The following is a 56,676-nucleotide window of genomic DNA, read 5'->3' as shown; positions in this document are numbered from 1 at the left end:
ACGCGATCGCCGTGTCCGCGCAGGACCCGGGCGCGCTGTGCACCGCGCTCAAGCAGGCGATGAAGAACGACATCAAGGTCGTCACCTACGACTCGGACACCAAGACGGACTGCCGCAACGCCGCCGTCTCGCAGGCCAGCGCCGAGGACCTGGGCCGCACCGAGGTGCAGCTGCTCGCCGAGCAGATCGGCTACAAGGGCGAGATCGCGATCCTGTCCGCCGCCCAGACCGCGACGAACCAGAACATCTGGATCGACTTCATGAAGAAGGAGCTCGCGGACCCGAAGTACAAGGACATCAAGCTCGTCAAGGTCGCGTACGGCAACGACGACGCCCAGCAGTCCTTCCAGCAGACCCAGGGCCTCCTCCAGGAGTACCCGAACCTGAAGGGGATCATCTCCCCGACCACCGTCGGCATCAAGGCCGCCGCCCAGTACCTGTCCGGCTCGAAGTACAAGGGCAAGGTCAAGCTGACCGGCCTCGGCACCCCCAACGACATGCGCAAGTACGTCAAGAACGGCACCGTCGAGGGCTTCGAGCTGTGGGACCCGGCGAAGCTCGGCGAGCTGGCCGCCCACACCGCCGTCGCGCTGGTCTCGGGTCAGATCACCGGCAAGGAGGGCGAGACCTTCAAGGCCGGCGACATGGGTGAGTACACCATCGGCAAGGACGGCGTGATCAGCCTCGGCAAGCCGACCGTGTTCACCAAGGACAACATCGACCAGTTCAACTTCTGACAGTTCAACTTCTGATTGGCCAGGGGCTGTTGATGCAACGCGTGTGCTTTCTGCTGAAGGTCAGGGCGGACCGCCTCGACGAGTACCGCGAGCGGCACGCCGCCGTGTGGCCCGAGATGCTCGACGCGCTCTCGGCCACCGGCTGGCACAACTACTCGCTCTTCCTGCGCGAAGACGGCCTGCTGGTCGGCTACTTGGAGACCGAGGACTTCGCCGCCGCCCAGGCCGGCATGGAAGCCGCAGAGGTCAACGCCCGTTGGCAGACGGAGATGGCGCCGTTCTTCGAGTCGCTGGACGGCGCCCGCCCCGACGAGGCCATGAAGCCCCTCACCGAGGTGTTCCACCTCGCCTGATCACCCCGCAATTCCTCCCCCCATTCCCGTAATTCCGCTCATTTCGCAAGACAACGGAGTCCCCGAGATGAATAGACGTACGTTGCTGGGCGCCGCCCTCGCCGGTGCCGTGGTGACCCCCGCCTTCGCCGTCGGCAGCGCCCGCGCCGCCGACCCCGGCCCCTCGGTCACCCAGACCGGCAACACCACGCTCGACTCACAGGCCGTCTTCTTCGTCTCCTACGACGGGCTGGTCAACAACAACTCGTTCCAGAAGAACGGTCTGTTGACGTACAAGGGCTACCAGTACGCGGTCTGGTACACCGCCGACAAGAACGCCGTCGTCGGCCGACGTGTCCTCGGCGGCACCACCTGGTCGACGGTCCAGGTCGGGCACACCCTCAAGTCCAACGACTCGCACAACGTCATCTCCATGGGCGTCTCCAGGACCGACGGCCGACTCCACCTCAACATGGACTCGCACAGCGACGGCTTCACCTACGTCAAGTCGGTGGCCGGGCTCCTGGACAACCCGTCCGGGCTCAGCTGGATCGCGTCCCGCTTCGGCACAGCCCAGTCGACGCTCGACGGACTCGCGCTCACCACCCAGTTCACGTACCCGCAGTTCGTCTCCACGCCCGAGGGCAGGCTCCAGCTCAGCTACCGCGTCGGCATCTCCGGCAACGGCCGCAACGCCCTTGCCGAGTACGACGGTTCGACCTGGACGGCGCTCGGCGAGTGGTCCAGCTCCACCGGCACGTACACCAGCGAGCACGGCTCGTCGACGGTCCGCAACATGTACCTGCACGGCATCGACTACGACAAGAACGGCCGGCTGCACTCGTTCTTCACCTGGCGCGAGCAGAACGGCGCCGTCATGTGCAACAGCGGCGGCATCACCAACCACGACACCGGTTACGTCTACTCCGACGACCGGGGCCGCACCTGGCGCAACAACGCGGGCACGCTCGTCGGTACCACCGGCGGCTCCGACAAGGTCGCCGTCACCGACAGCGGCCTGGTGGTCGACGCGCTGAACCCGGACCACTCCCTGATGAACCAGGAGAGCCAGTTCACCGACTCGTCCGGGCTGCCGCACGCGATCATCAGCTACGTCCCGGGCCGCTTCGGCCAGTGCACCACCAACTACGTCACCAACCGCACCGCCAACGGCCGCGCCTTCCACCTGCGCAAGAACTCCGCCGGCACCTGGCAGAAGACCGAGATCCCGGTCCCGCTGAACTCCAGCCAGCGCACCAAGCTGGTCCTCGACAAGTACGACAACGCCTACGCGATCTTCCCGTTCGGGCGAATAGCCGGCGCCTCGAAGTCCTCCGGGTACACCGACTGGACGGTGCTGTTCGACGGCAGCGGTCTGAACGCCTTCGGCGAGGTCGTGGTCGACGAGACGCGGGTCGCCCAGGACAACGTCCTGTCCGTTCTCTACCAGGAGAAGTCGAGCGGTACGACCCCCTCGGCACTCCATGTCGTCGACTTCCGGCTTCCCGCATGACCGGAACGATCAGCGGATTAGTCAAGGGCGGGCAGGCCGCTAATGTAAAGGCCTGCCCGCCACCGTTCATTTCCCTGGAGGTCCCCGCCCGATGGCCCAGCCGGTGGGAATCAAGGACGTGGCACGCGCCGCCGGAGTCTCCGTAGGCACGGTCTCGAACGTCATCAACCGCCCGGACTCGGTCGCCACCGAGACCCGTGCCCGTGTGCTGTCCGCGATCGACCGTCTCGGCTACGTCCGCAGCGAGTCGGCCCGTCAGCTGCGCGCCGGGCGCAGCCGGATCATGGGGCTGCTCGTCCTCGACATGGGCAACCCCTTCTTCGTGGACGTGGCGCGCGGTGCCGAGCGGGCCGCCCGTGACGCCGGGCTCGGTGTGATGGTCTGCAACAGCGCGCAGAGCGCCGGGGAGGAGGCCGACTACCTGTCGCTCTTCGCCGAGCAGCGGGTGCGTGGCGTGCTGCTGACCCCGGCCGACGCGACGGGCCGCAACATCGAGTCGTTCCGCCGTCACGGCATCCCCTTCGTGCTCGTCGACCGGGTCGCCGAGGGCACCACCGAGTGCTCGGTGTCCGTGGACGACGTCGCGGGCGGCGCACTGGCCGTGCGCCATCTCGTCGACGCCGGACACCGCTCCATCGCGTACGTCAGCGGACCGCCCAGTTTCAACCAGGTGCGCGACCGCCGTACGGGTGCCATGAACGCGCTCGCCGAGGCCGGCCTCAGCCCCTCGGCCCTGCGTGAGCTGCCCACCGAGCGCCTCGACGTAGCCGCGGGCCGGGACGCCGGCGCCCGCCTCCTGGGCCTCGCCGACCGCCCGACCGCCGCCTTCTGCGCCAACGACCTGCTCGCCCTCGGCGTCCTGCAGGCCATGTACGCGGCCGGTGTCGGTGTCCCCGACGACCTCGCGATCGTCGGCTACGACGACATCGAGTTCGCCGCCGCCGCTGCCGTCCCGCTGACCTCCGTACGCCAGCCCGCCGTGACCATGGGCGCCCTGGCCGCGGAACTCCTCCTGGAGGAGACCGAGACGGAGGCGGAGTCCGGCGGGAGGCGGCACTCCCACCGCAGGGTCGTGCTCCAGCCGGAGCTGGTGGTCCGCCGCTCCAGCCTTTCGGCGCGCTGAGCCTGGACTGACCCGGGGTTCAGTACCGGATTCCGCACATCTGCGTGATCCCGGGGCTCGGCAGCGCCCCGGGCATGTGCTGAACTGGGGCGGCCTGAAATCCAACCGTCTCGGGAGCCCTGTTGACCGTCAGCTACCGCCAGCCCGGTGTCGTCCTCACCGACCGCCGTTTCACCGTGCCCCTGGACCACGACGACCCCGGGGGCGAGACCATCGAGCTGTACGCCCGCGAGGTCGTCGCCGGCGACAGGGCGGGCCGGGACGACCTGCCGTGGCTGCTCTACCTCCAGGGCGGTCCGGGCTTCGGGGCGAATCGTTTCGTCGGCCAGGGGGCCTGGCTCGGCCGAGCCCTGGAGGAGTTCCGTGTCCTCCTCCTCGACCAGCGCGGCACCGGCGCCTCCACCCCCGCCAACCGCCAGACGCTCCCGCTGTGCGGCGGGCCCGTCGAACAGGCCGCCTACCTGACCCGCTTCCGCGCCGACTCGATCGTCCGGGACTGTGAGGCCATACGCCCCTCGGTCACCGGCGGCGCCCCCTGGACGGTCCTCGGCCAGAGCTTCGGCGGCTTCTGCGCGGTGAACTATCTGTCGACGGCGCCCGAGGGACTGTCCGCCGCCCTGATCACCGGCGGCCTCCCCTCCCTCGACGGGCACGCGGACGACGTCTACCGGGCCGCCTATCCCCGTATCGAACGCAAGGTCGCCGCGCACTACGCGCGTTACCCCCAGGACGTCGAACGGGCACGGCGGATCGCCGAGTACGTGAGCGTCCACGAGCCGGTCCTGCCGAACGGCTACCGGCTGACCGTCGAGGCCTTCCAGTCCCTCGGCATCCTCCTCGGCGGCGGCGAGGGCAGCCACCGGTTGCACTACCTGCTGGAGGACGCCTTCGTCCCCACTCCTCTGGGCCCGGCCCTGTCCGACGCCTTCCTGGAGGAGGTCCAGGGCCACTTGTCGTACGCCGGGCATCCGCTGTACGCCCTCGTCCACGAGGCCTGCTACGGCCAGGACACCCGCCCCACCGACTGGTCCGCCGAGCGGGTGCGAGCGGAGTTCCCGCAGTTCGACGCGGGCAAGTCCCTCGCGGACGACGGCCCGTTGCTGTTCACCGGCGAGTCCGTGCACCCCTGGATGTTCGACGTCGACCCGGCCCTGCGCCCCCTGCGCGAGACCGCCGAACTCCTTGCCGCCCACACCGACTGGCCGCCCCTGTACGACCGTTCACGCCTCGCCGTCAACGAGGTCCCGGTCGCCGCGGCCGTCTACCACGACGACATGTACGTCGACACGGGCCACGCCCTGGAGACCGCGCGCACGATCCGGGGCCTTCGCACCTGGGTGACGGACGAGTTCGAGCACGACGGGGTGCGGGCTGGCGGCCCCCGGGTGCTCGACCGGCTGCTCGCCCTGACCCGCGACGAGGTGTGACGGCAACCAGGTGTTCAGGCGGCGACGGAGAGTCCGCCGCCGCGCAGCGGGCCCACGGCTCGTCCGTCCGGCAGGAGTTCACCCGTGTCGTCGAAGACGATGGTTCCGTTGCAGAGCAGGTTCCAGCCCTGTTCCGGATGGGCGGTGACGATGACGGCCGCGTCATGGTCCGGGCTGTCGACGGTCGGGCACGAAGGCTGATGGGTGCACATGGTCTCTCCCGCGTCTCAAGGGTCTGCCTCTGTAGTAGCGCAGGTTGTTTTCCTCTGTATGTGGAGACCCCGACACGCCGGGAAATTCATCTGTGAGGTGACGGTTCAGGCAGCCGCCAACTCCGGCCCCGGGGACCGGCGTTCGAGATGCAGCCGCAGTCCCTCCGGTATCACCGTCAGCCGTTCCGCAACCCGCAGCCGGTAGTCCGGGTCGGGCTTGAGGTCGTAGCGGCGCAGGAGCAGGCCGAGGACGAGTGTCGCCTCGTGCAGGGCGAACTGGCGCCCGATGCACGCCCGGGCCCCGGTGCCCCAGGGCTTGAACGCGTGGGCGGGGCGGGAGCGCACGGCCGCCGCGTCGAAACGGTCCGGGTCGAAGCGGCCGGCGTCGGCGCCCCAGACGGCCGGGTCGCGGTGCAGGAGCGGAGCGAGGACCAGCGTCCAGGCGCCCTCGCGCATCGGATGCTCGCCGCCGAGCACCGTGTCGTGGCGGGCCTCGCGGGCGAAGCCGGGCGCAGTCGGCCACAGCCGCAGCGACTCGTCGAGCACCCGGCGCACGTACCGCAGCTTGGCGACCTGGTCGTAGCCGGGGACGGCCGCCCCGCCCCAGACCCGGTCCACCTCGGCGCGGGTGCGGGCGGCGACCTCCGGGTGCCGGGAGAGGTAGTGCAGGGCGAAGGAGAGTGCGCCGGAGGTCGTCTCGTGACCCGCGATGAGGAAGGTGAGGACCTGGCGGCGCACGTTCTCCGGCGCGAGGCGTTCGCCGGTCTCCGGGTGGGCGGTGTCGAGCATGCGGTCCAGCAGATCACCGGTGCCGCCGCCCGTGTCGTCCGACGCCCGGCGGGCCCGTATCAGCTCGTCGACCGTGCGGTTCAGGTACGCAATGCCCGCCTCGTTGCGGCGCGTTGCCCGGCGCAGCAGCAGCGGGGCGAGCGGGGCGGGGACGATGTTCAGATACTGCGCGTGGTTCAGACTCCCCACCATCGCCGTCACGAAGGGGTGCGGGCGCTCGCGCTCGAAGGACCCGAAGTCGTGCCCGAAGCCGGTGCGCGCGATCGTCTCCAGGGTCAGCTTGGTCATGTCGCCGGGCACGTCCACCGCACGGCCCGCGACCAGTTCCCGGTCCCAGTGGTCGGTGAGCCGCTCGGCCACGGCCAGCATCATCGGGTGGTAGCCGGCCATCGCCTCGCGGCTGAAGCCGGGGGCGAGGACGTCGTGCGCGAGTTGCCAGTTGGGCTCGTCGTTGTACGCCGTGAACAGCCCGTCCCCGGCGACCGGACGCAGATTGGCCACCCCGAGGCCCACATGCTTGGCAAAGCGTGACTCGTCCGCGAGGTCGCCGGTGAGATCCGCGCCCCACACGAACACGATCTCCTTGCCGAACGCCCTGCGCCGGAAGATCGGCCCCAGCGGCAGCCCGATCCGCATCGAGTCCTGGAGGGGCGTACGGGGACTGACACCGACCAGGTCGCCGAGCAGCGGAATCCGGTGGGGCGGACGCGGAATCCGGTGCAGCTCCGGCCAGCCCAGCTCGGCACTGCGGAATCCCCTGGACGGAGGAGCGGTCCGGGTCGCCGTCTCGGTCATGACGCCATCTCCCTTGATGCAGGGGTGTGTTGATGCTGTTGTACATGGATTCAATAGCGGGGTCAGTCTGATCCCGCTATTGAATCGGCGTCAAGTAAAGTGCGGACATGGCCGCGAAAGAGGGTGCGCGCACGCGTCGTCGGCTCAGCACCGAGGAGCGCCGGGAGCAGCTCCTCGCGGTCGGGGCGCGACTGTTCTCGGAGAGCCCGTACGACGATGTGTGGATCGAGCAGGTCGCCGAGATCGCCGGGGTCTCGCGCGGGCTGCTCTACCACTACTTCCCGACCAAGCGGGACTTCTTCGCCGCGGTCGTGGAGCGCGAGAGCGAGCGCATGCTGCGGATGACGGCCACCGTGCCGGGCGTTCCCGCGCGTGAGCAGCTCGACGCGAACCTCGACGCCTTCCTCGCGTACGTCGAGGAGCACGCGCACGGCTATCGCGCCTTCCACCGTGCCGACGCGTCCGGCGACCAGGCCGTACGGAAGGTCTATCAGCGGGCGCTGGCCGCGCAGGAGCGGCAGATCCTCGCGGCGCTGACGGCCGATCCGGAGTTCGGGCGGCTGTCCGAGGAGCGGCCCGACCTGCGGCTCGCCGTCCGCGGCTGGCTGGCGTTCACGACCGCCGTGTGCTTGGAGTGGCTGCGCGGCTCGGACCTGTCCCGGCAGCAGGTGAGGGACCTTTGCGCGCGGTCGCTGCTCGGCACCCTCGCGCCCTGAGGTCGCCTGCTCGTGGTCGGTCTCTTGCGGGAGGTGGTTGGCGTACGCCCGGATCTTCGATAAGTTAGGCAAGGCTTACCTAAGGAGATCGGGATGGGTGACAGTCAGACCTGGACGGCCGCGCCCGCAGCGGCGGAACGCGCGCGTTCGGTGCTCGCCGCCGCGTGGTCCTGCGCGGTGACCGCGGACGGCGGACGCGAGGAGTTCGTCGGCGCGCACACCGTCGGCGAGGACGGCCGGATGGTCCTGGACGTACCGGCGGACAGCACGCTGCTCGCCGCCGCCGTCTGCGCCCCACGCGGCGAGCCGTCGGCCGTGCTGGAGTTCGCCGACGTCTCGCCCGTCCCCGTACGCAACCGGATCCGCGCCCGGCTGTGGATGGCCGGCTGGTTCTCCGCCGAGGGGGAGCAGCTCGCGTTCCGTCCGACGCGCGTGGTGCTGCGCCAGACCTCCGGTGCCGTCGTCGTCGACCTCGCCGAGTTCGCCGCGGCCGCGCCCGACCCGCTGGCCACGGCCGAGGCGGGACTGCTGAGCCACCTCGCCGACTGCCACGGCGACGCCGTCGAGCGCCTCACACGTCTGGTCGAACCGGACAGCCTGCACGGCGCCGTCAAGGTCCAACCGCTCGCCGTGGACCGGCACGGGCTCACCCTGCGCATCGAGCGGGCCCGCACCCACGGCGACGTACGGCTGGCATTCCACCAGCCCGCCGACACCGTCTCCCAGCTCACCGAGCGCATGCACATCCTGCTCACCCAGGCCAGCGCCGCCTCCTGCCCCCGCGCGCTACAGCGGCAGCGCACAGACGACGACGGGTGACGCGAACGGCTCGTCCGCGAGCCGCAGTTCACCGCTCGCGCGGTCGACGTGGAAGACGCTGACCGTACTTGAGCGCTGGTTCGCCGCGAACAGCAGGTTCCCGTGCGGCGAGAGGGCGATGTGGCGAGGGAAGTCGCCCGCGACCGGCACCGTGCCGAGGAGCCGGAGACGGGCACCGGCCGCCTCCACGGCATACCGCGTCAGACTGTTGTGCCCCCGGTTCGCCAGGTACGCGTACCGTCCGTCGGCGGTCACCACGAACTGGGCCGGGTAACTCGTGCCCGCACCCGTCCCCGTGGACTGCGCCTCCCCGATGTCCAGGCGCCCGGTGGCGGGGGAGTAGGCGCAGACGGCGACCGTGTTGTCGACCTCGTTGGCAAGGTACGCGTACCGGCCGCCGGGGTGGAAGGTGAGATGGCGCGGGCCCGCGCCCGGGCGGGTCCGGGCGCGCGAGACCTCGGTGAGCGAGCCCCGGGTGATGCCGAGACGGTACGTGTAGACCGTGTCCGTGCCCAGGTCGACCGCCAGGACGTGGCCGCCGTCCGGGCTGGTGAGGAACTGGTGGGCGTGCGGGCCCTGTTGACCCGGGCCAGGCGCCGGACTGGCGTGCGTGACCAGGTCGGTGCGCTCGCCCAGCGCGCCCGAGGCGTCGATGGGGTGCACCGCCACGCTGCCGGAGCCGTAGTCGGCGCTGAGCAGCCACCGCCCGCTGGGATGTACGGACAGATGGCACGGCCCCGCGCCGCCGGTGCTCCGGGTGCCGAGCACCCGGAGCCGCCCGCCCTCGCCGCCGAGCCGGATCGCGGTCACGCCGCCGTCCTGGTGCTCGTTCACCGCGTACAGGGTGCGGCCGTCGGGGTGCGCGGCGAGGTAGGACGGGTCGGCCACGCCCGTGAGGGTTCCGGCGCCGGTGACACGGCCCGAGACCGGGTCGTAGGTCGCGAGGCCGAGGCCTGCGCCGCCGCCCTCGACGGATGTGTAGGTGCCGAGGAAGAGCGGGCGGGGAGCAGCCGGACGGGGGGCGGACGGCGCGGGTGACGCCGGTGCGGGTGCTGCCGGCGTGCCGGCGGGCTCCACCGGGACGGCCGCCATCGTCCGCGCCGGGACCGACGCCGTCGCGGCCGTCCCCGCCGCCGCGCCCACGAACCGGCGCCTGCTCCAGCCACTCATGCCCGCACCCTGCTTCTCCGCCGCGTCGGCCGTGATCGGCCGTCACCGGCAACTCTGACGCGCGTCACCCCTCACATGCAAGAGGAGCAATGTGCGTTGCGCATGCTGCAATGCGAGTACGGCCTACCACTCCCCGTCCTCCACCGGCTTGCCCGTCAGCGGCTTCACCTGCCCCGGCGACGGCGCCTGCCAGGGCTCGTGGTCGTCGCCGAGCCAGTCACCGACCGGCTTCACGGCCGTCAGGGGGTCCGTGGGCGTGAGATCCTCGGCGTCCTCGTCGAAGTAGTCGAACCAGGGCAGGCCGGCCTGCGTGTACGCCGCGCGGTCCACGGGCGACGGGGGCGGGTCCTCCCCGGTGATGCGGCGCCACTCCGGCGGCGTCACGAGGTGCACGAACACGCGTCCGGCAGGGTGCCCGGACCATGCCGTGAGCGGCCGGTCGTCCCGGTAGACCTCCTGGCGCATGGAACCGCCGACGCCCAGACCCATCGCCGCCCCCGACCGCTGCGGCCCCGCCACGCCACCGGGTGCGGGCGGGGCGGCCATCGCCATGGGCGCCATGGGTACGGCCCCGCCGTACCCCCCGGTCGAAGCGACCGCAGCCCGGGCCCGCTCCGCCCGGCGCTGCTCCTCCTCACGCCACCTCACCAGTTCCGCGTCGGTCAGCGGGAACGACTGGAGCTGCACGCCGCCCCACACCTCCTCGCCCGTGACCTGGCCCTCGACGGTCGCGCCCAGCCCGAGCGGCACCGCCACGAACTGGCGGACCGTACCCTTGCCCGAGTTGATGCCATCGAGCCAGGGCTGACGCGGCAGCACCACGTAGTTCTGCGGCTTCCTGGACAGCCGGTCGCTCCACGGCTCGCCCGACACCGCGCACACCTTGCCCACGCCCACCTGCAACGCGGCGGGCTGCGTCGTGCCCCCGAAGCTCAGCCACATCGCCTCGCGCAGATACACCGGCAGCAGCACCCCACCGCGCGCCCGCCAGGCCTCCGGCACCGTGTCGGCGTAGTCGGCGACCCGGCGGACCGGGAACTCGCCCAGCCCCGGAGGCAGCGGATGCGTGCCGGTCTCCGGCAGGCGCAGAGTGCGGATGAACCGTACGGCCACACCGCCCGGCAGTCTGAGTGTGTTCCCGTCGATCCGCACACCGGAGTCACCCATGCGCAGCCCCCTCAATCCCGGTTGGTGCCAGTCCTTCTGTTCTATGTGACTTCGTCACATAGAACGACGTGACACCGCCTTGTGGTTCCTGCCCGGCACGCGCACATGTCTCATGTACGTCCCCAGCCGGGTCACCCAGGGCATCCGCTCCCGCTCCTCACGCGTGCAGCGGTCCAGTTCCTCCAGCAGCCTCCGCGAGCGGTGCTCGGTGTCCAGCTCGTCGAGGATGCGGTTGACCTCGGTCAGGACGGCACCGTGCAGCTGCCACTGCCCCGCGTCCTGCTGGATCTCGGCCAGGAGCAGCTGGGCGAGCTTGTCGCGGGTGGCTGTCGCGGCCTGGAGCTCGGTGGCGAGGCGGTTCTCCGCCGACTCGGCGCTGACACTGACGTCGGTGGTGACGAGGACCGCGAAACTGACCACCGCGTCGGCGATCTCGGCCAGCAGCCGCTCCAGCGCGGCACCCGTCTCCGGGGCGAACAGCCGCTCCGGCTCCCGTTCCTTGGCCAGGTCGGTGAGGCTGCGGGCGAGGACACGCAGGACGACCGTGCAGATCTCCAGTGTGTCCAGGCCGGTGCGCAGCACCACCCGGTGCAACAGGCCTTCCCGGACACGCGGGTTGAGCCGCAGGCTGTCCTCGGCCTGTTTCAGGGCCGCGTCCACCTCGACGATGTCGTGGTCGAGCCGACGGGCCTCGTGCAGCCGGGCGGTCGCGTGGTCCACGGGGGTGCGGCCGGCGGCCTCCTCACCCATACGCAGCATCAACTGCCGTACCCGGCGCGCCAGCCCCTCGATGGACTCGCCGGCCGCGTCCACCCACACCGGTGGAGCGAGCAACAGGTTGAAGGCGAGCCCGACGACCGCGCCGATCAGGGTCTCCAGTACCCGCGCCCAGGCCGTGTCCCCGACCCGGGTGACGCCCAGTACCAGCATCGCGCTGATCGCCACCTCGGGCACGAACTCGCTGACCCGCACCAGATGCCCGACCGCCAGCGAGGCCAGGATGATCAGCCCGAGGCTCCACCACGTCAGGCCCACCAGCACACTGAAGCCGATCGCGATGACGACCCCGGTGACCACGGAGTTCACCCGGCGGATGCCGGTGGTGATGGTGGCGTAGAGGGTGACCTGGACGACCAGGAGCGCGGTCAGCGGGGCGGTGAGCGGCGCGGCCTCGGGACTGAAACGGAGCGCGACGACGTACGCGATCGTCGCGGCTGCCGCCGACCGCAGGGACTGCACGACCACGGGCTCGCGGCGCTTTCGCACGAACCGGACGACGGACGCCGCCCACTCACCTGGTACCACTCGCATGCGCACGCCTCCCTTCCCACAAAGGAACCGAGCCTACTCAGCGAAGCCATCGAGCGCGCGGCAGGCGGAGGGAGGCATTCCTCACGTGATCGGGGAGTTTCCCGCGTTGACCAAAAAATTGTGGATCTTCGGGGCCGCCGGGTGATCTCCTGGTGCGCATGATGGGCGATCTCGATTCCGTGCACACGCAGGCACTCCGTCATGTCGCCGACGTCTCCGCCGGCCCGGCCGTGCCCCCTGACCTCCGTGTCACCCTGAACTTCCACCCCGACCGGACGGTCCGTGAACTGCCCCTGCTGCGGGCGCTGGCGCAGGACGGCTTCTACCGCTCCCAGTTCGTCACCGGTACCAGCAACGGCGGGCTCACCGCCCGTCCCGGCGGGGACCGCTGGCGCTGGGAGAGCCGGATGTTCGCCGGGGTGTACGACAGCGCGCCCGCCCAACAGCGGCCGGTGTACGGCGCGTTGAACTTCCGTCACCAAGTCGTGGGCGCCGCACCGAGGTTCGGCTCCTCGCATTTCCGGCTGACCGGCGGCGCCCTCGCCAGGGCCACCTTCTGCTACCCGGACAGCGCGACGGAACCCGACCACTTCGGGGTCGCCGCCGGTATGTCCCTCGTCGCCCTCGCCGAGGCGGACACACAGGACGCGCTCGACGACTACATCGAGGCCCAGGTGCACGGCCCTGTCGCGCTCGCCCGGGACGTCGAGGCGCTGGTCCTCGACGCGAGCTATCGCGGCACCCCGGTGGAGAAGGCGGCCCGCACCCTGCCCGTGCCGCTCGAATGGCACCCCGGATACCGGCTCTCCGTAGGGGAGTTGCGCCACCACGCCGACTACCGGGGACCCGAGTACGTCGAACTGGGCGCCCGGATCGCCGAGGACGGCCGTCTCGACCCACGGATCATCGGCGACGCGGCACGCACCGGCCGCCATGAACTCCAGCACCTGAAGATGGTGTGGCACTGCCTCGCCCGGTTCGGCGCCCCCGAGGGCGCGGGGACCGCCTGCTTCGCCTAGTTTCCTCGCACCTCTGGTCTGTCCTGCGCGGGCGGGTACGGCCGGCGTCACGTTCCGTACCCTGTTCCAGGGCCGTACGCAGGACGCGGGCGCGGCCGGTCGGGACAGGGGGCGCGGACGGTGACCGATTCGTGGGAGCGGGCCAGGCAGGTCCTCGTATCGGCGGGGCTGCCCCCGGACCGCCTAGCGGACTGCCGTCCGCTCACCGGCGGGACGTACAACACCGTCGAGGAACTCCGTCTGGTCGACGGCGACAGGTACGTCCTGAAGATCCCGCCGCCGGAAACGGTGCCGGGGCTGCGCCACGAGGCCCAACTGCTCCTCTCCGAGGCGGAGTTCTACCGAGCCGCCGGTACGGTCGGCGTACCGGCGCCGAGTGTCGTCACCCTCGGGGACGGCCACCTGCTGATGACCGCCTACCCCGGCGACCCGTGGGACGACTCCGCGACCGGCGCCGAGCGGGCCCTGCTGAGGGGGGAGCTGGGCGGCCTGGTGGCCCGTCTGCACGAGGTCACCGGGCCCGCCTTCGGTTACCCCTCCGGCGCCCTCGGCCCCCTCGCGCCCGACTGGCGTACGGCCTTCACGGGGATGCTCGACGCCGTGCTCGACGACGCCGTTCGCTACGACGCCTGGCTGCCTGTTCCGGCGGACGAGGTGACCCGTACCCTCCGGGGCGCGTACGACGCCCTCGACGAGGTCACGGTTCCCCACCTGGTCCACTTCGATCTCTGGCAGGGGAACATCCTGGTGGACCGTTCGGTGGGGGCGCCCCGGATCGGCGGCCTCATCGACGGTGAGCGCATGTTCTGGGGCGACCCGGTGGCCGACTTCGTGTCGCTGGCTCTGCTGGGGGACATCAGGAGTGACGAAGCATTCCTGATGGGCTATCAGGAAGCGGGAGGGCGCGTCGAGTTCGACGAGGCGACCTGCCGGCGGCTTGCTCTGTACCGCGCCTACCTGTACCTGATCATGCTGACCGAGACCGTGCCGCGGGCTGTGGGGGAGGAGCGCGTGAAGTGGGCACGAGAGGTGGTGGGGCCCGCGCTGGTGGGGGCGCTGGATGATCTCCCACCCGCGCACCGCCCGTACTAGGCGATCACTGTCGGCGGGGAGCGGGAGATGATCGTGCCATGAGTGAGATCATCCTGATGTCCGACGCCAAGGTGGCCGCCGTGCCGGTCGAGGAGCGCGGGGAGCGTCTGGTGGACGTGCGAGGCGCTCTGCTCACCGACGACCGGAAGCAACGGGAGTCCGGCGGCGCCCAGTTCCGGTTGCGGCAGAGCGTCCTCGACCGGCTGCTCGACGCGCAGAAACTGCTCCCCGACGGCGTACGGCTGCTGTTCGTCGAGGGCTACCGCCCGCCCGCTCTGCAACGCCACTATTTCGAGGGGTACTCCGCCGAACTGCGCGCCCAGCACCCGGACTGGCCCGACGACCGGCTCCGCGCCGCCGCCAGCCGCTATGTCTCCCCGCCCGAGATCGCTCCGCACAGCGCGGGCGCCGCCGTCGACCTGACCCTCGCCGACGCCGACGGCAACGAACTCGACCTGGGCACCGCCATGAACGCGAACCCCGAGGACAGCGCGGGCGCCTGCTACACCCACGCCGACAACATCGGCGTCGAGGCCCGCGCCCACCGGGAGTTCCTGGGCAAGGCCCTGAGCGAGGCCGGACTCGTCAACTACCCCACGGAGTGGTGGCACTGGTCCTACGGCGACCCGTACTGGGCCCTGACGACCGGAGCCCCGGCCGCGCTGTACGGCTCCGCGGAACTCGACGCGGGCTCCTCCTGATCGGTGGTCCGGTGGTCCGGCGGATCGGTGGCCTGGTGGACCATCGACTCGGTGACTCGGTGACTCGGTGACTCGGTGACTCGGTGACTCGGTGACTCGGTGACTCGGTGACTCGGTGACTCGGTGACTCGGTGACTCGGTGACTCGGTGGCCGAATGGCCCGGTGGCCGAATGGCCCGGTGGTCCGGTGGCCGAGTGGCCGAGTGGCCGAGCGGATCAGTGGCTAGACCGCGAACGCGTCGACGCCGGTCAGACGCGCCGACAGCTCCCACAGCCGCGCCGCCTGCTCGGTGTCGACCGCGTAGTCCCGTACGCCGCTGCTCTGGTCGCCCGGCGTTGCGGGCTCGGCGATGTCGCAGTCTTCGCAGTAGACACCGCCCGTTCCGGCCAGCTGCGGGGAGGTCGCGGCCCAGACCTGCGTGGCCGCACCCTGCTCGGGTGTCTTGACGCCCGCCAGGTCGGCCAGGTTGCCCTCGGCGTCCCGCCAACCGCGCTCGATCTGCTCGGCGATCGGGATGTGACGCTGCAGCGGGGTGAAGATGGCGCCGGGGTGGAGCGAGAAGGCCCGTACACCCTTGTCGCGGCCGAGCCTGTCCAGGTGGACGGCGAACAGGACGTTCGCCGTCTTGGCCTGGCCGTACGCCTCCCACTTGTCGTAGCCGCGTTGCCAGTGCAGGTCGTCCCAGCGGATGCCGGAGAAGTGGTGGCCGCGCGAGGAGACCGAGACGACGCGTGCGCCGCCGGGTTCGATGGCCGGCCACAGCCGGTTGACGAGCGCGAAGTGGCCGAGATGGTTCGTCGCGAACTGGGCCTCCCAGCCCGGCCCGACCCGGGTCTCGGGGCAGGCCATGATCCCGGCGTTGTCGATCACGAGGTCGAGGGTGCGCCCGGAGGCGAGGAAGCGGTCGGCGAAGGTGCGCACGCTCTCCAGGTCGCCGAGGTCGAGCGCGTCCACCTCGACGCCCTCGACGCCGGCCAGCGCGTCCCGGGCGGTCTCCGGGCGGCGGGCGGGAACGACGACCCGGGCGCCCGCCCTGGTGAGAGCGCGCGTCGTCTCCAGGCCGAGACCCGAGTAGCCGCCCGTGACGAGCGCGAGCTGCCCGGAGAGGTCGACGCCCGCGAGGACGTCGTCGGCGGTGCTCCGGGCGTCGAAGCCCGAGCCGACCCTGTGCTGTGTGGTGGTCATGCACGGCACGCTACGAATTGGAGTGCGCACGAAGTCAAGCCGTGCCGCCGCCCTCCCCGGGGCCCTTCCCGAGGTCCGGCGGCAGTCTGCGCTCCCGGGTCCAGGCCAGCAGGTCGTCCACCGGCCAGGTCGTGACCACCCGCTCGGCCGGTACGCCGCACTCCTCGGCGCGGGCGCAGCCGTGGATCTGCCAGTCCAGCTGGCCGGGCGCGTGCGCGTCGGTGTCGATGGAGAACAGCACACCCGCCGCCACGGCCTGCCGCAGCAGTCGGCGCGGCGGGTCGAGCCGCTCGGGCCGGCTGTTGATCTCCACGGCCGTGCCCGTCTCGGCGCAGGCGGCGAACACCGCGTCCGCGTCGAACTCCGACTCGGGCCGCTCGCGCCCCCCGCCCCGCTCGCCCCGCCCGCCACCGCCACCCCGGGGCTCCGGGCCGGCGAGCAGCCGCCCGGTGCAGTGCCCGAGCACGTCCGAGTGCGGATCGCGTACGGCGGCCACCATCCGGCGGGTCATCGCGCGTGCGTCCATGCGCAGCTTGGAGTGCACGGACACCACCACGACGTCCAGCAGGTCCAGGAGCTCCGGGTCCTGGTCCAGGCAGCCGTCGTCGAGAATGTCGCACTCGATACCGGTGAGCAGCCGGAACGGCGCCCAGGTCGCGTTGAGTTCCCCGACCAGGGCCAACTGTTCGCGCAACCGCTCGGCGGACAGGCCGTGTGCCACCGTGAGACGCGGTGAGTGATCGGTGAGCACGGCCCACTCATGCCCGAGCCGCGCAGCAGTGCGGCCCATCTCCTCGACCGGGCTGCCGCCGTCCGACCAGTCGGAGTGCAGATGACAGTCCCCGCGCAGCAGGGCCCGCAGCCGCTCCCCGTCCCGGAGCGGCGGGGTCACCCCCTGCTCGCGCTCCAGCTTCTCCAGGTACCCGGGCACCTGCCCGGCCAGCGCCTCCCGCACCACCTGTGCGGTCTTCGGGCCGATGCCCTTGAGCGACTCCAGCGTGCCGGTGTCGGCCCGCTGCCGTATCTCGTCCGGGGGCAGCGTCGCCAGCACGTCGATCGCGGTACGGAACGCGCGTACACGATACGTCGGCGCCAGGGAGCGCTCCAGCAGGAAGGCGATCCGGTCCAGCGCCTCGACGGGATCCATCGCCATGACCGTCGTCACCTCCGCCTCCAGCGTCGCGCGGGCTCGGCGGATCCGCACCACGGAGGGGCGGAGGTGACCGTTCCGGAACCGTCCGTGGCCGGTACATGATGGCCGGATTCGCTCTACGCTCGATGCATGACCGAAATAGCGAGCCCCTACATCGCCCATCCGCGGATCATGGTGCTCGGGGTGCAGCCGGGCGTCCCGCCGTTCCGGATCGTGGAGATCGACGGTGAGGTGGCCGGAGCGGCACGGACGCTCACCGATGTGCTGAGGGTCGCCGCCTCGGCCGGCATCACGGTTCATGATCTCGACGATCCTGACGCGGTCCGCTGGGTCGGCGGCGACAAGCTCACCTGGACGAGGTCGAGGTAGCCGGCCCCGGCGGGCCGACTCACCTCCGGGCTACGCCCGCCGCTGCTTGGGTGCGTGCACCGCGCGGCTGAGCCGACGGCCGATGAGCAGGTAACCGATCAGCGCACCCGTGGTGTTGAGGATGACGTCGTCGACGTCGAAGGCGCGGCCGGTGATCAGCGCGCCCTGGGCCACCTCGACCATGAGCATGACGAACGCGGTCAGGAACACCACCCGCAGAACTCCCCGTGTCCGGGGCGCGATGACGGGCATCAGAATGCCGAAGGGGACGCCGAGCAGCAGGTTTCCGCCGATCTGCCGGATGGCGTCCCGCATTTCGGGCTGGTCGAGGTAGGCGCGCAGCGAGCGGCCCGGATGGAAGTTGGTGTGGGTCAGCGCCACGGACGCCGGAGACGGCTCCAGGGTCAGCCGGGCCAGGATCACGGCGAACGCCACCATGAACACGAAGGCACACAGAACCGTCAGCACCCGGGCCAGGAAGGCGAACGGCCGACGCTTCGGCGGAGCCGGCTCGGGCGGCGGCTCCGGGGCGGCCTTCGGGGCCCTCCGGATCTTCGACGAGAACCTCGACGAGAACCCCGACGACACCTTCGACGACTTGGGTGTGGACTTCGGCTGCGACTCCGGTGCGGACTTCGGTGGGATCTTGGGCGGCTTGCTCTCCGCCTTCGCCGGGCGCAGGCGCGCGGCGAGGGTGCGCGGAGCTGATCGGGCCATCAACGTCCTCCGGTCTTCAACTGGTCCCCGTGCAACGGCAGCTACCCCCGAACAGGCCGAGAATGCCGCTCCGGCCTGCCCGGATCCCAGGATCCGGGCAGGCCGGCTTCCCTCAGGTCCCGTACGTCACCTTCACGTCCGTGAAGCCGAGGGAGCCGAGCAGGCCCTTGAGCATGCTGGTCGTGTTCTGTTCGGCACGCACGGTGAGTTCGCTCTCCTTCGCCGCGTCGCCGATGTGCTTGGCCGCCAGCTTCTGGACGGCCTGTTCGTCGTTCGGGTTGTCGGAGAAGAGATCGGTGATCCGGTCGAAGATGCCGCGCTGCTTGGAGACCGCATAGGAGCGGTCGGGGTCCAGCGCGGGCTTGCCGAGTGCCGCGTGCGGCAGCCGGAGCGTCGCGGACGTGCGGTCCTTGTTGACCGTCACGTCGTTCTTCGCGAGCTTGCCGAGGTCGACATAGGCGTCGACCGTGCCGGCACCCACATAGAGAACCCGGGTGCCCTTGATCGCGTCGGGCAGGTACTTGGTGTCCTTCTCCAGGTCCACCACGATCTGGAAGTTGCCGGACGCCGCTTCGTAACGGCTCATGTCCTGGATGGATTCGAGGAGCGCGGGTCCTGACCGGTCGTGCGTCTCCTCGCCGAAGATGTCCCCCAGCCCCGGCAGCACCGCCAGCCGGAGCCCGGCCAGCAGCAGCGCGAACACCAGCACCACGCCACTGAGCACCTTGGCCCAGAGGGGCATGCGTCGCACGGCCTTGATGGGCGTCGTCATGGCGACGGACCTCCTTCTTCTACGTACTGGACCGCATGCCCGCCAAAGGCCTTGCCAGACCGTTCTGTTGACGTATCGCAACAATAGAGAGGCGGGCGGCTACCGGAGCGCGCGGTCGCCCGACCCGCGCGACCACCACACCCCTTCACCGTGCGTGAGCCCCGGCAACCGCAGTTCGGCCTCGCGTACCCGCCGCGCGGCCAGTTCACCTGTGAGGTGCCAGACGGCGCTGCCGCCCGTGGTCCGGCCGAACTCCGCGCCGAGGGACGCGAGCAGACCGGTAACCGGCGCCAGCGCGCTCGACGGGATCTCCAACTCGAAGGCGTGGTAGGGCTCGTACACCCGCGTCCCGGCCCGCTGCAGGGCGCGGCGCAGTACCACCGGCGTGAGCGCCCGGAAGTCCCCGGCGGTGCTGAGCGGCCCGACGAACCCCGAGCGGACGAGGACGACCCGGCAGTCGGTGACCGGCCACTCGTGCGGGCCGGCCAGTAGACCGGCGTGGACGGAGTCCTCGATCGCCTGGTGGAACGCGCGGGGGAGCGCGCCGAGTTCGGTCTCGTGCGTGAACACCGCGCCCGAGCCGAGAGCCCCCGGCTCGACCCGCAGCCCGACGGTCGCGAAGCAGCGGGCGCGGTCGAGCCATGGATTCTCCTCGGACGCCTCTCCGGTGCCCGCGGGCCGCTCCAGGAACCGGACGCGGCTCGGCTCGAACTCGGCGTCGACGCCGAAGTCCTGGGCGAGGGTGGCGGCGAGGACCTCCTTCTGCACCTCGCCGTAGAGCAACAGCGCGGTGCTTCCGTCGGCCGCGGGTTGGGCGTGGGTCAGCGGGTCCTGGTCGGCCAGGGTCAGCAGGGCCGAGCGAAGGCGCGCCGACTGCTCCGGGCGGCGGGCCCGGACCAGGGTCTCCAGGGTCGGGGGCGCGAACTGTGTTGCTCGGGCGGTGAGTTCGCCGAGACGGTCGCCGACCCGGACCGCGCCGAGACCGGTCAGGGCGGCGATGTTCCCGGCGGTGAGCGGGCCCCGGCGGCCGATCACCTCAAGACCGGTGACCCGGCCGTGGACCTCGCTGGTCCGGCCATCGGCCTCGCGCCGCAGGAACATCAGCCGCTGACGTTCCGTCACTTCACCCTCGTACAGCCGCAGATACGCCGTCCGCCCGCCGTCCGGCGCGGGGCGTACGGCGAACACAGTGCCGCGTGGGGCCTCGTCCGCGCCGGTCGGGGCGGGCCGGGGGATCAGTCGGGTCAGGGCGTCGACGAGTTCGGGTACGCCCTGGCCGCCCAGCGCGGAGCCGAAGAGGAGGGGGTGGAGCGAGCCGTCGGCCGTGCGGGCGGCCAGGGCCTTGTCCAGCTCGGCCGGGGTCGGCGAGGGACCGTCCACGAGCGCTGCGAGAACGCCCAAGTCGACCTCGGCGATCGCCTCCGCCGAGGCCGCGGCCGTGAGAGGGCGGGGCCGGGTGCGGGCGGCCGGAGTGCCCACGCCGTCGACGTCGGTGAGGGGGACGACGTGCGGGGTCAGGCGGTGGCGGATGTCCGCGAGCAGGGCCTCGGACCGCGCGCCCGCACGGTCGATCTTGTTGACGAAGACCAGCGTGGGCAGCCGCAGCCGCCGCAGCGTCCTCATCAGCACGCGTGTCTGCGCCTGGACGCCCTCCACGGCGGACAGCAGCAGCACCGCGCCGTCCAGGACCTCCAGGGCGCGTTCGACCTCGGCGACGAAGTCGGAGTGCCCCGGGGTGTCGATGAGGTTGATCTGGGTGTCACCGGCCGTGAACGCGGCCACCGCCGAGCGGATGGTGATCCCGCGCTGCCGCTCGATCGCGCCGTCGTCCGTCCGGGTGTCACCGGCGTCGACGCTGCCGAGCCGGTCGATCGCACCCGCGTCGAACAGCAGCCGCTCGGTGAGACTGGTCTTACCGGCGTCGACGTGGGCCAGAATGCCGATGTTCAGGGTGTGCGGGATGTGCGGGGTCCGCAATGTGCGCATGGGTGGTCGAGTCCTCGAGAACGGTGTTCCGGCATGGGCGGAGGGTTCCGAGGAAACGGCGCATTCCGTGCTCCTGAGGTCGGGGAGATTCGGCCGTGGTCATCATGGCCCGGCCCCGGCGGCCGGCCGCAACCGAATATCCCGGCCGGTGGCGGACCGGGAAGGTCAGTAGCATGGGCACCGGCCGACCGGAATGATCATGCTAGGAGCAGATCGTGCGAGACATCGCCGTGTTCAGCGGTAGTGCCCATCCCGAACTGGCCGCCGAGGTCTGCGAGCATCTGGGGGTGCCCCTGCGGCCCGCCCAGGTCAGCCGGTTCGCCAACGACTGCCTGGAGGTCCAGCTCCAGGCCAACTGCCGCGAGCGGGACGTCTTCCTGATCCAGCCGCTGGTCACGCCGGTCCAGGAACACCTCGTCGAACTGCTGATGATGTGCGACGCGGCGCGCGGGGCGTCGGCGGGCCGGATCTCGGTCGTCATGCCGCACTACGCGTACGCCCGCTCGGACAAGAAGGACATGCCCCGTATCTCCCTCGGTGGACGCCTGGTCGCGGACCTGCTGGTGGCGGCCGGCGCGAACCGCGTCCTCGCGATGACCCTGCACTCGCCGCAGGTCCACGGCTTTTTCTCGGTCCCCGTCGACCATCTGCACGCCCTGCGTGAACTCGCCGAGCACTTCCGCCAGTACGACCTGTCCCGCACGACGGTCGTGTCGCCGGACCTCGGCAATGCAAAGGAGGCCGCGCACTTCGCCCGGCTGATCGGCGCCGAGGTGGCCGCCGGGGCCAAGCAGCGGTTCGCGGACGACCGGGTGAGTATCAGTTCCGTGATCGGCAAGGTCACCGGGCGGGACGTCATCGTGCTGGACGACGAGATCGCCAAGGGCAGTACGGTCCTCGAACTCCTCGAACGACTAAGGGAGTTGGAGCCGAGGTCCATCCGGGTCGCCTGCACCCACGGGCTGTTCGCGGCGGGCGCGCTCAAGCGGCTGAGCGAGCAGCCGGACGTGCTGGAGATCGTGTGCACCAACACCGTGCCGATCCCGGAGGAGGAGCGCACCGAGAAACTGCGGGTGTTGTCGATCGCGCCGGCTCTCGCCGAGGCCGTGCGTCGCATTCACAACGGTGAGTCCGTCAGCGCCCTGTTCGACGCACCGGGAACCTAGTGGACAGGGGTGTGCGGCTGGTCCAGCCGATCGCCATGGAGGAGGGGTTGAAGTTCCCTGTCCGGAAGGGCGGCCGGACGGTGGGCGCGGGTCAGGTCACGAAGATCCTGAAGTAGCCGTGCCGTGCCGTGCCGGACCGATCCGTGCCGTGGTCGGTGGTGGTCAGGTGCGGGTCATAACGTGCCGGAAGTGGTCTCGGGCAGCTCCAGGGCCGCGTCCAGGGATGCCACCGTCGGCAGCACCTTGGCCAGGCCGGTGACCTTGAGGACGCGCAGCGTGAGCGGGTGCGTGCAGACCAGGTGGAGGCTGCCGTCATGGGCCAGTACCCGGTGCCGGGCCCGGTACAGCAGGCGCAGCCCCGAGCAGTCGAAGAACTCGACATCCGTCAGGTCGATCACGATCCGGGCGTCCGGATGCCCGGTCGCCGCGTCCAGGTGCGGGATGATCTCGACGGCCGCGGCGATGTCGATCTCGCCGTGGAACTCCAGCACCGTGTGGCCGCGGTCCTGGTGGACACGCAGATACCGGGTGGGCGGTGGAGGATCCTGCTGCACGACGACATCGCCTCCAACCGGCTGTTGTGATGGTGGAACCAGCCAGTCACCGGGGGCCGGGGTGACGTCGTGCGATGAGCGTAGACGTACTACCGGGCCCAGGTGAGCGCAACTGAGTGTCCCGCCCTGCAAGTTACCCTCGTTGGAGTGAATTTGAGCATGTTCGATTGACATATGTCTTCGAAATTGAAGCGTGTCTCGCGCACGTCTTTCCGTGATCCGTGAGTAGGGGCTACGACAGCGCGTGCCAGGCCCTGGAGAGTGCCTGCCGGAACTGGTCCGCCTGGTGTGACGTGAGGTCGCGGATCATCCGCTCCTCCAGCTCCCGTACGGGCTCGGTGAAGCGGTCGAGCAGCTCGCGGCCGGTGTCGGTCAGCAGGATCAGCAGTTCCCTGCGATTGCGCGGATTGCGCTCCCGGCGCACGAGCCCCCGGTTCTCCAGGGACCGGACGAGATCGGCGATGGACTGCGCGGTGACGAACGAGTCGCGGGCCAGCTGGGCCGCGGAGAGGCCGTCGTGTCGCTCCAGGACGGTGAGGGAGGTGTACTGGAGTGCGGTGATTCCAGCCGGCCTGACCAGCTCGTCCAGATGGGAGCGTACTACGAGCTCCACCTGCTTGACCATGTAGAGCAGTGAGGGGGGCGCCTTGGTGCTGACCATGGATTCAGATTAGAGCATTGACAGGAAACCTGTCTGTAATCAGACTGCGGACCAACAGGAATCCTGTTGATTGAAATCTTGGCAATGAGGCTGAGGAGTGGGGATGACCACCTTCGAGATCGAACCCGGTCGACTGTTCGTCGGAGGACAGTGGCGCGAGGCGGCGGACGGAGCACGCACCGAGGTGGTCGACCCGTCCCGGGGCACGGTCGTCACGAGCGTGGCGGAGGCGTCGGCGGCCGATGTGGACGCGGCCGTACGTGCCGCGCGGGAGGCCTTCGACAACGGCCCGTGGGCCGCGACGACCGGACGCGAGCGCGGCCGGATCCTGAACCGGGTCGCCCAGCTGATCCGGGAGAACGCGGACGAGATCGCGCAGCTGGAGAGCCTCGACGTGGGCAAGCCGATCAGCCTGTGCCACGCCGTCGACGTGACGAACGCGGCCAACGACTACGAGTACTTCGCCGCCCTCGCCTTCTCCCTCGACGGCGCGACCCGCGAGACGGTCCACAACGCACTCGCCTACACCAAGCGCGAGGCCATCGGCGTCGTCGCCGCGATCACCCCCTTCAACTTTCCCCTGATCCTCGCCGGTTCGAAGCTGGGCCCGGCGCTGGCCGCAGGCAACACGGTGGTGCACAAGCCCGCCGACGAGACCCCGCTCAGCGCCCTCTACATGGCCAGGCTGTTCCAGGAGGCGGGCGTCCCGGACGGTGTCGTCAACGTCGTCACCGGCACCGGCCCGGTGGCCGGCGAGGCGCTGCTGCGGCACAACGGCGTCGACAAGATCGCCTTCACCGGCTCCACGGCTGTCGGCCGCCACGTGGCGAGCGCCGCGGGCGAGGCGCTCAAGCCGGTCACGATGGAGCTGGGCGGCAACGCGGCGCACATCGTCTTCGAGGACGCCGACGTGGAGAAGGCGGTCGGCGCGGTCATCAAGGGCTTCGTCTTCAACACCGGCCAGTTCTGCATGGGCGGCCCCCGCCTGCTGGTCGCGCGCCCCGTGTACGAGACCCTGATCGGCATCCTCGCCGACGCGGTCCCCGGGGTGCCGGTCGGCGACCCCCGGCAGCCCGAGACCGTGGTCGGGCCGATGGCGGGGGAGAAGCATCTGCGCAAGGTCGAGGAGTATGTCGCGCTGGCCCGCAAGGAGGGTGCGCGGATCGTCTGCGGCGGCGAGCGGCTCGACCTGGACGGTGGCTACTACTACAAGCCGACGGTGATCGCCGATCTGGCCAACGACTCCCGGGTCGTCCAGGAGGAGATCTTCGGCCCGGTCCTCACCGTCCAGCCCTTCGACTCCGAGGACGAGGCGGTCCAGCTCGCCAACTCCACGCCGTACGGCCTGGCTTCGGGCGTCCAGACCACCAACCTGGCCCGCGCCCACCGGGTCGCCAACCGGCTCCAGGCGGGCATCGTCTGGATCAACGACTGGGCGATGCTCGACCCCGCGATCCCCTTCGGCGGTGTGAAGGACTCCGGCTTCGGCCGCGAGTACGGTCCCGAAGCGCTCGCCGCGTACACCAAGGTCAAGTCGGTAGTCGTCTCGCTCGACTGAGTACGCGCCCGACCCGCCGACCCACCCATCTTCGCCAACTCGTAAGCCCTTGAGCCCGTAAGGGAGTTCACGATGTCCATCACCACCCGCGCCGCGGTCGTCGAGTCCGGCGGTGCGCCCTTCACCCTCTCCGACGTCGAGCTGGCCGAGCCCGCCCCCACCGAGGCGCTCGTACGTCTGGTCGCAACAGGCCTGTGCCACACGGACCTCGGTGTGGCGAGCGGCGGACTGCCCTTCCCGCTCCCCGGAGTTCTGGGACACGAGGGCGCCGGCGTCGTCGAGGCGATCGGCTCCGCCGTCACCGGGATCGAGCCCGGCGACCACGTCGTCCTGTCCTTCACCTCCTGCGGCGGCTGCCGCAACTGCCGTGACGGGCACCCCGCCTACTGTGTGGCCTGGCTGCCGCTGAACCTCCTCGGGGGCCGGCGGGCCGACGGCACCGCCACGATCAGCCGTGACGGCACGGAGCTGGGCGGCCACTTCTTCGGCCAGTCCTCGTTCGCCGAACGGGCGTTGGTCGATCAGCGCAGCCTGGTCAAGGTCGACCCGGACGTACCGTTGGAGTCCATCGCCCCGTTGGGCTGCGGTGTCCAGACCGGTGTCGGCGCCGTCTGGAACGTGCTGAAGCCGGGCATGGGCAGCACGGTTCTCGTCCTCGGCGCCGGTGCGGTGGGCCTCTCGGCGGTCATGGCGGCTGCGCTCACCCCCGCGACCAGGATCATCGCCGTGGACAGGGTCGGTGAACGTCTTTCGCTGGCAAGGGAGTTGGGCGCCACCCACACGATCAACGCGGGCGAGGCCGACCTCGGCGAGGAGATCGCGAAGATCACCGACGGTCAGGGTGTCGACGGCATCGTCGAGACCACCGGCAACGTCGCCGTCCTGCGCCAGGGCGTCGACGCGCTCGCCCAGCGGGGCACGCTCGTCGTGGTCGGCGCCCCGCCCTTCGGCACCGAAGTCGCACTGGACGTCAACGGGATGCTCGGCGGCAAGCGCGTCGTGGGCCTCACCCTCGGCGACGCCGAGACCCAGACGTTCATCCCGGCCCTGGTCGACCTGGTGAAGGCGGGCCGCCTCCCACTGCACCGCCTGATCAGCACCTACCCGTTCGCGGACATCGACCAGGCGGTACGGGACATGGGCGCGGGCAAGACGATCAAGCCGGTACTGACCTTCGGCTGACCCTGCGATCCGCGTGAGGTTTCTTCGGCCCCGCCGCCCCTACCCGTCCCATCCCGTCCCTGGGGGCTGCGCCCCCAGACCCCCGCTTTCGGCCCTGAAAGGGCCTCGTCCTCAAACTCCCCCAGAGGGGGGACCCCCAACGGGCTGAAAGATCCAGCCCCTCCGGCGATTGAGGAGCGGGGGTTCGGGGGCAGCGCCCCCGAGGACGGGACGGGTAGGGACGGGTAGGGGCGGCGGGGGCGAAAACCCCTACCGGCTCCGGTGCAGCGCAACCAGCAACTGCCACACCTGGTGGGCGATGTCGTCCGACGTCGCCTCGATCCGCCCATGCAGCCAGTCCGCCAGCACCCCGGCAAACGTGGCGGCCACCGCCGAGGCGACCAGGGGAGCGTCCGCCGCCCCCGCGAGTTCCCGCTCCGCGAGGCTCCGCGCGCGCAGGTCCCGGTGCAATACCTGGCCAAGCGGCCCCCCGCCGCCCGGGCTGAGCAGGGTCCGGTACAGCGCGGTGTGCGGGGTGAGGGCAGCGAAGAACTCCACCAGCGCGGCCGGGGCGATCACCGGGTCGGGCCGGCCGCGCCAGGCGTGCAGGGCGTCCACGGCCTCCCGTACGACATCGGCGCAGGCGTCGACAGCCAGCGCCTCCAGGTCGGGGTAGTGGACGTAGAACGTGGCCCGGCCGACCCCTGCCCGGCGCACCAGCGCGGCGACGCCGATCTCCGCCAGCGGGTGTTCGGCGCACTCGGCGAGGAGGGCCTCGCGGAGCTTCGCCCGGGTGCGGGCCGCCCGTGGGTCCTCGGGCGCGCCGCGCGTCACCGCGCGACGAGGACGGCGGCCAGGGCGATGGCGCCGGGGAGCGCCTGGGCGAACAGGATGCGCCGGTTCGCGGTCACGGCCCCGTAGACGCCCGCCACGATCACACAGGCGAGGAAGAAGACCTGCGCCCGGAACCCGGTCGGATCGGCCGCGATCAGCCCCCAGACCAGGCCCGCCGCGAGAAACCCGTTGTAGAGCCCCTGGTTGGCGGCCATCGCGGCGGTCGCGCGGGCCATCTCCACGTCGAACCCGTGGAACTTGCGCCCAGGCGGGCGCTGCCACAGGAACATCTCCATCACCAGGATGTAGAGATGCAACGCGGCCACCAGGCCGACCAGCACGTTCGCGACAGTCTCCATGCTCGGCAAACTCCTACGTCGGGCTTCTGAAAGCCACTTCTCGGACAGGTGTCCATCATGGACAGACGCCCAGCATACATGGACAGCTGTCCAGGAAGTCGACCGGGTTGATGCTCCTAGTGCTGTCAAGCGGTCTGGACCCATTCGCGCTAGGCGTGCCCGAGGTCTTCGTCCCGGCTGAGGCCTCGTTCGAGCCTGCTGCCGGCGGTCGAGCACGCCGGCGCGGTGGTCGGTCACCTGACGGGGTGAGCAGGGCGCCGAGCACGCCGAGGTGACCGCCTACGCGGCCAACACGGACGCGATACGTTTCTACGGGCGCAACGGCTTCGTGCCCCGGGCGGTGACCCTTCGCCGGGGCCTGTGGTCAGGCGGCGCCCTCCGCCGCGTACACCCTCTCGCCCCCCACGTAGGTGAGCGCCACCTTCGTCTCCCCGATCGCCTCCGGCGGTCCGGCGTACGGATCGCGGTCCAGGATCGTCAGGTCGGCCAGTGCCCCCACGCGCACGCTGCCCGTGTCGTCCAGGTGGTTGGCGTAGGCCGAACCCGCGGTGTACGCCGTGAGCGCGTCCGTCAGGCCGATGCGTTCGGCGGGCAGGAACACGGGGGAGTACGGGGAACCCGGTGCCGTGCGGTTGACCGCGACGTGGATCGCCTGGAGCGGGTCGGGGCTGCTGACCGGCCAGTCGCTGCCCGCCGCCAGGACGGCCCCGGAGCGCAGCAGCGCGCCGAACGGGTACTGCCACCCGGCCCGTTCGGGGCCGAGGAAGGGGATCGTCAGGTCGTCCATCTGGGGTTCGTGCATGGCCCACAGAGCCTGGATGTTCGCGACCGCGCCGAGCCGGGCGAAGCGCGGCACGTCGTCCGGGTGCACCACCTGGAGGTGAGCCAGATGGGGCCGGGTGTCACTCGGCCCGTTCGCGGCGCGCGCCGCCTCGACGGCGTCCAGGGCGTCGCGTACGGCCCGGTCGCCCAGCGCGTGGAAGTGGCACTGGAAGCCGAGCGCGTCCAACTGCGTGACGTACTTGGGCAGTTCGGCCGCGTCCACGAAGCTCGTGCCCAGGTTGGCAGTGACGCAGCCGCACTTGTCGAGGTAGGGGTCCAGCATCGCGGCCGTGCCTGTCTCGGCGACCCCGTCCAGCATCAGCTTCACGCTGCCCGCCCGGAACCTGCCCTGGCTCAACGCGGCCCGCCGCTCCACGAGTTCGGGGATCTGCTCGGCCCCGCGCTCCCGGTCCCACCACAGCGCGCCGACCACCCGCGCGGTCAGTGAACCGTCCCGGGCGGCGGCGAGGTAGGTGTCGCCGGGGTCCTCCATACCGAGGAACGAGCCGACCAGCGCGTCCTGCCAGGCCGTGACCCCGAGCGAATGCAGCCGGCGCTGCGCGGACAGCAGGGCCGCCAGCCGTTCCGCCGCCGTGACCGCCGGGGTCAGCCGGCCCACGTACTCCATGGCTCCTTCCTGGAGCATGCCGGTCGGCTCGCCGGAGGCGTCCCGCTCGAAACGGCCGTCGGCCGGGTCCGGGGTGTCCCGGGTGACGCCCGCGAGTTCGAGGGCGCGGCTGTTGACCCAGGCCCCGTGATGGTCCCGGTTGGGCAGGTACACCGGCCGGTCGGGGACCACCGCGTCCAGCAACTCCCGGGTGGGGGTGCCCCCTTCGAAGGCTTCCATGGACCAGCCGCCGCCCGTGATCCACTCCCGCTCGGGGTGCGCGAGGGCGTACGCGCGGACGACGGCCACCGTGTCCTCGGCGGTCTTCGTGCCGGTCAGATCGCACTGGGTCAGTTCGAGGCCGGCCGGCAGCGGATGGACGTGGGCGTCCTGGAAGCCGGGCAGGAGCAGGCGCCCGGCGAGATCGACGACCTCGGTCCCCGGCCCGATCAGATCGTGCACCTCGGCCCGGCCCACGGCGGTGATCCGGCCGCCGGTGACCGCGACGGCCGTGGGACTTCCGGGGGCGAAGACGGGGCCGCCGGTGAAGATGAGGTCAGCGTGCATGTTCCGTTTCCTTGAGGTGAGGTGAGGTGAGGTGAGGGGGGAGTGGGAAGGGAGGGGGCGATGGGCGCCCCAAAGGGGCGCGGGGCTGAGTCTGTCCGGCGGCTCCGCCGCGGGGCGCGACCAGCCCCCACCGGGCCCGCAGGCAAATGATCTGCATGCCCCGCGGAGCTCACCGTGCCGACGACGCCTCCTTCACCGCGAGCAGCTGCGGCCAGGAAACCGGACGCGACCATCAGCGACGGTAGGAGCAGCAGGAACCAGCCGTTGTCCGGGCTGAGTTCGAGATGGTCGGCGGAGGTGTAGTCGGCCATGGCGGTCTCCGCTCACACCTGGGGGCCTCGGACGACCCCGGTGAACGAACATGAAACTGCCCGGGACCTTAACAGGTCAACGGTGTTGTCATAAGGTGCCCGCACAGGTCACAGCAGTGGCCACCGCGCAGGAGGAAGTCCGTGAGCGAACGTGTCGTCCCGCCCGACGCCAGGCGGCGCAGGCGCCCCACCAAACACGGCGTCGTCCTCTCCGAGGAACTGATCGTCGAGACGGCGATGCGGCTGCTCGGGGAACACGGCACCGAGGCCCTCTCCGTACGCCGTCTCGGCCGTGCCCTCGGCGCCGACCCGAGCGCCCTGTACCGCTACTTCCGTGACACCGACGACCTGCTGCTCGCCATCGCCGACGAGCTGATCGGCCGTACGCTGCGCGACTGGCGTCCCAGCGGCGACTGGCGCGCCGACCTGCGGGACCTCGGCCTGCGTATGCACGCCGGAGCACTCGCGCAGCCGCAGGCGGCGGCACTCAGCTCGTACCGGGTGACCGGACGGGCGCACGAGATCCAGGCCGTGGAGACCGGCCTCGGGGTGCTGCGCGGTGCCGGGTTTCCGGACGCCGACGCCGTACGGATCTACCACGCGTTCGTCGACCAGGCGCTCGCCTTCGGCGCCCTCGACTCGGCGAGCACGGCGCTGCCGGAGGCCGCGCGCGAGGCGGAGACAGCCGTGTGGCGGGCGACCTACGCCCGGCTGCCCGCCGACACCCACCCGCACATCAACGCGACCGCCCGCCACCTCGTGACGGACATGCGGCGCAGCTCCTACCCGGCGGCACTCGACCTCTTCCTGACCGCGGCGGCGGGCCGCCTCGCACAACTCACCGCACCCGACGATGCACGGCCCGTGTGATTCCGGTGTGCGGGGTACCCGGAGGGAGAGGGCCGCGGCGCACAGGGCCGCCCCCGACCCCCGTACGGAGGAAGCATGACCTTGGTGACAGCAGGCGTCGTGGTGCTGGACTGCGCCGAGCCCGAGAAGCTCGCCGCCTTCTACATGGAGTTGCTGGAGGCCGAGGAGACGGAGACGACCGTCAACCGGATCGAGATCAGGGGCGCCGGGGGAACCCGGATGGAGTTCCGCCTCGACGCGAACATGACTGTGCCGAGCTGGTCGCGCGCCGAGAACTCCTTCCAGGTCCACCTCGACTTCCGGGTGACCGATCTCGACGAGGCGGAACGCAGGGTGGTCGGGCTCGGCGGACGTTCGCTGGAGACGAAGGACGCCGGTACCCCGTTCGAGGAGCGCGGGTACTCCGACCCGGCCGGCCACTCCTTCACCCTCCGCCAGGTCACGCCGACGGCACCCGAACAGCGTTGACGGCGGCACAGAAGCGGAGGGAGACGGGCGGCACGCGATCCGCGGACCGGCGCACGCGCGTGACCGTGCTGGTGGCGCTCGGCGCCAACCTGCTGATCGCAGTCGCCAAGTCCGTGGGCGGCCTCCTCACCGGGTCGCCCGCACTCCTGTCCGAGGCGGCGCACTCGGTGGCCGACAGCCTCAACGAGGTCTTCCTGCTCGCGGCCCTGCGCCGCAGCCGCCGCCCCGCCGACCAACGGCACCCCTTCGGCTATGGCAAGGAACGGTTCTTCTGGTCGCTGCTCGCGGCCGTCGGCATCTTCGTCATGGGCGGCTGCTTCTCCTTCTTCCAGGGCGTGGAGGCGCTCAAGAGCGATACGGAGGAGTCCTTCGGCGGCTATGTCGCGGGCCTGGTCGTGCTCGGGGTCGCGCTGCTCGCCGAGGGAGCCTCACTGCTGCGGGCCGTGCACCAGGCGCGCGGGGAGAAGGGCAAGGGCACAGCCGGCAGCGCGGGTGCCCTGCGGGACCCCGCCCTGCGTACGGTGATCGCCGAGGACGGCACCGCGGTGCTCGGCGTGACGTTCGCCATCGTGGGCATGGCCCTGCACATGGTCACCGGGCAGGTCGTCTGGGAGGCGTCGGCCTCCATCGCCATCGGTGTGCTGCTCGTCTGCGTCGCCTTCTGGCTGGGCCGGGACGCGCGCGCCCAGCTCATCGGAGAGGCCGCCGACCCGGAGCTGAGCCGCGAGATCCGCGCCCTGCTGGCGGACCAGCCCGAGATCGACAGCGTGGAGGCGCTCTTCACGATGAAGATGGGGCTCGACTCCACCCTGGTGGCCGCCCGGATCGACCTCGTCCCGGGCCTCGACAGCGAGCGGGTCGAGGAGGTCGCCGTACGCATCAAGAGCTCGGTCGCCCACGCGGTACCCGAGGCCGGCGAGATCTTTCTCGACATCACCGACGCGGCGGCGAAGGAGGCAGCGGAAAGCCCCGCCGCGACGGGGGGACGCGGCGGGGCCTGAAGCTCGGGTGCCCGGAGGTGGACAGTTCACTCCTCCGGGCATCGAACTTGTTTTCTGCCCGACCGGGATCAGTTCCCGTCGGCCGGTTCGAGGACGAACACGGGAATCTCGCGGTCGGTCTTCTTCTGGTAGTCGGCGTACGGGGGGTACGCGGCGACCGCCCGCTCCCACCACGCGGACTTCTCCTCGCCCGTCACCTCACGGGCGACCCTGTCCTGGCGCACCGGCCCGTCCTGGATGTCGACGTGCGGGTCGGCGAGGACGTTGAAGTACCAGACCGGATGCTTGGGTGCACCACCCAGCGAGGCGACCACCGCGTACACGCCGTCGTGCTCCACCCGCATGAGCGGCGTCCTGCGGATCTTGCCGCTCCGGGCGCCCCGGGTGGTGAGCAGGACGACCGGCATGCCGGTGTCGAGCAGGGTCGTCCCCTCGGTGCCGCCGGAGCTCTCGTACAGCTCCACCTGCTCACGCACCCACTGTGTCGGACTGGCTTCGTACTCGCCCTCAAGAGGCATGGAGTTCGTCCCATCGTCTCGTCGCGTCGTCGCGTGTGACTGCTGTGTACGAGGGTCAACACGAGGGCGGCTTGGATTCATCCGGGGACCGTCATCATGTCGGTCACGCCACCATCCGCACCGCCAGCACCATGATCACCGCACTGGACATGAGGGCCGTCACCAGCCGCCCTGCTCGGCCCGTCAACGCCCGGCCGAGCAGGGCGCCGCCGGAGGCGATCAGCACCTGCCAGCTGGCCGAGGCGAGAAAGGCCGCGAGGACGAACACTCCCTGCTCCAAGGGGGACACGGCGTCCGAGGCCCGGCTGCCGAGCACCAGCGCGGCGAAGTAGATCACGGTGGTGGGGTTGAGCAGCGTGATGCCGACCAGCATGAGGAACGCCCGCAGCGGGCTCGGCGGTGTGGTGTCGGCCCGTACGGAGAGCAGTCCGGCACGGTACTGCCGCAGGGCGCCGACCCCGCCCCGGACCGCGAGCGCGGCCAGCACCAGTGCGGAGGCCCAGCGCAGCGGCACCAGCACCGGCTGCAGGGCACCGGCCAGGGCGGTTCCGCCGAGCGCGGCCAGCAGGGCGTAGACACCGTCGGCGGTGGCGATTCCGAGCGCCGCGCAGACACCGGTCCGAAGGGACGTACGGGCGGTGAGGGAGACGAGATAGGTCGTGACGGCTCCGACCGGGACGGCGATGCCGTACCCCGCGAGAAGCCCCGCGACAAGCGCGGCCGTCATGACCGGGGAAGCACGGGCCTCCGGGGGCGGCAGGGCTGCTGCTGGACCCGCACCGGACGAGCGGCGGTGGGAGGCAGCGGCCGGCGGGCTTCGATCGTCGTAGACATGGCGTGATCCTCGGGCCGAGGACCGGCCACCGGCAACTCATTTAGGGTTTCCGGATGACCGAGACGTCCGCACAGGCCCCGAAACCCTTCCTCTACGTCGTCGTCTGCGCCGCCGGAATCGCCTCCGACGTCAGCAAGTTGATCACCGCGGCGCAGGAACGGGACTGGGAGGTCGGGGTCATCGCGACACCCCTCGCCATGGGGTTCTTCGACACGGACGCCGTCGAGACACAGACCGGACGCCCGATCCGGTCCGCCTGGCGCAGGCCCGGCGATCCGCGGCCCTTTCCGGCGCCCGACGCCGTGCTCGTCGCGCCCGCCACCTTCAACACCGTCAACAAGTGGGCGGCCGGCATCGCCGACACCCTCGCCTTGGGCACCCTGTGCGAGGCGTGCGGGCTGGGGGTGCCGATCGCCGTACTGCCGTGCGTGGGCGACGCGTTGGCCGCCCATCCCGCCTACCGGGCGAGCCTGGAACGGCTGCGCGGGATGGGGGTGCGGTTCGCTGATCCATACGCGGGGGGCATGCAACAGGGTGGTGAGCGGCCGGAGTTCGGGTGGGAGCGGGGGCTGGAGCTGCTGACCGCACGGTGATTCGCCACCTGATGGTGCGTCATGCGGCGCATCGTAGGTGCTCTGGTGACCGGGGCGCAGTGTCGCCAGGGCGCTGTCGAAGAAGATGCTGCCGGACGCGGGGACCGCGTAGCGCTCCTACAGCCGCCGGGACAGGGCCTCCTCGAACGTGTTGGTGAACGCGTAGTGCCACTGCTCGAAGTTCAGGCCGACAGCGCGGTGCCGGTTGGCCGGGTTCTTGAGGACCGGGACCGCCGCCTTGTTCTGGGTAAGCGGCAGCACCGCCACCCCTTCGGTCGGCGCGGAGTTGACGGCCACGCCCGCCGCTCCCGGGCCCCGGTCGAGCAGCAGATACACGAAGACGCCGCCCGCGGAGTGGCCGATGAGGATCGGAGGCTTGTCGAGGGCACGGACGACGCTCTCCACAGGCGTATCGCCTCGTCAGGGGCCGATGCCGCCGCTCTGAGTCAACGGGTCCGGCGTACGTACCCGTCGCTGCCCGGTGTCGACACGTCGACATCCCTGCGGACGATGCTCAGCCGGTCGCCGAAGGCCGCGCGGGCCTTGCGGAGCCCGGAGTCGGTGTACTCGATCACGACCACCCGGTCGTCGAAGGCCGCCGCGTACTCCCCGCACTCGTCATACTCCCCGCACTCCTCCGCGACCGCGAAGTCCAGGCCTGTCTTCTTCCGGAGCCCGGCCAGCTCCACGGTGTTCTTCTGGCCGATGGCCAGCCCGCGGGCGTGCGCGTGCCGGGAGAGGAGGGTGATGAAGGCGGTGGCGTCGGCGGGGGTGAGAAGGTCGTCGGAGCGGGTGTAGCTGTCGTAGTTGTCGGGCTCGACCGCGTCGAATCCCTTGTCCGCGCAGCCGTCGATCCACTCGTTCACCCGCGCGGCGATCCGCTTCCGCTTGGCCGCCGTGCCGATGTCGAGCAGGGCCTCGTCCCAGTCGTCGTCGACGACGGTCTCGCCGTTCGCGTCGCGCAGCAGCAGATCGTCGGGCCACGACTTCTCGTCGCCGGGCTGCGCCTGGAAGGCGTTGACGTAGCAGATGTTGTACAGGCCGGGCGCGGGAGCCGCCGTACGGTCGCGGCTGACGATTCGCACTCCCGCCGGGGGCGGGTAGGCGCCGCCGATCTGGTAGTCGAAACCGGCGTGCGTCGGCGGCAGTTCGACCTTGGCCGAGGTGGCGGTCGGCGAGGGCGTCGACCCGGGCCCGGGCCCGTTCTCCGTCTCCGGTGAGCCACCGCACCCCGTCAGTCCCCACACGGCCGCGCAGACGGTCGTCAGTACGACGGCCACTGTCCGGACACCTCCGGCGCCGGGTGCACCCTCGACGGGCATGTCCGCTCCATCGATCGCGGGTACGACCACTACCGGTGGGGCGCACCTCTTGTACCGGGCATGCGGCCCGGCACAGTCAAGATCAAAGCGTTCGGCACGCCCGCCGGTCAAACAGGCCTCGGTGTGCGGACGTCCGCGCAGACCCAGTCACTTGACAGAAGCCCGCGGTCCGACATCCCGGACATGCTCAGGACGCGCCCGCGCACGCTCGTTCGCGCCGAGTCAAGGAAGGCACGTCATGCGTATCGGCATCATCGGCGCCGGAGCCCTCGGGCAGGCCCTCGCCGTCCGGTTCGTGGCCGCCGGGGCGGAGGTACTCCTCAGCGACAGCCGAGGCCCCCGGTCCCTGCCGGACCTCGCCGACTCGATCGGTCCGGGGCTCACGGCGGTCACCGTGGCGGAGGCGGCCGACCCCGAGATCGTCGTGCTCGCGGTGCCCTGGCGGGGGCCCTCCGAGGCGGTGGCGGCGGCCGATGTGTCCGACTGGCAGGAACGGATCGTCATCGACACCACCAATCCGCTCGGCCCGCCCGACTTCCGGGTCGCCGACCTCCAGGGGCGGCCGTCCAGCGAGGTCGTCGCCGGATCGGTGCCCGGGGCCCGTCTGGTGAAGGCGTTCAACACCCTGGCGCCGGCGGTCATCGGCGCCGATCCGTTCACGCCCGCCGGACGTCGGGTGATATTTCTCTCCGGCAACCACACGGGCGCCAACAACCGGGTCGCCCGGCTCGTCGAACACGTCGGCTGGGCGGCCGTCGACCTGGGCCCCCTGGCTGATGGGGGCCGCCTCCAACAGTTTCCCGGCGGCCCGCTGCCGACGCTCAGTCTGCTCCTTCAGCCCTGAACCGAGGGCCGGTCCAGGAGCACTCCAGGGCCCACGGACAGTCAACTCACCGTTTATTGTCAGGACATGAACGGAGACCTCAACCCGTCGGACTTACGCCGCTTGTCGGCCCGCGCCGGCCAGCCGCTCGCAGCGGGTTCGGCAGCCAGTTCGGCAGCCGGTTCAGCAGGCGGACCGGTCGTGTCGGCCGCCCGGCCGGCCGGGTCCACCGTATGAGCCCCTCCCGATTCGGCGCGGAGTGGATAGTCGGCCGCGACCGCGAACTCGCCCTGCTGGCCGACCTGGTGAACGAGGTCACGGCCGAACCCGCCGACCCGCCGGGACCCCTGCCCGGCGTCCTGGTCGTGACCGGCGGACCGGGCGGGGGCAAGAGTGTCCTGCTCGACGCCGCCGGCCGCACCGCACTCGGGGCCGGAATGCGCGTCTTGCGCTGCCGTGGCTGCGAAGGCGAGTCCGGGCTGCCGTTCGCCGGACTGCATCAACTGCTGCGGCCCGTACTGGATCTCGCCTCGGAGCTGCCCGTACGCCAACGGGCCGCGCTGCTCGGCGTGTTCGGGCTCGACCCCGAACAGGCACAGGACACCGTTCCCGACCCGCTGCTCACCTCGCTCGGCGCCCTCACCCTGCTCTCCGACGCGGCGAGCCGGGGGCCGCTGCTGCTGGTGATCGACGACGCACACTGGCTGGACGTGGGCACGCTTGATGTCCTCGCCTTCGTCGCCCGGCGCCTCGAAGGGGAGCCGGTAGCCATGGTCCTGGCCGCCCGGGACAACGCCGTACCCCGGCAGTTCGCCCGCGAAAGGCGGCAGTTGACCGTCGAGCCGCTGGCCCCGGCCGCCGCCGGACGTCTCCTCGACCTCCAGCCCGAACCGCCCGTCGGACGCGCCCGCTCCCGCGTCCTCGAACAGGCGGCCGGCGTCCCCCTCGCCCTCGTCGAACTCACCCGCGCGATCAGCCGCGACCCCGCCGCCGGACAGGACGGCGCCACCGACGCGCTGCCCCTCACCGACCGCCTGGAGGCGATCTTCGCCGCCGACCTGCCCGAACTCCCGGCGCCCACCCGCCGGTTGCTGCTCCTCGCGGCAGCCGCCGAGACGGCCGAACTGCCCGTCATCCTCTCCGCCGCCGGGGACACCGCGGCCCCGGTCGACTGGCGGCCCGCCGAACTCGCGGGACTCGTCCGCATCGACGACGGCCGACTCCACTTCAGGCACCCGCTGATCCGCTCCGCCGTCTACCAGTCCGCGAGCTACGCCGAGCGCCACGCGGCCCACACGGCCCTGGCCGACGTCCTCGCGGGCGACCCCGACCAGCGCGCCTGGCACCGGGCCGCCGCGGTCTCGGGCGTCGACGAGGAGGCCGCCCAGGGCCTGGAGGACAGCGCGCAACGCGCGCAGCGCCGGGGCGGTTACGCGGGGGCGGCCACCGCCCTCGAACGGGCGGCCCGGCTCAGCCCCGACCCCGACGTCCGCTCCAGGCGGCTGGTCCGGGCCGCGACCATGGCGATGTACGCCGGACACCCGCGCTGGGTGAGCGAGTTGGCCATGCGCGTCCTCACCCTCACCGACGACCCGGACGTGCTCGCCGAGGCCTCGCTCCGGGCCGGCTGGGCGCTCGCGGTGACCACCCGCTTCGAGGACGCGCTCGGCTTCCTGCTGCCGGTCGCCGAGGCCGCCGTCGAGACCGATCCCGTCCTCGCCCTCGACGCCCTGGGCACGGCCACCACCCCCGCCTACCACTCCGGCGACCCAGCGTTCCGCGAGCGGATCCAGCGGATCACCGAACGCGTGCCGCCGCAGGACGACGAGGGGGGACGGGTGTGGGCGCTGGCAGGCTGCGACCCCGTGGGCAACCGTGAACAGGCCCTCGCTCTGCTCAGTGGCACCGACTGGACCGAGGACCCGCCCGGGCTCCTGCCCGGGGCCGCCCAGGACCAGAGACTGTCCCGGCTGGTCGTCGTGGGAGCCGCCGCGTGGGTCCTGGACGAGACCGCCGAGGCCGTCCGCCTGCTCGGCGCCGCCCTGGACCACCTGCGGCGTTCCCCGACGGCTGGCGCCAACGCCACCGTCGCCAACGCCCTCGGGCTGGCCCTGTACGAGAGCGGCTCCTGGACCCAGGCCCGCACTGTCTTCGACGAGTCGTACCGGACGGCCGCCGAGGCGGGCCTGGAGATCGTGGCGGCCGGCTCGCCCGTCACCGGCGCCACCATCCTCGCCCTGCGCGGCGACACGGAGGCGGCCCGCGCGGCCGTGCAGCGCGCCGTCCACGGCATCGACCTGCCCAACTCCCGCAGCCTGCAGGTACGGACGCACTACGCGCTCGGTGCCGCCGCCCTCGCAGAGGGTGACCACGCCGCCGCCTACACCCGCTTCCGGGCCGTCTACACCCAGGACGCCGAGCCCGGGCCCGTGCACTTCCACGCCTCCGACTACTACCTGGCCGACCTCACGGCAGTGGCCGTGCGTACCGGCCGCGCCGACGAGGTACGCCGTATCGTCGACGCGACCCGCCGTCGCCTCGCGGCCGGCGTGATTTCCGCCCGGCTGGACGCCGTCCTGCACCGGGCGGACGCCCTGCTGAGCGAAGGGGACGAGGCGGAGGAGCACTTCACGGCGGCACTCGCCGACCCGGCCGGCGAACAGTGGCTGTTCGAAAGGGCGTTGGTCCGCCTCGACTTCGCGGAGTGGCTGCGCCGCCGACGCCGGTCGATGGAGGCCCGCCCGCAACTCGCCGCCGCACTCGACGCCTTCGAGCGGGTCGGTGCTCGCCCCTGGACCGAACGCGCCCGCGCCGAACTACGGGCCGCCGGCGTCACCCCCAGCAGCAGCGCACCGCGCGACGTCCTCGCCGAACTCACCCCGCAGCAGCTCCAGATCGCCCGCCTGGCCGCAGCGGGGCTCACCAACCGGGAGATCGGCGAACGGATCTTCCTCTCGCCCCGCACGGTCGGCTTCCACCTCTACCGCATCTTCCCCAAACTCGGCATCACGGGCCGCGCCCAGCTCCGCGACGCGCTGCCCGAGCCGTCGGAGTCCCTGGACCGGACGCCGGGCCCGTGATCAGGCCGGGCGTACGCTCCCTCTGACACCCCACTCGAAGGCAGGAGCAGCAACGATGCAGTACGTGAAGCTCGGTTCGACGGGCCTGGACGTGTCGCGGATCTGTCTGGGCTGCATGAGCTACGGCGTTCCCGACCGCGGCGACCACGCGTGGACCCTCGACGAGCAGGCGTCGCGCCCGCTGATCCGCCAGGCCCTCGACGCCGGGATCACCTTCTTCGACACGGCGAACGTCTACTCCGACGGCACCAGCGAGGAGATCGTCGGCAGGGCGCTCGCCGACTTCGCCCGCCGCGACGAGATCGTGCTGGCCACGAAGGTGCACAACCGGATGCGGCCCGGGCCCAACGGCGGCGGTCTGTCCCGCAAGGCGATCCTGACCGAGATCGACCACAGCCTCACCCGCCTCGGCACCGACTACGTCGACCTGTACCAGATTCACCGCTACGACGCCGAGACCCCGATCGAGGAGACGATGGAGGCCCTTCACGACGTCGTGAAGGCGGGCAAGGCCCGTTACATCGGGGCGAGTTCGATGTACGCCTGGCAGTTCTCCAAGGCCCAGTACACGGCTCGGGAGCACGGCTGGACCCGGTTCGTGTCCATGCAGAACCACTACAACCTCGTCTACCGCGAGGAGGAGCGCGAGATGCTGCCCCTCTGCGTCGACCAGGGCGTCGGCGTCCTGCCGTGGAGCCCGCTGGCCCGCGGCCGGCTCACCCGCGACTGGGACACCACCACCGGGCGCGGCGGATCCGACCTCGGCCTGTTCTTCTACCCGGACGGCGACCGCACGATCGTCGACGCGGTCGCCCGCATCGCGGGCCGGCGAGACGTCCCGCGTGCCCAGATCGCCATGGCCTGGCTGCTGCACCAGAGCCCGGTGACGGCCCCGATCGTCGGCGCCACCAAGCCGCACCACATCGACGACGCGGTGGCCGCTGTCGACCTCGACCTGACCGACAAGGAGATCGAGGAACTGGCGCAGCCATACACCCCGCACCCGGTCAGCGGCCACTGACCGGGTGCGGTGACGCGTCAGTGCGGTCCGGAGGCCGGTTCGAACTCCGTACCGCACGGCCCCGCGCCCTCGCTCTCGAGCAGCCGGACCCGGTCGCCGTCCATGGAGATCGTTCGGTAGAAGTGGCCGATGCGCTCGGCAGAGCGGCCCACGTAGTGCCCGATGAACGAGCGGCGGAACCGGTCGGCGCTCCGGTTGGGCTGCGAGCCGTGCACCAGACTGCCGTTGAAGAACAGGACGTCGCCCGGGGCCATGTCGACCGGCACCGTGGTCAGTCCGGGCGGCGGGGACACGTATTCCCGGGCGAAGGACACACCGGGGTCCGCCTCCTCGGGGCAGAACAGGTCCATGCGGTGCGTGCCCGGCACGACCTCCAGACCGCCGTTGTCCCGGTCGATCGGCTCGCAGGCGATCCACGCGGCCACACATGTGCCCGGCTCCACCCGCAGATAGAAGTTGTCCTGGTGCAGCGCCTGCCCCCGGGCACCCGGCGGCTTGAAATAGAACATGCTCTGCGCGGCCAGCACCTCCTCACCGAGCAGCACCTCGAGAACGGTGCGCAGCCGGGGGTCCAGCAGCACGCCGAGCGACGGCTCATGGAACTCGTGCGGCTGCATCACGCGCGGATAGGCGTCCAACGGGTCGGCCGGGCGCCCGTCCTGCCCGGACGGCCGCGGCTCGAAATGCCCCGGCACCGGACCGGCCGCGTGCAGCGCGGTGAACCCGGCGCGGAACGCGACGATCTCGTCGTGATCGAACAGGCCTCGTACAACGGTGAATCCGTCCTCCTCGAACCGGCGGCGCTCCTCCTCCGGCAGGATGGGAGCCCCGGCGCCATCGATGCCTGTGGCTGTCATCGTCCACTCCTTCGGTCCGTTCTCATCAGCCGCCAGAGTAAGGTCGTCGCACCTCGGAGGAGGATGCCCGTGAACGCTGACGGATTGCCCGGCACCGCTGTCCCCGCACCGCCGCCCGGTCTGGTGACCGTCGGGCGCTACGACGAGGGGCCCGGCTACGCCGTCAACCGGCCGCGGGGCGCCGACAGCTGGCTGTTCACCTGGACGACGGACGGCCACGGTCTGCTGACCCAGGGCGCGGCCGGAGCGCGGGCCGGCACCGGGGACCTGGTCGTCCTCGGCCCCGGGGTGCCACACCGCTACCTGGTGCTGCCGGGTGCCCGGCGCTGGCGGTTCTGGTGGGCGCACTGCCAGGCCCGCCCCGCCTGGGCGGCCTGGCTGAGTCCGTACGCCGTCGGCGACGGCATGTACGTCGTCGCCCCGGTTCCGGAAGCCCTGTACGACCGTATGGAGACCGCGTTCGCACGCATGCTGTCGGACGCCCGCTGGCCGGGCAGCGACACCCGGCCGCCCGCATCCTCCTCCGCCTCCGATGCCCAGGCCGCGCCCGACGGTCCGACGGCCGTCGCACATGGCGCCGCCGCCCGGGAGCTCGCCCTCTGTTCCCTGGAAGAGATCGTCCTGCTGGCCTCGGCAGCCGCCCGCCCCCTTCCGGAACGGCCGGGAGTCGACCCCCGGGTGAGCCGGGCGGAAGCCCTCATCGCCGCCGACCCCGCCGCCCCGCACACCGTCCGGTCGCTCGCCGAGGAGGTCGCGCTCTCGCCCTCGCGGTTCGCGCACCTGTTCACCGAGCAGCTCGGCCGGTCCCCGATGCGGGCACTGCGCGAGGCCAGGCTGCGCCATGCGGCCCGGCTGCTGGAGGCCACCGACCTGCCGGTGGAACGCGTGGCCCTCGCCTCCGGTTTCGCCAGCCCGTTCCACTTCAACAGGGTGTTCCGCGAGCGTCACGGAACGCCGCCGGGCGCGTACCGGGCACTGTGCAGACGCGATCAGGCGGAAACCGTGCCCGCTATTGGTTTCACGGCTGTTCCTGGACGGAGAGGAGAAGGAACCGGTCAACTGTCATGACGACGCTCGCCGTTGCGGTGGCGGTCCGCCCGCTCGCAACCATGAGCTGCGGAAACGCACAAGAGGCGGGGACAGGACACCAGGGGCGGGCGGTTTTGCGCCACCGTTAGAGAGTGTCCCTCAATGGTTGCGAAACGTCTCTGAGCGAAGTGAATACCGTTTGCAATGAGGATGTTGATACAGTGGCAATCCCTAAAGGTGCATCCCATTGACACGCCGTCAACCGCTTTAGGTCACAGTGCAATGCGGAAAACGGCGTGATCTCTTGTTACGGCTCGATGAGCTGTGCAAAGGTGTGCACGTCGGCGTGCGGACCATCTTTCTTTCCCCGCACGCACGCGACGCCCCCGCTGACTCCCCACTCCAAAAGAGCTGTCCGCTGCGGGTGTTCGCGATACCGATCCCCTGTTTGGTCGGATCCTGTCGTTTCGTCGCCAGGGTCGCATACCCCTTGGTATGGACTAAAACCCGCGTTGTCCGTGGAGGAATACAGACGTGAAAGACGCAGGCCTGTCGAATTCCCCTACACCGGTTCCCGCGTACGACGCCTCGGATGTCGAACTCAGCGCGGAGCTGAAGAAGTGGACGGGGACGACGCCCGCGCTCCATCCCGTCGGTGAACTGCTCGACCGGCACTGGGAAGCAGCCTTCGCCTATGCCCGTCTGTGCACCAGCGGTCCGCGCCCCGCCGGAATGCTCACCACCGCCGCGTTCACCCGCCTCTTCGGGGAATCCCTGCGCCAGAGCGGCCCCACCTCCGCCTGGCGGCCCCATCTCCTGGTCACCGTGCGCCGGCTGGCGGCGGAGTGGGAGGGCGACCACCGCCACGAAATGCTCCACCCCGAGCTGCGCTCCAGACCCGGCAGCGGAAACCGTGTCGCCGCCCGGCTGCTGCCCGCGCCCGACCGGCGACTGCTCTCCAGGGCGTTCCAGAACCTCCCGCAGTCCGCGCGCTGCCTGCTGTGGCACGCCGAGGTCGAGGCCGAACCGCTGGAGATACCCGCCGGTCTGCTGGGCCTGAGCGCGGAGGACGCCGCCGTGGAACTCGGCCGGGCCCGGGGACGCCTGCGCGAGGAGTGCCTGCACGTCCACCGCGAGGTCGTGCCCCAGGAGGAGTGCCGCCGCTACATCCGGCTGATCGACGTCACCTGCCGTCGCCGCAGCTTCGACATCGACCCCGACCTCGCCAAGCACCTCGCCGACTGCATGCACTGCCGGTACGCCGCCGACCAGTTGAACCAGTTCAACGGCGACCTCGCCCTCGCGCTGGCCGAGGGGGTCCTCGGCTGGGGTGCGCGCGCCTATCTGGAGTCCCGCCCGGGACGCGCCGCGGAGAGCGCCATCGTGGAGGTCGAGCAGGCCCCGATCATCGAGATCGCCACGGTCGAGAGTGTGCTCCCGGTCCCGCGTGTCCTGGCCCAGGCTCCGCCCATGCCCACGAACCCGCCGGTCTCCACCGAGCTGGCGGTCCGCCCCGGTTCACACCGGTCCGCGCACAAGGCGGCCCGGCGCGCGGTCCGCCGCCGCAACCGTGTCCTGGCCGCCGCGACCGTCAGCGCGCTGGTCCTCGTCCCGCTGGTCCTGTGGTCCGTCCTGGGTTCGGACGACGAGGACGGCTCGACGGCCGAGACCAGCCCCCCGGACACCGCCACCACCGGCTCCGACACGGCCGGCGATCCCTCCTGGGCCGGTTCGGGCGAGACCACGAAGGGCGCCCTGCGCGGCCGACTGCACAACGTCGAGTCCGAACTGTGCATCGGCATCGTCGGCGGCGAGGCCGTCAAGGGCGCGGAGGCCGAGCTGACCAGCTGCTCGTCGGCGGCCGGTCAGGAATGGTCGTACGAGAAGGACGGCCTGCTGCGCAACGTCGCCGACCCGGACCTCTGCCTTGACTCCCATCTCGGCTACTCGGTCCAGCTCGCCCCGTGCACGGGCGCGTCCCAGCCCGGCGCCAAGAACGTGCGCTACGACTTCACCCTCCAGGGCACCCTGGTTCCGCGCCTGGACCAGGAGCTGGCGCTGACGCCCGCCGACGCCGCGGGTGAGGGCGACGCGCCGCTGGTCCTGAAGTCGCGCGAGGAGTCCGCCGACCAGCACTGGGTCTTCGACTCCTCGTCACCCTCGCTCCAGATGCAGGCCGTCAACTGGGACGCGGCCTCCGAGCCCATTCCCCCCACCGTCAAGAAGAGCCCCGAACCCTCGACGACCCCGACACCGACTCCCACAGCGCCCCAGCCGTCCCCGACACCGTCGGCGGCCACCCCGACCCCCTCGGCCTCGAACCCCACGAGCGCCCCCTGCTACCACTACGGGTACTACAACTGCGGGAACGGCCAGAACACCAGCGGCGGCTACGGATATGGCTACGGCGGCGGATACGGCGGATACGGCGGCTGGGGAGGCCGCTGACGACCGGGACCCGCCCGGCCCTCAGCCCCCGAGGACGATCAGCGAGCCCCACAACGCCACCACCGCCGGGATCAGCGCGGCCGGCACGGAGATCAGCCCGAGCCGGGTGAACTCCCCGATCCCGACGTCGTGCTCGTGCTGGTGCACGATGCGCCGCCACAGCAGGGTCGCCAGCGATCCGGCGTACGTCAGGTTCGGGCCGATGTTCACCCCGAGCAGCACGGCGAGCACCGCACCGGGACCGGCCGCGGCGGTCAGCGGCAGCAGCACGAGCACCGCGGGCAGATTGTTGATCAGATTGGCGAGTACGGCGGCCAGCACGGCGATCCCGAGCAGCGCGACCAGCCCGGTCCCGTCGGGCAGCACCCGGCCGAGCGCGTCGGCGAGCCCGTTGTCCACGACCGCGCGGACGACGACGCCGAGCGCCAGCACGAACGCGAGGAACCCGGGCGCCGTGGCCCGCAGCACCGTCACCGGGGTGGCCTGCCGTCGCAGCAGTGCGCGGCCGGAGAGTACGAGCGCCCCCGCGAGCGCGGCCCACGCGGGATCGATGCCCAGCGCGGAGGCCACGACGAACCCGGCCAGCGTGCAGGCCACGGTGACGAGGGCGAACAGGGGAAGCGGGGGCACGTCAGCCGTGTCCGGGCCCGTGTCCGTGTCCTGGTCCGAGGGCGAGGTGTCCGGCGTCGGGGCGGTCAGGTCGGCGGCGAAGAAGCGCCGGAACACCACGTACTCGGCGCCGATCGCGACCAGCCAGGGTAGCGTCATCAGCGCGGCGAACCGGGTGAAGCTCAGGCCGCTCGCGCTGAACGCCAACAGGTTGGTGAGGTTGGAGACCGGCAGCAGCAGCGACGCCGTGTTCGACAGGTGCGCGCAGGCGTAGCTGTGCGGCTTGGGCCCGACCCCCGTCCGGACGGCCGTGGCGAACACCACCGGCGTGAGCAGCACGATGGTCGCGTCCAGGCTCAGTACCGCCGTGATCGCCGAGGCGAGCACGAAGACCGAGGTCAGCAGCCGCCCGGGCCGGTTCTTCGACCACCGGGCCATCCACGCGCCGCAGGCCCGGAAGAGCCCCTCGACATCGCAGAAGTGGGCCAGCACCAGCACCGCCGCGAGAAAGCCGACCACCGGCCCGAGCCGCTCGGCCTCCTCCCACGCGTGAGCCGGCGAGATGGCGCCGGTGAGGACCACGAGCCCGGCGGCGGGAACCGCCACGACCGCCTCCGGCAGCCCGAACGGGCGGACGACGGCACAGGCCAGAACAGCGATGAGCAAGGCGATGGACAGTGCCTCGGCGGACGGGGCGTTCAGGGTTCGGTCCTCCGGGACAGGGATGTCGGTACCCCTCCATGAAAGCAGGCCCAGCTCATCGGCCCCTCGACCGGGTCAGGCTCCGGTACCGGGACCGAAGACCGACAGGAACACGGAGGAATCGTTCCCGCCGACCGGCACCTCGCCCCTCTCCCATGTCACCTTCAGCGGATCCCGCTCGTCAGGCGGGGTCACCAGCAGCTCGGCCGGAGTCTCCGTCTCGGCCTCGCTGAGCTCGGGATTCGCGAAGCTCAGGCCCACCCAGCCACTCTCGCCCGGCGCCAGACGGACGGTCGTCAGCTCGGCGTCGGAGCGCTTCGGGGGGAGGCCCAGCTGTTTGTCGGCCGCGTCCACGAAGGCGATGCCCGGGTAGCCGCGCAGGGTGCAGGTGCGAGCGGATTCGTTGGTGAGGACGACGGGGAAGTTCTTCTGCCCGGCGCCCGGGTTGGGTCGCCCGACCGAGGCGCGCAGCTCGGAGGTACGGCAACGGGTGTCGCCGGTTGACGGGACGGCCGTCGGGGGAGTGGCCGTCGACGGAGCGGTGGCCGACGGGACAGCCGTGCCGCCGCTGTCGCTGCCGCAGGCCCCGAGCAGGACCGGTAACGCGATCGCGCTCGCGAGCAGCGCGGCCCGTTGGGCGGGCCGGGTGGTACGGAAGGTCGCCATGTCCACACTCCTGGAGGCCACTGCGCGTACGGAGTCTCGTGCACCGTCACGTGTGTCCTGCGGGACCGGAACCTAAAAGGCCCACGTGGCACCGATTCAAGCCGTTGCCAGTGGGCGCCGGGACTCACAGCTCGTCCGTCAGCGACAGCTCCGCCCAGATGGTCTTCCCGTCGGGTGTGTGGCGGCTGCCCCACCGCTCGGTGAGCTGGGCGACCAGCAGCAGCCCGCGGCCCCCCTCGTCGAAGGTCCTGGCGCGCCGCAGGTGCGGGGCGGTGTGACTGGAGTCGGAGACCTCGCAGATCAGGGTCGCCGCGTCGTGGATGAGCCGCAGCCGGATGGGCTGCGAGCCGTACCGGATGGCGTTGGTGACCAGCTCGCTCACCACCAGTTCGGTGGTGAACGCGGCCTCGCTCAGATCCCAGACGTCGAGCTGCTCGCCGACCTGCTTGCGGATCGGCCCGACGAGTGCGGGGTCGGCAGGGATGTCCCACGTCGTGACACGGGAGGCGGACAGGCCCTGGGTGCGGGCCAGCAGCAGCGCGACATCGTCGGCCGCGCCGCCCGGCGGGAGCAGGGTGTGCAGGATGCGGTCGCACGTCTCGTCGAGCGAGTCCGCGTACGCGGCCAGCGCGTCGCACAGCAGCTGGTGACCGGCGTCGATGTCCCGCTCGCGGCTCTCGATCAGCCCGTCGGTGTAGAACGCGAGGACCGTGCCCTCCGGCACCTCCAGTTCCGTGGACTCGAACGGCAGCCCGCCCAGGCCCAGCGGCGGCCCGGCGGGCAGCCGCACCTGCCGGGGAGTGCCGCCCGGGGTGAGCATGACCGGCGGGGGATGCCCGGCGCGGGCCAGGGTGCAGCGTCGTGACACCGGGTCGTACACCGCGTACAGACAGGTCGCCCCGACCTCGCCCGGGCCGCCCTCGCTGCCGGCCTCGGCGGACAGCCGTACGACGAGGTCGTCGAGGTGAGTGAGGAGCTCGTCCGGGGCGAGGTCGATGTCGGCGAGCGTGCGCACGGCGGTGCGCAGCCGGCCCATGGTGGCGGAGGCCTGGATGCCGTGGCCGACCACGTCCCCGACGACCATCGCGACCCGCATCCCGGACAGCGGGATCACGTCGAACCAGTCGCCGCCCACCCCGGCCCGCGCCGCCGGGAGATAGCGCGAGGCGGCTTCGAGGGCGGCGGTGCGCGGCAGGGTCCGGGGGAGCAGACTGCGTTGCAGGGCGAGAGCGGTGTCGCGTTCGCGGGAGAACCGGCGGGCGTTGTCGATACAGACGGCGGCCCGGGCGGTCACCTCCTCGGCGAGCAGCGCGTCGTCGGCCGTGAACGGGTCGGGCCGCCGGTACCGGGTCAGGACGGCGACGCCGAGCGTCGTACCGCGTGCCGTGATCGGTACGGACATCATGGAGTGGATGCCGAACTCCTTGACCCGGTTGAGGCGGGCCTTGTCCCAGGCCAGCCGCTGTTCGAGGTCGTCGGCGGGCAGGGTGGCGATGATGGTGCGGCCTGCGAGGAGGGAGTCGGCCTGGGGTGACAAGGCGGGGTACTCCTCCAGCTGTCCCGGCTTGGCCACGGCTTCGGGGCTGCCCGGGACGATCGACCGGTGGGCGGCCCTGCGGAGGCTGAGCGGCGCGGTCAGTTCGGCCGGCCGGTGGTCGCCGCCGTGCTGCGGCGGGTCGAGCAGGTCGACGCTGACGAAGTCGGCGAGCGCCGGGACACAGACGTCCGCCAACTCCTGCGCGGTGCGGGTGACGTCGAGGGTGGTGCCGATGCGCACGCTCGCCTCGTTGACCAGCTGGAGCCGCTCCCGGGCGAGGTACTGCTCGGTGAAGTCGTGGGCCGCGAGACAAACCCCCCGCACCTGCCCCTCGGCGTCCTTGAGCGGCGCGATCCGGGCCAGCCACGCGTGCGCGTGGTCCTCGCCGCCGGTGCGCAGATAGGTCTGGACGTCCTTCGCCCGGCCGCTGGTCAGCACGTCGAGCATGTGCTGCTCAAGCTCCGCGCTGCGCTCCCGGCCCCCTATCTCGGCAATTCTGAGCCCCCGGACGCGCTCCAGCGGCAGCCCGATGACTGCGGCCATGGCGTCGTTGACGCCGTGCAGCCGCAGCCGGTCGTCGTAGACGGCCGTCGCACAGGGCGCCTGGGCCAGCGCGGCCCGCATCAGGGGCTCGTCCGCGGGCCGGGAGCCGTTCTCCAGGGGGGTTACGAGGAGCCAGTCGCCCCGGCCGCCGTCCGGGGCCGGCCGGTAGTGGGCGAGGAGCCAGGAGGACACCGTCCGGCCGTCACGGTGACGCAGCGCGAGAGTGCCGTGCCAGATCTCCTCCGCCGGCCGCCCGGGCTTCTCCGAACCGTCGACGGCCAGCAGGGAAGCGGCGGGGCGGCCCAGCATCTCGGCCGCCGACCAGCCCAGCAGCCGACGGGCGCCCTCGTTCCAGCCGGTCAGTGCGCCCCGCCCGTCGACGACGGCCCGCGCCGTGGCGGCATCGTCGAACGGGTACACCGGACTCATCGTCGCCACTCCATCGTGAACACTCACAGTGAGCAGGGGATGTCACTGGTGTTCCACACTAGTGCGTTCTGTCCCCGCATGGTCAGTAACACCCATGTCCCCGGACCGCCGCGAAGGCCGCCGCGCGGGGCGGTTTTCAGGCCGTTGTGACAGGTGAGGCCGAAGTACGTCACCGGACTCTTGACGGGCGCATGTTCCGTACCGTCAGAATCTGTTTGCTAACGATCAATTGTGAGTACTTCTGGGCCCTGATGAGGGAGAGCCGCCATGACGGTCACTCGCAGATCGGTGCTGGTCGCCGGTACGTCCGCCCCCGCGGCCGGAGCCCTGCTGGGCACCGCGGCCGACGCGCGGGCCGCCGCCGGACGGGCCGGCCGCCGAACCGTCCCGCTGCGGGACGGCTGGCGCTTCGCGCTGGTCGACCCGGGCGGGATCACCGACCCCACGGGCGCGTACGCGAACGCCCCCGACCCCGCCTACGACGACTCGGGGTGGCGGACGGTCGCCGTCCCCCACGACTGGAGCATCGAACTCACCCCGACCACAGACCACGGCACCACCAGCGGTACCGGGTTCTTCCCCGGCGGCCTGGGCTGGTACCGCCTCGCGTTCACCCTCCCGCCCGCGCTCGCCGGCAAGCGGATCTCGGTGGAGTTCGACGGCGTGTACATGGACTCGTACATCTACTGCAACGGGACGGAGGTCGGCCGTCACCCCTACGGCTACACCGGCTTCGCCCTCGACCTCACCGGCCTCCTGCACACCGACGGCACCACCGAGAACGTACTCGCGGTCATGGTGCGGAACCGGCTGCCCAGCAGCCGCTGGTACTCGGGCAGTGGCATCTACCGCGAGGCCCGCCTGGTCGTCACCGAACCGGTGCACGTGGAGCGCTGGGGTACGTACGTCACCACCCCGGAGATCACCGAGGATCGGGCCGTCGTCCGGGTGCGGACCTCCGTGGTCAACGCGTCGGGGACCGCCGCCGAGGTCGAGGTCGTCTCCCGGATCGTCGACCCCCGAGGACGTACGGTCGCCCGTACGGCCTCCAGCGTCGCCGTCACCGACCGGTCGACCGAGACCCATGAACTCACCGTCCCCGAACCGAGGTTGTGGGACATCGCGGCCCCGCACCGCTACACCCTGAAGACCGAACTGCGCGTCGGCGGCACCACCGTCGACACCCACCGCACGACCTTCGGCATCCGGAGCTTCCGCTTCGACCCGGACGAGGGCTTCCAGCTCAACGGTATCCATCACAAGATCAAGGGAGTCGACCTCCACCACGACCTGGGCGCCCTCGGGGCCGCCGTCAGCATCGACGCGATCCGCAGGCAGATGACCATCATGAAGTCGATGGGCGTCAACGCCTTCCGCACCTCCCACAACCCGCCCTCGCCGGAGATGATCCAGGTCTGCGAGGAACTGGGCATCGTGATGATGGTCGAGGCCTTCGACTGCTGGCGGACTGCCAAGACCCGTTACGACTACGGCCGGTTCTTCGAGGAGTGGTGCGAGAAGGACGCCACCGAGATGGTGCTCGCGGCCCGTAACTCGCCCGCCGTGCTGCTGTGGTCGATCGGCAACGAGATCACCGACTCCACCCGGACCGAAGGCCTCGCCATGGCCGACCGGATCATCGGAGCGATCAGGGCGGCCGACGACACCCGCCCGCTCGTCATCGGCTCAGACAAGTACCGCAACCCGCCCGCGAAGGGCTCCGCGGCCGATCTGATGCTGGCCAAGCTCGATGGTCTCGGCCTCAACTACAACACCGCGAAGTCGGTGGACACCCTGCACGTCGCCTACCCGCACCTGTTCCTCTTCGAGTCGGAGTCCTCCTCCGAGACCTCCACCCGGGCCACCTACCAGGAACCGGAACACCTCAACACCGGCGAGAACCACACGCCGGGCCGCCGCGCGGTCTCGTCGTACGACAACAACCTCGCCTCCTGGACGATGAGCGGCGAGTACGGCCTGAAGAAGGACCGGGACCGCAAGTGGTTCGCGGGTGAGTTCCTGTGGTCGGGTATCGACTACATCGGCGAGCCGACCCCGTACGACGTGTTCCCGGTGAAGGCGTCCTTCTTCGGCGCGGTCGACACGGCCGGTTTCCCCAAGGACATGTACCACCTGTTCCGCAGCCAGTGGACGAGTGAGCCCATGGTCCATCTGCTCCCGATGACCTGGAACCACGAACCGGGCGACACGGTGGAGGTCTGGGCCTACGCCAACGTCGACACGGTGGAACTGTTCCTCAACGGAAAGCCGCTGGGCACAAGGCGGTTCGACACCAAGAAGACGGTCGACGGCCGCGTCTACCTGGAGACGACGGAGGCCACCGGCGACGACAAGACGGTCACCTCCGGCCCCTGGCCCGGCAGTTACACCAGCCCGAACGGCAGCGCGGGCAAGCTCCATCTGACCTGGCATGTGCCGTACGAACCGGGCGAGTTGAAAGCGGTGGCCCGGCGGGGCGGCCGGGTCGTCGCGACGGACGTCCTTCGGACGGCGGGCCCGGCCCACGCGATACGCCTCACCGCGGACCGCAAGTCTCTGGCGGCCGACGGCCGTTCACTGTGTTTCGTGACCGCCGACGTGGTCGACGCCCGGGGCGTGGTCGTGCCCGAAGCCGAGCACCTGCTCGCCTTCGAGGTCGACGGCGGCTCCCTGGCCGGTCTCGACAACGGGCGCGAGGAAAGCGCTGAGCGCTACCAGGCGAGCACCCGAACCGCCTTCCACGGCAAGGCACTTGCCATGGTCCGGGCGGGAACGGCGGCCGGACGGCTGAAGGTCACGGCCCGTTCGGCGGGACTGCGCACGGGCACGGTCGCGGTCCGTACGACGCCCGCGCGCGACGAGGCGCCGACCCCGGCCGAGCTCTTCGCACCCGACCCGGGTCCGGGAACCCCCACCTACCTTTCGGCGGACGCCAGTTACTCCGGCCGCCCGGACACCCTGCCCGCCGCGATGCTCGACGGGGCGCCGGGCACCGGCTGGTCCAACGCGTTCTACAAGTCACCGACCGCGCTGCTGCCCGCGTTCAGCGGGGCCCGCGCCGAGGACTGGGTCTCGGTCGACTGGGGACGGACCCGCGACCTCACCCGCGTCGAGGTCGCCTTCACGGTGGACGCGACACACAGCCTGCCCGCGTCGGTCGAGGTGTCGGTGCGGGTCGGTGACCGGTACGTGCGGGTGCCGGACGCGACCGTCCAGTGGGCCGACGCCTCCGACGCGCCCACGGCGATCACCTTCGCGGCGGTACGGGGCAGCGCGCTGCGGCTGGACCTGACGAGCCGCTACCCGGGGGAGGCGCGGGGCGCGGTACGCATCAGCCGTCTGGACGCACCGGCAGGCTGATTTTCGCCCCCGCCGCCCCTACCCGTCCCGTCCCTGGGGGCTGTGCCCCCGGACCCCCGCTTTCGGCCCTGAAGGGGCCTAGTCCTCAAACGCCGGACGGGCTGAAAGATCAAGCCCCGGCCGGCATCATCCAGCCCCTCCGGCGTTTGAGGAGCGGGGTCTGGGGCGGAGCCCCAGAAGGATGGGACGGGTAGGGGCGGCGGGGGCGAAAACGCCGTACGTGAACCCAGTCGCGTCCGGATCGTTGACGAGACATCGCGCCTCGCACAGCATGGGCGACGTCCGCATCTGGGAGCGCTCCCACGGCAAGCGCCGCTCTTCCGGCACCCGCGCCCCCACCCTCACCCGAGGAGCTCCAGACGTGAAACGACGCAGAACCACCCTGCTCTCGGTGACCGCCCTCCTTGCGGCGGCACTCACCGCACTCCCCGCCGGCCCGGCCGGCGCCGAGGAGATCGAACAGGTCAAGAACGGCACCTTCGACACCACCACCGCCCCTTGGTGGACGACCAGCAACGTCACCGCAGGCCTCTCCGACGGAGGCCTCTGCGCGGACGTACCCGGCGGCACCGCCAACCGCTGGGACGCCGCCGTGGGACAGAACGACATCACCCTCGTCAAGGGCGAGTCGTACCGCTTCACCTTCAAGGCGCTGGGCACGCCCACCGGACACGTCGTCCGGGCGATCGTCGGCCTGTCGGTGTCCCCGTACGACACCTACTTCGAGGTCAGCCCGCAGCTGAGCGTGTCGGGCGACGCCTACACCTACACGTTCACCGCATCCGCCGACACGGCCCAGGGCCAGGTCGGTTTCCAGCTCGGCGGCAGCGCCGACCCCTTCCGGTTCTGCATGGACGACGTGTCGCTGGTGGGCGGGGTGCCGCCCGAGGTGTATGTGCCCGACACGGGACCCCGGGTGCGGGTCAACCAGGTCGCCTATCTGCCCGCGGGCCCGAAGAACGCCACGCTGGTCACCGACGCCACGCAGCCCCTGTCCTGGCAGCTGAAGAAGGCCGACGGGAAGACAGTGGCCCACGGCAGGACCGTACCGCGCGGCATCGACGCCTCCTCCGGGCAGAACGTCCACTCGATCGACTTCGGCTCCTACCGCAAGCGCGGCACCGGCCTCACGCTGGTCGCCGACGGCGAGACGAGCCGTCCCTTCGACATCGACGCGAGCGCCTACGAACGGCTCCGGCGGGACTCGCTGAAGTACTACTACTCGCAGCGCAGCGGCATCGCGATCCGCGACGATCTGCGCCCGGGCTACGCCCGTCCCGCCGGACACGTCGACGTGGCGCCCAACCAGGGCGACTCCAAGGTGCCGTGCCAGCCGGGCGTGTGCGACTACACCCTCGACGTCACCGGCGGCTGGTACGACGCCGGCGATCACGGCAAGTACGTAGTCAACGGCGGTATCTCCACGTGGGAGCTGCTGAGCACCTACGAGCGCGCCCTGCACGCCCGTACGGGGCAACGAGGCGCGCTCGGTGACGGCACGCTCGCCATCCCGGAGAGCGGCAACAAGGTGCCCGACGTCCTGGACGAGGCCCGCTGGGAGCTGGACTTCCTGCTGAAGATGCAGGTGCCGGCCAAGCAGCCGCTGGCCGGCATGGCGCACCACAAGATCCACGACGAGCAGTGGACCGGGCTGCCGCTGCTGCCGAGCGACGACCCGCAGAAGCGTCAACTGCACCCGCCGACCACCGAGGCCACCCTGAACCTGGCGGCCACGGCGGCGCAGGCGGCCCGGCTGTACCGGCCCTACGACCGCGCGTTCGCCACGCGCGCCCTCGCGGTGGCGCGCAAGGCCTGGACGGCCGCCCTGGCCCACCCCGACCTCCACGCCGATCCGAACGACGCGACCGGTGGCGGTGCCTACAACGACACCGACGCGCGGGACGAGTTCTACTGGGCCGCCGCCGAGCTGTACCTCACCACCGGTGAGAAGGCGTTCGAGCGGCACATCCTGAACTCGCCGGTCCACAAGGCCGACATCTTCGTCCCCCTCGGCTTCGACTGGGCCAGGACCGCCGCCGCCGGCCGGCTCGACCTGGCGACCGTGCCGAACCGGTTGCCCGGCCGGGACAAGGTCCGCCAGTCCGTGATCAAGGGCGCCGACCGATATCTGACCACGCTGGCGGCACAGCCGTACGGCATGCCCTACGCCCCGGACGCCAACGTGTACGACTGGGGCTCCAACGCCCAGGTCCTCAACAACGCCGTGGTCGTCGCCACCGCGTACGACATCAGCGGCGCCTCTAAGTACCGGGACGGCGCGGTCCAGAGCATGGACTACCTCTTCGGCCGCAACGCGCTGAACATGTCGTACGTGACGGGTTACGGCGAGGTCAACTCGCATCAGCAGCACAGCCGCTGGTACGCCCGGCAGCTCGACCCGAGCCTGCCGAGCCCGCCGGACGGCACGCTCGCCGGAGGCCCCAACTCCAGCATTCAGGACCCCTACGCGCAGAGCAAACTCCAGGGCTGCACAGGCCAGTTCTGCTACATCGACGACATCCAGTCCTGGTCGACGAACGAGCACACGGTCAACTGGAACGCGGCCCTGGCCCGGATGGCGTCCTTCGTGGCCGACCAGGGATAGCCGGACGGCTGGGCCCTGATTCGCCCCCTCGGTACCACTGCCTTACCCGGCTGACCTGGTGGTATTTACGGGTAAGTACCGGCGCGGTACCGTGGGGGCATGCCAGCTCTCAACGTGGAGTTCAGTGACCGCGAGCTAGAGGACCTGCGGCAGATAGCCAAGGAGCGCGGTACGTCCATGAAGGCCCTCGTACGTGAGGCGGCGGCTGCCGACATCGCCCGCCACCGCGCCCTGCAGGAGGGCGCGGAGGAGTTCCGGCGGTTCTTCGCGGCCCACGCCGACGAGTTCGCCGCCGCGTTCCCCGAGGACGAACCGGTCGCGCCGGGGCGTCAGGGACGGGTCGCCTGACCGATGGCTCCCGTCATCCACATCGACGTGCCCTGGCTGCTCCAGCGCCACGAAGAGGTCCTGCCGGACCAGCCCACGGTCAACGACTTCTCCGCCCTGGTGGCCGCGGTGGCCCGGCACCGGGTCGATCCGCCGCGCCTCGGCGTGGACTCCGACCCGGCCTGGCGTGCCGCCGCACTGCTGCACACCCTCGCGTTGCTCAAGCCGCTGCCGTCGGCCAACGCCCGCTTCGCCTGTGCCACCGCCGTTGCGTACATGTTCGTCAGCGATGTCGGCATCGATCCGCCCTATGGCGCCCTCGTCGACCTCGCCCGCGACCTGATCTCGGGCAAGGTCGACGTCTACAGCGCGGCCGACCGGCTGCGCTCCTGGCAGATCTGAACCGATCCGGGCAGATCGGCCCGGTTGTCGAGCCGGGCCCGCCCTCGGGGCCGCCGACCGAGGGCGGGAAGAACGGGGTCGGCGGCCGTTTCGCGCGGGAGAGCCGCCTTTCCACGCGGGGCCTTCGAGGAGGGCCGGTTCCAGTGGACTGCACCGGCGCACGCGCCGGGAGCGTGCGCGGCACACCGGCGCGTGCGCGCGGTTCACACGGGGCACGGGCACGGAGCGCGGGGAAAATACCGAAAGCCGGTGCGAGTGTCGGAAGTTTCTCCTGTTGCTGACTTTCCTTCTATGAATGGATGTTGCCCAAGTGCCTTGTTGGCCGTGACCGACTTGTGCAATGGTGAACTACCTGTACAGGGGGAGTGGCCGGACTCAATTCGTCGGTGGTGATTCGGCGGCGGTCCAGCGCCACGGTCGGGGCGGGGGACGCAGCCGGGCGCCTCTGTGAGTTACCCGCGCGTGGGAAGGAACCGCTCAGTGCCCCACCCCCACCCCCCTCGTCCGTCGTACCCTCCGCACTCCGGTGGGGTTCCGGGGGAATCGGACGAGAGTCTCGCGGCCCAGCTCAGAAACAGACCGGAGGGCGAGACGGGCGTGCCCGTCGCCCTGCTGACCGCGCGGCACTGGCAGGCGACCCACGAGTACGCGGTCATCTGCCTCGCCACCTCTGCCCGGACCGCCTCCATGGTCACCACCGCCGCCTTCCACCAGGTCCTGGAGCGGGTGATGCGGGCCGAGTCGGCCGTCGCGTTGCGCCCGAGGTTCCTTGTGGCCGTGCGCGACATCGTCAGGGAGTGGTCGGCCGACGACCGCATATCCGAGGTGCTGCCCGACCTGACGAAACCGGCGGGCGGTCGCGGTATGCGCGCGGCGAAGGCCATGACGGCGGAAAACCGAAAGCTCGCTGAACGTTCGTTCCAGG

At 71.1% G+C, this 56,676-nt stretch carries 51 protein-coding genes and 1 pseudogene (2 of these 52 running past the window's edge); 29 read left to right on the top strand and 23 right to left on the bottom strand.

Features of this window, described 5'->3' with window-relative positions; translation table 11 throughout:
* The 5 genes from rhaS to G3I56_RS28080 all read left to right on the top strand — a co-directional run.
* Positions 1-737: the 3' portion of a rhamnose ABC transporter substrate-binding protein gene (gene rhaS / locus G3I56_RS28100; RefSeq protein WP_164413695.1), read on the top strand. 346 nt of this gene lie to the left of the window's left edge; 737 of the gene's 1,083 nt are visible here — the last part of the coding sequence; its start codon lies off the left edge, out of view; it ends in the stop codon at positions 735-737.
* Positions 738-769: 32 nt separating this feature from the next.
* The gene (locus G3I56_RS28095) at positions 770-1,090 is read left to right on the top strand and encodes an L-rhamnose mutarotase (protein WP_164413693.1); all 321 of its coding nucleotides are present in this window, start codon (positions 770-772) and stop codon (positions 1,088-1,090) included.
* Between the two features lie 67 nt (positions 1,091-1,157).
* Positions 1,158-2,582 carry a BNR repeat-containing protein gene (locus G3I56_RS28090; RefSeq protein ID WP_164413691.1) on the top strand — a complete coding sequence of 475 codons (1,425 nt, stop codon included), beginning with the start codon at positions 1,158-1,160 and terminating at the stop codon, positions 2,580-2,582.
* A gap of 91 nt (positions 2,583-2,673) precedes the next feature.
* Positions 2,674-3,705: a LacI family DNA-binding transcriptional regulator gene (locus G3I56_RS28085; protein ID WP_164413689.1), complete on the top strand. Its 1,032-nt coding sequence runs from the start codon at positions 2,674-2,676 to the stop codon at positions 3,703-3,705.
* Positions 3,706-3,827: 122 nt separating this feature from the next.
* Positions 3,828-5,132, top strand: coding sequence for an alpha/beta fold hydrolase (locus G3I56_RS28080; protein ID WP_164413687.1), 1,305 nt, complete (start codon positions 3,828-3,830; stop codon positions 5,130-5,132).
* Between the two features lie 14 nt (positions 5,133-5,146).
* Here G3I56_RS28080 and G3I56_RS28075 read toward each other — a convergent pair whose 3' ends face one another.
* Together G3I56_RS28075 and G3I56_RS28070 are read right to left on the bottom strand one after the other, a co-directional pair.
* Positions 5,147-5,344 (bottom strand): DUF5999 family protein, encoded by a 198-nt coding sequence (locus G3I56_RS28075; RefSeq protein WP_164413685.1) that lies wholly within the window; start codon positions 5,342-5,344, stop codon positions 5,147-5,149.
* Positions 5,345-5,449: 105 nt separating this feature from the next.
* Complete coding sequence (locus G3I56_RS28070; protein ID WP_164413683.1) at positions 5,450-6,928, bottom strand: cytochrome P450; 1,479 nt, start codon at positions 6,926-6,928, stop codon at positions 5,450-5,452.
* Positions 6,929-7,035: 107 nt separating this feature from the next.
* On the opposite strand from G3I56_RS28070, the gene G3I56_RS28065 reads away from it, so the two are divergent.
* Positions 7,036-7,644 carry a TetR/AcrR family transcriptional regulator gene (locus tag G3I56_RS28065; RefSeq protein ID WP_164413681.1) on the top strand — a complete coding sequence of 203 codons (609 nt, stop codon included), beginning with the start codon at positions 7,036-7,038 and terminating at the stop codon, positions 7,642-7,644.
* A gap of 93 nt (positions 7,645-7,737) precedes the next feature.
* Entirely contained in the window at positions 7,738-8,463 is a 726-nt protein-coding gene (locus G3I56_RS28060) for a DUF2470 domain-containing protein (protein ID WP_164413679.1), read from the top strand.
* Here the strand turns inward: G3I56_RS28060 and G3I56_RS28055 are convergent.
* The 3 genes from G3I56_RS28055 to G3I56_RS28045 form a co-directional block, all read right to left on the bottom strand.
* Positions 8,431-9,633, bottom strand: a complete 1,203-nt coding sequence (locus tag G3I56_RS28055; RefSeq protein ID WP_203690827.1) for a lactonase family protein — start codon at positions 9,631-9,633, stop codon at positions 8,431-8,433. The two genes, G3I56_RS28060 and G3I56_RS28055, sit on opposite strands and share 33 nt — an antisense overlap.
* Before the next feature lie 123 nt (positions 9,634-9,756).
* Positions 9,757-10,800 (bottom strand): hypothetical protein, encoded by a 1,044-nt coding sequence (locus G3I56_RS28050; RefSeq protein ID WP_164413677.1) that lies wholly within the window; start codon positions 10,798-10,800, stop codon positions 9,757-9,759.
* Positions 10,801-10,854: 54 nt separating this feature from the next.
* Positions 10,855-12,111: an aromatic acid exporter family protein gene (locus tag G3I56_RS28045; protein ID WP_164413675.1), complete on the bottom strand. Its 1,257-nt coding sequence runs from the start codon at positions 12,109-12,111 to the stop codon at positions 10,855-10,857.
* A 158-nt stretch (positions 12,112-12,269) separates the two neighbouring features.
* Here G3I56_RS28045 and G3I56_RS28040 point away from each other — a divergent pair, with 158 nt between their 5' ends.
* The 3 genes from G3I56_RS28040 (at position 12,270) to G3I56_RS28030 (ending at position 14,923) form a co-directional block, all read left to right on the top strand.
* On the top strand, positions 12,270-13,130 hold the full coding sequence (locus G3I56_RS28040) for a DUF3626 domain-containing protein (RefSeq protein ID WP_164413673.1): 861 nt from the start codon (positions 12,270-12,272) through the stop codon (positions 13,128-13,130).
* Positions 13,131-13,250: 120 nt separating this feature from the next.
* Positions 13,251-14,222 carry an aminoglycoside phosphotransferase family protein gene (locus G3I56_RS28035; RefSeq protein WP_164413670.1) on the top strand — a complete coding sequence of 324 codons (972 nt, stop codon included), beginning with the start codon at positions 13,251-13,253 and terminating at the stop codon, positions 14,220-14,222.
* A 38-nt stretch (positions 14,223-14,260) separates the two neighbouring features.
* Positions 14,261-14,923 (top strand): M15 family metallopeptidase, encoded by a 663-nt coding sequence (locus G3I56_RS28030; protein ID WP_164413668.1) that lies wholly within the window; start codon positions 14,261-14,263, stop codon positions 14,921-14,923.
* A 223-nt stretch (positions 14,924-15,146) separates the two neighbouring features.
* Here the strand turns inward: G3I56_RS28030 and G3I56_RS28025 are convergent, their stop codons facing one another.
* Both G3I56_RS28025 and G3I56_RS28020 read right to left on the bottom strand, forming a co-directional pair.
* Positions 15,147-16,109 carry an SDR family NAD(P)-dependent oxidoreductase gene (locus G3I56_RS28025; RefSeq protein ID WP_164413666.1) on the bottom strand — a complete coding sequence of 321 codons (963 nt, stop codon included), beginning with the start codon at positions 16,107-16,109 and terminating at the stop codon, positions 15,147-15,149.
* A 34-nt stretch (positions 16,110-16,143) separates the two neighbouring features.
* Positions 16,144-17,256 (bottom strand): PHP domain-containing protein, encoded by a 1,113-nt coding sequence (locus G3I56_RS28020; RefSeq protein WP_164413804.1) that lies wholly within the window; start codon positions 17,254-17,256, stop codon positions 16,144-16,146.
* A gap of 135 nt (positions 17,257-17,391) precedes the next feature.
* On the opposite strand from G3I56_RS28020, the gene G3I56_RS28015 reads away from it, so the two are divergent.
* Positions 17,392-17,631, top strand: a complete 240-nt coding sequence (locus G3I56_RS28015; protein WP_164413664.1) for a hypothetical protein — start codon at positions 17,392-17,394, stop codon at positions 17,629-17,631.
* 30 nt (positions 17,632-17,661) lie between these two features.
* Here the strand turns inward: G3I56_RS28015 and G3I56_RS44120 are convergent, their stop codons facing one another.
* From G3I56_RS44120 to otr(A), 3 genes are all read right to left on the bottom strand, one after another.
* Complete coding sequence (locus G3I56_RS44120; RefSeq protein ID WP_239135136.1) at positions 17,662-18,348, bottom strand: VanZ family protein; 687 nt, start codon at positions 18,346-18,348, stop codon at positions 17,662-17,664.
* A 112-nt stretch (positions 18,349-18,460) separates the two neighbouring features.
* Positions 18,461-19,120 (bottom strand): DUF4230 domain-containing protein, encoded by a 660-nt coding sequence (locus G3I56_RS28005; protein WP_164413662.1) that lies wholly within the window; start codon positions 19,118-19,120, stop codon positions 18,461-18,463.
* Positions 19,121-19,219: 99 nt separating this feature from the next.
* A complete protein-coding gene (otr(A), locus tag G3I56_RS28000; protein WP_164413660.1) occupies positions 19,220-21,106 on the bottom strand; it encodes a tetracycline resistance ribosomal protection protein Otr(A) in 1,887 nt (628 codons plus the stop codon).
* Between the two features lie 215 nt (positions 21,107-21,321).
* On the opposite strand from otr(A), the gene G3I56_RS27995 reads away from it, so the two are divergent.
* Both G3I56_RS27995 and G3I56_RS27990 read left to right on the top strand, forming a co-directional pair.
* Entirely contained in the window at positions 21,322-22,272 is a 951-nt protein-coding gene (locus G3I56_RS27995; RefSeq protein WP_164413658.1) for a ribose-phosphate pyrophosphokinase, read from the top strand.
* Positions 22,273-22,283: 11 nt separating this feature from the next.
* Positions 22,284-22,388 (top strand): annotated as a pseudogene (locus tag G3I56_RS27990) (hypothetical protein); the annotation flags it as partial.
* 57 nt (positions 22,389-22,445) lie between these two features.
* On the opposite strand, the gene G3I56_RS27985 reads toward G3I56_RS27990, so the two are convergent.
* Positions 22,446-22,826 (bottom strand): anti-sigma factor antagonist, encoded by a 381-nt coding sequence (locus G3I56_RS27985; RefSeq protein ID WP_164413656.1) that lies wholly within the window; start codon positions 22,824-22,826, stop codon positions 22,446-22,448.
* 232 nt (positions 22,827-23,058) lie between these two features.
* Positions 23,059-23,487 carry a MarR family transcriptional regulator gene (locus tag G3I56_RS27980; protein WP_164413654.1) on the bottom strand — a complete coding sequence of 143 codons (429 nt, stop codon included), beginning with the start codon at positions 23,485-23,487 and terminating at the stop codon, positions 23,059-23,061.
* Positions 23,488-23,590: 103 nt separating this feature from the next.
* Between G3I56_RS27980 and G3I56_RS27975 the strand changes: the two genes are divergently transcribed.
* Together G3I56_RS27975 and G3I56_RS27970 are read left to right on the top strand one after the other, a co-directional pair.
* Positions 23,591-25,045, top strand: coding sequence for an aldehyde dehydrogenase family protein (locus G3I56_RS27975; RefSeq protein ID WP_164413652.1), 1,455 nt, complete (start codon positions 23,591-23,593; stop codon positions 25,043-25,045).
* 72 nt (positions 25,046-25,117) lie between these two features.
* The gene (locus G3I56_RS27970) at positions 25,118-26,227 is read left to right on the top strand and encodes an NAD(P)-dependent alcohol dehydrogenase (protein WP_164413650.1); all 1,110 of its coding nucleotides are present in this window, start codon (positions 25,118-25,120) and stop codon (positions 26,225-26,227) included.
* Between the two features lie 249 nt (positions 26,228-26,476).
* Here G3I56_RS27970 and G3I56_RS27965 read toward each other — a convergent pair whose 3' ends face one another.
* From G3I56_RS27965 to G3I56_RS27955, 3 genes are all read right to left on the bottom strand, one after another.
* On the bottom strand, positions 26,477-27,040 hold the full coding sequence (locus tag G3I56_RS27965; protein WP_164413648.1) for a TetR/AcrR family transcriptional regulator: 564 nt from the start codon (positions 27,038-27,040) through the stop codon (positions 26,477-26,479).
* Positions 27,037-27,399, bottom strand: a complete 363-nt coding sequence (locus G3I56_RS27960; RefSeq protein WP_164413646.1) for a DUF1304 domain-containing protein — start codon at positions 27,397-27,399, stop codon at positions 27,037-27,039. The genes G3I56_RS27965 and G3I56_RS27960 overlap by 4 nt, the downstream gene beginning before the upstream one ends.
* 364 nt (positions 27,400-27,763) lie before the next feature.
* Positions 27,764-29,395 carry an amidohydrolase gene (locus G3I56_RS27955; RefSeq protein WP_164413644.1) on the bottom strand — a complete coding sequence of 544 codons (1,632 nt, stop codon included), beginning with the start codon at positions 29,393-29,395 and terminating at the stop codon, positions 27,764-27,766.
* A gap of 452 nt (positions 29,396-29,847) precedes the next feature.
* On the opposite strand from G3I56_RS27955, the gene G3I56_RS27950 reads away from it, so the two are divergent.
* The 3 genes from G3I56_RS27950 (at position 29,848) to G3I56_RS27940 (ending at position 32,045) form a co-directional block, all read left to right on the top strand.
* Positions 29,848-30,576: a TetR/AcrR family transcriptional regulator gene (locus G3I56_RS27950; protein WP_164413642.1), complete on the top strand. Its 729-nt coding sequence runs from the start codon at positions 29,848-29,850 to the stop codon at positions 30,574-30,576.
* A 75-nt stretch (positions 30,577-30,651) separates the two neighbouring features.
* The gene (locus tag G3I56_RS27945; RefSeq protein WP_164413640.1) at positions 30,652-31,044 is read left to right on the top strand and encodes a VOC family protein; all 393 of its coding nucleotides are present in this window, start codon (positions 30,652-30,654) and stop codon (positions 31,042-31,044) included.
* Positions 31,041-32,045, top strand: coding sequence for a cation diffusion facilitator family transporter (locus G3I56_RS27940; RefSeq protein ID WP_239135135.1), 1,005 nt, complete (start codon positions 31,041-31,043; stop codon positions 32,043-32,045). Before G3I56_RS27945 ends, G3I56_RS27940 begins: the two co-directional genes overlap by 4 nt.
* A 68-nt stretch (positions 32,046-32,113) precedes the next feature.
* Here G3I56_RS27940 and G3I56_RS27935 read toward each other — a convergent pair whose 3' ends face one another.
* Entirely contained in the window at positions 32,114-32,563 is a 450-nt protein-coding gene (locus G3I56_RS27935; RefSeq protein ID WP_164413635.1) for a nitroreductase family deazaflavin-dependent oxidoreductase, read from the bottom strand.
* A gap of 103 nt (positions 32,564-32,666) precedes the next feature.
* A complete protein-coding gene (locus G3I56_RS27930; RefSeq protein ID WP_164413633.1) occupies positions 32,667-33,290 on the bottom strand; it encodes a LysE family transporter in 624 nt (207 codons plus the stop codon).
* A 161-nt stretch (positions 33,291-33,451) separates the two neighbouring features.
* Between G3I56_RS27930 and G3I56_RS27925 the strand changes: the two genes are divergently transcribed.
* A complete protein-coding gene (locus tag G3I56_RS27925; RefSeq protein WP_164413631.1) occupies positions 33,452-33,991 on the top strand; it encodes a flavoprotein in 540 nt (179 codons plus the stop codon).
* Between the two features lie 117 nt (positions 33,992-34,108).
* Here G3I56_RS27925 and G3I56_RS44115 read toward each other — a convergent pair whose 3' ends face one another.
* The gene (locus G3I56_RS44115) at positions 34,109-34,396 is read right to left on the bottom strand and encodes an alpha/beta fold hydrolase (RefSeq protein WP_164413629.1); all 288 of its coding nucleotides are present in this window, start codon (positions 34,394-34,396) and stop codon (positions 34,109-34,111) included.
* Between the two features lie 41 nt (positions 34,397-34,437).
* Positions 34,438-35,313, bottom strand: coding sequence for an endo alpha-1,4 polygalactosaminidase (locus tag G3I56_RS27915; RefSeq protein ID WP_164413627.1), 876 nt, complete (start codon positions 35,311-35,313; stop codon positions 34,438-34,440).
* 238 nt (positions 35,314-35,551) lie between these two features.
* Between G3I56_RS27915 and G3I56_RS27910 the strand changes: the two genes are divergently transcribed.
* The 3 genes from G3I56_RS27910 to G3I56_RS27900 all read left to right on the top strand — a co-directional run bounded on the left by G3I56_RS27910 (position 35,552) and on the right by G3I56_RS27900 (position 40,237).
* Positions 35,552-36,157: an NADPH-dependent F420 reductase gene (locus tag G3I56_RS27910; protein WP_164413625.1), complete on the top strand. Its 606-nt coding sequence runs from the start codon at positions 35,552-35,554 to the stop codon at positions 36,155-36,157.
* Positions 36,158-36,369: 212 nt separating this feature from the next.
* Positions 36,370-39,216: a LuxR family transcriptional regulator gene (locus G3I56_RS27905; RefSeq protein ID WP_164413623.1), complete on the top strand. Its 2,847-nt coding sequence runs from the start codon at positions 36,370-36,372 to the stop codon at positions 39,214-39,216.
* A gap of 55 nt (positions 39,217-39,271) precedes the next feature.
* Complete coding sequence (locus G3I56_RS27900; protein ID WP_164413621.1) at positions 39,272-40,237, top strand: aldo/keto reductase; 966 nt, start codon at positions 39,272-39,274, stop codon at positions 40,235-40,237.
* A gap of 17 nt (positions 40,238-40,254) precedes the next feature.
* Here the strand turns inward: G3I56_RS27900 and G3I56_RS27895 are convergent, their stop codons facing one another.
* Positions 40,255-41,094, bottom strand: a complete 840-nt coding sequence (locus tag G3I56_RS27895; RefSeq protein ID WP_164413619.1) for a phytanoyl-CoA dioxygenase family protein — start codon at positions 41,092-41,094, stop codon at positions 40,255-40,257.
* Positions 41,095-41,157: 63 nt separating this feature from the next.
* On the opposite strand from G3I56_RS27895, the gene G3I56_RS27890 reads away from it, so the two are divergent.
* On the top strand, positions 41,158-42,162 hold the full coding sequence (locus tag G3I56_RS27890; RefSeq protein ID WP_164413617.1) for a helix-turn-helix domain-containing protein: 1,005 nt from the start codon (positions 41,158-41,160) through the stop codon (positions 42,160-42,162).
* 495 nt (positions 42,163-42,657) lie between these two features.
* On the top strand, positions 42,658-44,571 hold the full coding sequence (locus tag G3I56_RS27885; protein ID WP_164413615.1) for a ricin-type beta-trefoil lectin domain protein: 1,914 nt from the start codon (positions 42,658-42,660) through the stop codon (positions 44,569-44,571).
* 21 nt (positions 44,572-44,592) lie between these two features.
* Here the strand turns inward: G3I56_RS27885 and G3I56_RS27880 are convergent, their stop codons facing one another.
* The 3 genes from G3I56_RS27880 to G3I56_RS27870 form a co-directional block, all read right to left on the bottom strand.
* A complete protein-coding gene (locus G3I56_RS27880; protein ID WP_203690835.1) occupies positions 44,593-45,882 on the bottom strand; it encodes an arsenic transporter in 1,290 nt (429 codons plus the stop codon).
* A 75-nt stretch (positions 45,883-45,957) separates the two neighbouring features.
* Entirely contained in the window at positions 45,958-46,548 is a 591-nt protein-coding gene (locus G3I56_RS27875) for a DUF4232 domain-containing protein (RefSeq protein WP_164413613.1), read from the bottom strand.
* Between the two features lie 124 nt (positions 46,549-46,672).
* Entirely contained in the window at positions 46,673-49,057 is a 2,385-nt protein-coding gene (locus G3I56_RS27870; RefSeq protein ID WP_164413611.1) for a SpoIIE family protein phosphatase, read from the bottom strand.
* A gap of 267 nt (positions 49,058-49,324) precedes the next feature.
* On the opposite strand from G3I56_RS27870, the gene G3I56_RS27865 reads away from it, so the two are divergent.
* The 5 genes from G3I56_RS27865 to G3I56_RS27845 all read left to right on the top strand — a co-directional run.
* Positions 49,325-52,417 carry a glycoside hydrolase family 2 TIM barrel-domain containing protein gene (locus G3I56_RS27865; RefSeq protein ID WP_164413609.1) on the top strand — a complete coding sequence of 1,031 codons (3,093 nt, stop codon included), beginning with the start codon at positions 49,325-49,327 and terminating at the stop codon, positions 52,415-52,417.
* A 361-nt stretch (positions 52,418-52,778) separates the two neighbouring features.
* On the top strand, positions 52,779-55,022 hold the full coding sequence (locus G3I56_RS27860; RefSeq protein WP_164413607.1) for a glycoside hydrolase family 9 protein: 2,244 nt from the start codon (positions 52,779-52,781) through the stop codon (positions 55,020-55,022).
* Positions 55,023-55,121: 99 nt separating this feature from the next.
* A complete protein-coding gene (locus G3I56_RS27855) occupies positions 55,122-55,370 on the top strand; it encodes a hypothetical protein (RefSeq protein WP_164413605.1) in 249 nt (82 codons plus the stop codon).
* 3 nt (positions 55,371-55,373) lie between these two features.
* Positions 55,374-55,751 (top strand): toxin Doc, encoded by a 378-nt coding sequence (locus G3I56_RS27850; RefSeq protein WP_164413603.1) that lies wholly within the window; start codon positions 55,374-55,376, stop codon positions 55,749-55,751.
* Between the two features lie 480 nt (positions 55,752-56,231).
* A protein-coding gene (locus tag G3I56_RS27845; RefSeq protein WP_164413601.1) for an RICIN domain-containing protein crosses the window boundary here: on the top strand, positions 56,232-56,676 show its start. It continues 1,241 nt past the right edge of the window; the window shows 445 of its 1,686 coding nt (coding positions 1-445); it begins with the start codon at positions 56,232-56,234; its stop codon lies off the right edge, out of view.

It is taken from the genome of Streptomyces sp. SID12488, from assembly GCF_010548275.1.
Lineage (GTDB): Bacteria > Actinomycetota > Actinomycetes > Streptomycetales > Streptomycetaceae > Streptomyces.
This window is presented reverse-complemented; position numbering and strand designations above follow the sequence as displayed.

Bases quoted from the DNA above. Each gene is read 5' to 3' on its own strand.
- G3I56_RS28095 (WP_164413693.1), top strand. From the start codon at position 770: ATGCAACGCGTGTGCTTTCTGCTGAAGGTCAGGGCGGACCGCCTCGAC.
- G3I56_RS28090 (WP_164413691.1), top strand. From the start codon at position 1,158: ATGAATAGACGTACGTTGCTGGGCGCCGCCCTCGCCGGTGCCGTGGTG.
- G3I56_RS28085 (WP_164413689.1), top strand. From the start codon at position 2,674: ATGGCCCAGCCGGTGGGAATCAAGGACGTGGCACGCGCCGCCGGAGTC.
- G3I56_RS28075 (WP_164413685.1), bottom strand. From the start codon at position 5,344: ATGTGCACCCATCAGCCTTCGTGCCCGACCGTCGACAGCCCGGACCAT.
- G3I56_RS28070 (WP_164413683.1), bottom strand. From the start codon at position 6,928: ATGACCGAGACGGCGACCCGGACCGCTCCTCCGTCCAGGGGATTCCGC.
- G3I56_RS28065 (WP_164413681.1), top strand. From the start codon at position 7,036: ATGGCCGCGAAAGAGGGTGCGCGCACGCGTCGTCGGCTCAGCACCGAG.
- G3I56_RS28060 (WP_164413679.1), top strand. From the start codon at position 7,738: ATGGGTGACAGTCAGACCTGGACGGCCGCGCCCGCAGCGGCGGAACGC.
- G3I56_RS28055 (WP_203690827.1), bottom strand. From the start codon at position 9,633: ATGAGTGGCTGGAGCAGGCGCCGGTTCGTGGGCGCGGCGGCGGGGACG.
- G3I56_RS28050 (WP_164413677.1), bottom strand. From the start codon at position 10,800: ATGGGTGACTCCGGTGTGCGGATCGACGGGAACACACTCAGACTGCCG.
- G3I56_RS28045 (WP_164413675.1), bottom strand. From the start codon at position 12,111: ATGCGAGTGGTACCAGGTGAGTGGGCGGCGTCCGTCGTCCGGTTCGTG.
- G3I56_RS28040 (WP_164413673.1), top strand. From the start codon at position 12,270: ATGATGGGCGATCTCGATTCCGTGCACACGCAGGCACTCCGTCATGTC.
- G3I56_RS28030 (WP_164413668.1), top strand. From the start codon at position 14,261: ATGAGTGAGATCATCCTGATGTCCGACGCCAAGGTGGCCGCCGTGCCG.
- G3I56_RS28025 (WP_164413666.1), bottom strand. From the start codon at position 16,109: ATGACCACCACACAGCACAGGGTCGGCTCGGGCTTCGACGCCCGGAGC.
- G3I56_RS28020 (WP_164413804.1), bottom strand. From the start codon at position 17,256: ATGGATCCCGTCGAGGCGCTGGACCGGATCGCCTTCCTGCTGGAGCGC.
- G3I56_RS28015 (WP_164413664.1), top strand. From the start codon at position 17,392: ATGACCGAAATAGCGAGCCCCTACATCGCCCATCCGCGGATCATGGTG.
- G3I56_RS44120 (WP_239135136.1), bottom strand. From the start codon at position 18,348: ATGGCCCGATCAGCTCCGCGCACCCTCGCCGCGCGCCTGCGCCCGGCG.
- G3I56_RS28005 (WP_164413662.1), bottom strand. From the start codon at position 19,120: ATGACGACGCCCATCAAGGCCGTGCGACGCATGCCCCTCTGGGCCAAG.
- G3I56_RS27980 (WP_164413654.1), bottom strand. From the start codon at position 23,487: ATGGTCAGCACCAAGGCGCCCCCCTCACTGCTCTACATGGTCAAGCAG.
- G3I56_RS27975 (WP_164413652.1), top strand. From the start codon at position 23,591: ATGACCACCTTCGAGATCGAACCCGGTCGACTGTTCGTCGGAGGACAG.
- G3I56_RS27970 (WP_164413650.1), top strand. From the start codon at position 25,118: ATGTCCATCACCACCCGCGCCGCGGTCGTCGAGTCCGGCGGTGCGCCC.
- G3I56_RS27960 (WP_164413646.1), bottom strand. From the start codon at position 27,399: ATGGAGACTGTCGCGAACGTGCTGGTCGGCCTGGTGGCCGCGTTGCAT.
- G3I56_RS27955 (WP_164413644.1), bottom strand. From the start codon at position 29,395: ATGCACGCTGACCTCATCTTCACCGGCGGCCCCGTCTTCGCCCCCGGA.
- G3I56_RS27945 (WP_164413640.1), top strand. From the start codon at position 30,652: ATGACCTTGGTGACAGCAGGCGTCGTGGTGCTGGACTGCGCCGAGCCC.
- G3I56_RS27935 (WP_164413635.1), bottom strand. From the start codon at position 32,563: ATGCCTCTTGAGGGCGAGTACGAAGCCAGTCCGACACAGTGGGTGCGT.
- G3I56_RS27930 (WP_164413633.1), bottom strand. From the start codon at position 33,290: ATGACGGCCGCGCTTGTCGCGGGGCTTCTCGCGGGGTACGGCATCGCC.
- G3I56_RS27925 (WP_164413631.1), top strand. From the start codon at position 33,452: ATGACCGAGACGTCCGCACAGGCCCCGAAACCCTTCCTCTACGTCGTC.
- G3I56_RS27915 (WP_164413627.1), bottom strand. From the start codon at position 35,313: ATGCCCGTCGAGGGTGCACCCGGCGCCGGAGGTGTCCGGACAGTGGCC.
- G3I56_RS27910 (WP_164413625.1), top strand. From the start codon at position 35,552: ATGCGTATCGGCATCATCGGCGCCGGAGCCCTCGGGCAGGCCCTCGCC.
- G3I56_RS27905 (WP_164413623.1), top strand. From the start codon at position 36,370: ATGAGCCCCTCCCGATTCGGCGCGGAGTGGATAGTCGGCCGCGACCGC.
- G3I56_RS27900 (WP_164413621.1), top strand. From the start codon at position 39,272: ATGCAGTACGTGAAGCTCGGTTCGACGGGCCTGGACGTGTCGCGGATC.
- G3I56_RS27895 (WP_164413619.1), bottom strand. From the start codon at position 41,094: ATGACAGCCACAGGCATCGATGGCGCCGGGGCTCCCATCCTGCCGGAG.
- G3I56_RS27890 (WP_164413617.1), top strand. From the start codon at position 41,158: ATGCCCGTGAACGCTGACGGATTGCCCGGCACCGCTGTCCCCGCACCG.
- G3I56_RS27875 (WP_164413613.1), bottom strand. From the start codon at position 46,548: ATGGCGACCTTCCGTACCACCCGGCCCGCCCAACGGGCCGCGCTGCTC.
- G3I56_RS27870 (WP_164413611.1), bottom strand. From the start codon at position 49,057: ATGAGTCCGGTGTACCCGTTCGACGATGCCGCCACGGCGCGGGCCGTC.
- G3I56_RS27865 (WP_164413609.1), top strand. From the start codon at position 49,325: ATGACGGTCACTCGCAGATCGGTGCTGGTCGCCGGTACGTCCGCCCCC.
- G3I56_RS27855 (WP_164413605.1), top strand. From the start codon at position 55,122: ATGCCAGCTCTCAACGTGGAGTTCAGTGACCGCGAGCTAGAGGACCTG.
- G3I56_RS27850 (WP_164413603.1), top strand. From the start codon at position 55,374: ATGGCTCCCGTCATCCACATCGACGTGCCCTGGCTGCTCCAGCGCCAC.